The organism is Bacillus cereus group sp. MG1 (assembly GCF_040460035.1).
In the GTDB taxonomy this organism is placed as follows: domain Bacteria; phylum Bacillota; class Bacilli; order Bacillales; family Bacillaceae_G; genus Bacillus_A; species Bacillus_A cereus.
This window is the reverse complement of record NZ_JARVGY010000001.1, coordinates 807401-864505: the sequence shown is the minus strand read 5'-3', so window position 1 is coordinate 864505 and position 57105 is coordinate 807401. Positions and strand designations below refer to the sequence as shown.

Genomic DNA, 57105 nt, shown 5'->3' with positions numbered 1-57105 from the left:
TCTTGCGCTTCGCCGTGTATTAGAAGAAATTACAGATAACGGTGAAATTGCGAAAGCACTTAAAATTGCAAAAGAAGAAATTAAAGAGAAATTATTTACATGTATGTCTTCAAACCGTAAAGAGATGATTCTAGAAGAATTAGATGGCTTAGGACCGCTTAAGATGACGGATGCTGAAAAAGCGCAGCAAACGATCACTGGTACAGTGAAAAAGCTAGAGAAAGAAGGAAGAATTATCGTTCAAAGAGGTGAAGAGGATGTCCTTATTTAAAAACAGAATTCCGAAGAATTCTGTTTCTTTTTCTGAAGAAACGTATGAATTACAATTTCCAAAACCAGCTTCAGTTCAAATAGAAGAGGAAGAATTACAAGCTGATCATGCAGAACTTCGCGCCCAGCAAGAATCGTTACATATGGAAATGAATCAGCTAAGGCAAGAGCAGCAAATGCTAGAACGAGAGCGGCAGCAGTTATTACAAGATAAAGAACAATTTCAAATGCATATTCATGAGCAAATGGAACAGATGGAAGCAGCGCGTGTGCAATTTCAAAAAGAACAACAAGAAACAGCGTATGAATGGACAGAGTTGTTATGGGATCAATCTTTTCATCTAGCAGAAAAAATCGTGAATCAAGCGGTAGATTCACGATTGCTTGATGTGTTACCTATTTTAACTGGCATCGTGCAAACATTGCCAACTTCGTTTGAAAAATTAATCATTACAGTACATCCAGAAACGTTTGAACGTATTCAAGAAGAGAAGGAGAATACGAAAGAATATTGGTTACTACAATTAGTAGAATGGAAATATGATTTCTCCCTGCAGTTTGGTGAATTTGTTCTGGAAGAAGAGAAAGAGTTCTTTGAATTTAAATTTGCACCTATATTTGCGAAGCTTCGTCAGAAATGGGAAGAAGAGAAGTTATTTGAGGAGCAAAATGTATGAGCCGCCTGTTAATGAATGAGAACGCAAAATGGAATAAGTTCATTGAAACACCGCTGTATACGAAAGTAGGCAAAGTTCATAGTGTACAAGAACAGTTTTTCGTAGCGAAAGGGCCGAAAGCGAAGATTGGAGATGTTTGCTTCGTTGGAGAACATAACGTCTTATGTGAAGTGATTGCCATTGAAAAAGAAAATAATATGTTACTTCCATTTGAACAGACAGAAAAAGTATGTTATGGAGATTGCGTCACATTAATTTCAGAAGATGTTGTTGTGCCACGTGGTAATCATTTACTCGGAAAAGTGTTAAGTGCAAATGGTGAAGTGTTAAATGAGGAAGCTGAAAACATTCCATTACAGAAAATCAAACTAGATGCACCACCTATACATGCATTTGAACGTGAAGAGATTACCGATGTATTTGAAACAGGAATAAAATCAATTGATTCTATGCTAACAATTGGTATCGGTCAAAAGATTGGTATTTTTGCTGGGTCAGGTGTTGGTAAATCAACTTTACTTGGAATGATAGCAAAAAATGCAAAAGCTGATATAAATGTTATTAGTTTAGTAGGGGAACGTGGCCGGGAAGTAAAAGACTTTATTCGAAAAGAGTTAGGCGAGGAAGGGATGCGAAAAAGCGTCGTTGTTGTAGCGACGTCAGATGAAAGTCACCTTATGCAACTTCGTGCAGCGAAACTTGCAACGTCTATTGCTGAATACTTCCGTGATCAAGGCAATAACGTATTACTTATGATGGACTCTGTTACTCGTTTTGCCGATGCACGAAGAAGTGTTGATATTGCTGTTAAAGAGTTACCGATTGGTGGTAAAACACTGTTAATGGAAAGTTATATGAAGAAGTTGTTAGAGCGTTCCGGAAAAACACAAAAAGGATCTATAACAGGTATTTATACGGTGCTTGTTGATGGGGACGATTTAAATGGTCCTGTACCAGATTTAGCACGTGGTATTTTAGATGGACATATCGTATTAAAGCGTGAGCTTGTAACGCTTAGTCATTATCCTGCAATTTCAGTATTAGATTCAGTAAGTAGGATTATGGAAGAAATTGTTTCGCCACATCATTGGCAACTTGCAAATGAAATGAGAAAGATTTTATCAATTTATAAAGAAAATGAATTGTATTTTAAGCTAGGAACGATTCAACAAAATGAAGAAAATGCTTATATTTTTGAATGTAAAAATAAAGTAGAAGGCATAAATACATTTTTAAAGCAAGGTCGATCGGATAGTTTCCAATTTGATGATATCGTTGAAGCGATACAGCATATAGTATAAGGCCTCTGCATAAGAGGTCTTATTTTTTTGTTTTTTAATATTTCACAGATTTTTTTGGGAAAAAACTATATAATAGAAAAAGAGAACGTTATAATAGAAAGGGGTTATGAAAACAGGTGGATAAACAGCAGTACGACACAATAAAATTGCAAATAAATCAAGAAAAAGAACATATTTTAAAAGAAGTGTATGAATTAACAGCTGAAAAAAGAAAAATAGAACAAAAAAAAGAATATGATTTATATGTTGTGAAATCGCGTAGTAAAGTCGTACAAACTGGGCAACGTATTATGGCTGGTATGCTTTCTTCACATACGTTTTCACCTGAAAGAATAGAAGAATGGAATCGGAAAATTAAAAAAACGGAAGGTTTTATTCAAAAAAATGAAAGTCTTTTAGAGCAAGTAAAAGAAAAAGAACGTGTCATTGATGAGATGTATCAAGAAAATTGCAAAAAGCTTGCGAAAGCACAAGAAAAGCTGGAAGAAAAAATGCTTCTGGATTTGAAAATGTGTATGAATGGATGAGGTGAATGTAGTGATACAGTCTGTATTACCGGTGCAACAAAGTTTACCTCCGCAAAAAGAAAAAGGGCTAGAAGTACAATCGAAAAATGAAGATTCTTCATTCGATCGTACGATGAGAAACGAAAACAAAAAGCAGCCGAAAATGGAGAAAACGAAACGAGAAGAAGCACCAAAAGAAGAGAAAAAAGAATATAACCTTTCTAAACCATCGGTAACGAAAGAAGAACCAATTGTAAAGAAAGAAGAAAAGAAAGAGACAGAACAGTTGTTATTAGCTGTATCTGAGCAAATGGTTGCGATTGAGCAATTACATGTGCAGCCGGAATTGTTATATCAATACATACAAAAAATACAAGAGCTATATAAAGAATATGGCAATATTAAACTTAATGAATTACCTGCAGCTGAATTACAACAATTACAAGAACTTCTTTCAAATATGAATATCAAAAATGCTATATGTTTAGAAGATACAATGCAAATGGTATTAGACAAAATGAAGATGCCAGAGCAAACGATGCAAGCATTGAAGGCTGTAGAAACAGAAACTTGTAATATTGCAAAGAAACAAGAAGAGTTTAAAGACGTAGATCTTCCGAAAGCTGAGAGCGATGATGCAAAGGTAGAGTTGCCAGAAATTGATGCATTAAACGATTCGAGCTCTGCAGGTGCAGAATTATTAAATAAAGCGACGAGTATCGAACAGATAGGGAAATCAAATAGTGGTGCTGAGAAAGTTTCATTACCTGACTTAGGAAAGAAAATGGAAGCGCAAGTAGAAGCGCTGCAAAAATTTGTAGTGAAACAAGAACGTGTTTTATTTCAGTTAAATCCAGAAAAACTTGGTACATTAACAGTGTTTATGAAAAAACATGGAGATCAAATTGACGTTCACGTAGAAATGGAAAAACACGGTGCGAAAAAACGTGTTGAAATCATTTTTGATGAATTGAAATTAAAGTTAAAAGAAAAAGAAATCAATATTCAAATTAGCTATTCAGATAAAGATGAAAATCGTAAAGAACAGCGAGAACAAGAGCAAAGGCAAAAACAGAAATTAGCAAATACAAATCATGAAAAACAACAATCAACAGAATTTGCGGGATTATTGGAGGAATAACGCGTGCCAACAGTTGGATTAAATACAACGAGTACAAATCATATTCCGTTACAAGCAGGGGCGCAAACAAAAAACGCATCTGTAAATGGTGTGCAATCGCCAGTTCAACAAACAAACGGAGTATCAGCAAGTAATCAAAAAACACCCGGTATTATGGATAAAGATGATTTTCTGAAACTATTTTTAGCAAGCTTTCAACATCAAGACCCGTTTAATGCGATGGATATGAACCAAATGATGAATCAAACGGCTCAACTATCGCTTATGGAGCAAGTACAAAATATGACGAAAGCAGTAGATAAACTACAATCAACGATGTATACGACAGCTCTTGATGGTGGGATGAAATTTTTAGGAAAGTATGTTAGAGGTATAAACAATAAGGGGGAGCAAGTGACTGGTCAAGTGGAAACAGTTCGACTTGCCGAAAATAACGATGTACAACTTATTGTTGATAATCAAGTTGTCTCACTTCGTTTTGTAGAAAGGGTTTCAGATAAACCGATAGCAGAAACAAATCCAGAAGATGAGAAGAAAGATGATATAGAGAAAAATGAAGAGGTTAAGCAAAATTAATCAAAGGAGTGTATATAGGTTATGATTAAAGCGTTATATACGAGTATTACAGGGATGAATGCGGCACAAAATGCATTAAGTGTTACTTCAAATAATATTGCAAATGTACAAACAGTTGGATATAAAAAGCAAAAAGCTATTTTTGATGATCTGCTATATAATAATACGGTTGGTTCACGTGGGGATGGTGCTTATGCTGGTACGAATCCAAAGAGTATCGGTAACGGTGTAAAGTTTAGTGGGACATCTACAGATTTTAGTGATGGTTCTATTACTTTAACTAGTGATAAGATGGAGACAGCCATAGAGGGAAATGGTTTATTTTTAGTTGGTGATCGTAATAGTGGAAATGTAGAGTATACGAGAAAAGGGTCTTTCGGTGTATCGAAAGATAACTATGTTACAAATACAAGTGGACAGTATGTGCTAGGTTATGGTGTGAAAACAGGAACACAAGAAATAGATTTTTCTTCACGACCAAGTCCAATTCATATTCCAATGGGATCAGCTGTTGGTGGAATTCAAACAGATAAAGCAACAATAGGTGGAAACCTTCCTAGAAATCAAAATGCATTATCTCACGAATTCACAGTTTTTGATGAGGAAGGGAACTCGTTAACGTTACGTGTAAATATTAAACAAAAGACTACAAAAGAGACTGTAGATGGTAAAGAAGTTGAAAAGCCTGTGCCAGGTGAATATACATATACAGTTTCTGTAAGAAATGATTCTAAAAACGAAAAAGAGTTTAAGCCTGTTGAAGGCATGACGGGCGAAAAAAATCTTAAATTTGATACATTAGGAAATCTAAAGGAGACAGATGAAGCTGTACAAAAAAATCCAGTAACTGGTGAAATTACTAAAGGTGGAACGGTTAAAATTCCTTTTGGTAAGGGACTGACACTGGACTTAAGTGGTTTAACAAATTATCCGACAGGGAAAACTATTTCTACAACAGAAGTAACGGGGCGTCCAGCTGCAATTGCAAATGACTATTCAATTTCTGACGGTGGTTTCGTTATGATGAGATATTCGGATGGTAGTATGAAGGTTGTAGGACAACTAGCTGTAGCTACATTCCCTAATTCAGGTGGATTAATGAAAACTGGGAATGGCAATTACATTGCCACACCATCAGCGGGGATTCCAGGGATAGGTGTTGCAGGTGAGAATGGTGCAGGTAATGTAAGAGGTTCAGCAAAAGAAAGTTCAAACGTAGATTTATCTGTAGAATTCGTTGACTTAATGTTATATCAACGTGGATTCCAAGGAAATGCGAAAGTAATTAAAGTGTCAGATGAAGTATTAAATGAAGTTGTAAACTTAATTCGATAATGTATTATAAAGAAAGATCGTAATGTAGTAGAAAGGGTTTTTATTCGTATGACAAGACAAGAACGAATTTTACAATTGCCATTTTTCGAAAATAAACGTGAACTTGCTGAGCAAGTGCTAAAAATGGAACGAGAAGAGCATGTATATTTACCAGATCAATTTGAAATTAAGCAAGTGCCCCCGTATTCATTTGCTGAAAAGGAAGTGATTATTGGTCGTATTCATGAGTTTTATTTCGTCAGTGTTGGCAGTGATGGCGCATGGAAGTATCAACTGTTTAAGGACGAGATGAAGTGCCGTGAGTTTTTTGTTACATTATCAGGCATTACGGATCAGCAAATTGCGTTTTGGTTCAACAATATCGAGTTGCTTAAAGGCGCTTAAAAGTGTTTTTAGTCTTAGGTGGCTCGGAGCTGTAAGAAGAGAACTATAGAAATGTACTGGAATGGTTGAACAATAATCTCTTTATAGCAAGCCAGTACTTTTTTATAGTCTGTGAGTTGTGACAATAGGGCAATGAAATGAGAGTATGCTAGTTTCATTTCATATGTTTGTGATGATAGATTTTTATAAAAGGAGAGGTGAGGGGAATGGCGCAAAATAAGTATCGCGTTACATTCATTTCGCCGAGTGAGGTTGAACAGCGGACTGTAATGGCGGCGAATAGTTTGCCAGATTTAATTCGTAAAGTAGAGAGTATTATCGCAGATCCAAACGGTTATTTTGTGAATGATAAAAAAAATAATTGTTATTTTAAAGTGATTAAAGAAAATGTTACGTTTATCCAATATGAGTTACTATTTTCGGATAAGGAAATTCATATTGAAAAATTAAAACATATAGCACCGGTGGTATTAAAGCGATTATTTGAAAAAATAAATGACCCGGAACTATATGCACTCGCGCTACTTGATGTTGATATAGCAACGAAAGAATATGTGCTAGCAGAAATGAATTCTGAGCTGAGAATAAGAGTAGAGACAGAGCTTTCGAAAAAATGGGAAGCAATGCCGACGGAAATTGTAGGAGCACAAGAAGTTTTATTAGAGGCACTTGCTTCTTTTATACAAGATTAATTGTTTTTTTATAAAATGAATCGTTCGACTATCTATATTTTTTATATAGGTAGTTGACTTTTTCTCTTTTATAAAGCTTAATAATTAGATATACGGAATTAATGGAAGGGGAGCGACACCTTTATGTCACAAGCACAAAGTATTTTATTAGAAAGCGGAACAAATGAATTAGAGATTGTTACGTACACTGTTGGTGAAAACCTATTTAGTATTAATGTTATGAAAGTACGTGAAATCATTAATCCATTTCCTGTTACAACTGTGCCAGAATCTCATCATGCAGTTGAAGGTGTTGTTCAAGTACGTGGTGAAATTTTACCTGTTATTAACTTGGCAATGGCTCTTAATTTAAAGTCAACAAAGCCACTTGATCAAACGAAATTTATCATCTCAGAATTAAACCAAATGAAAGTTATTTTCCGCGTTGATGAAGTGCATCGTATTCAACGTATTTCGTGGGAACAAATTGATGAACCAGCTTCATTATCTATGGGACTAGAAGAAACGACATCTGGTATTGTAAAACTAGATGGAAAAATCATCTTATTATTAGATTATGAAAAGATTGTATGTGAAATTAGCGGCACTGGTTATGACAATAAATCAATTGCAGGGTTAGAACAAAAAACAGATCGAGCTGAAAAAGTAATTTACATTGCAGAAGATTCAGCGATGCTTCGCCAAATATTAGAAGAAACATTATCATCAGCTGGATATACGAAAATGAACTTCTTCAGCAATGGTGCAGAAGCGTTAGCACAAATTGAAAAATTAGCGAAAGAGCAAGGAGAGAAAATGTTTGAACATATTCACTTGCTAATTACCGATATTGAAATGCCAAAAATGGATGGACATCATTTAACGAAAGTGGTTAAGGATAGTGAAGTAATGAATCGTTTACCAGTCATTATTTTCTCTTCATTAATTACAAATGAATTATTCCATAAAGGTGAAGCTGTAGGAGCAAATGCCCAAGTAAGTAAGCCAGATATTCAAGAGCTAATTGGTTTAGTTGATAAGTTAGTGCTTTAAAAGTTTCTATTTAGCCGGAATAGAAGCTCTAGCTAAGTGTTGAGCGGTCAGTGCTTAATAGAGCCCTATGCGATGTTGAGACTAGAGACATGGAGTGGTTATTGGTAAGTAGAAGAGCTGGCGTATAACATTTTTCTATTTAGTAGGAATAGAGGAACTACTTATGTAAGGAAGTTTTCAGTGATTAATAGAGTCTCATGTGATGTGAGTTCAGAGGTATGAAGTAGTTTTAGGTATGAAGAAGTGAGACTTCGATTGAGGATTTGAAGACTGGGTTTATAACTCTATTCTGTTAGAGAGAGGAAGGAATTAGCCAATGCTACATATGGCTAATTCCTTTTTAGTATTCTATACTTTAAGTTGGTAGAAAAATGAAAGGTTTCTTGGGTGTTTGTCGCTGTATGTGTGAATAATCTTTATTTAGAGATTTTTGATTTAAAAATATAAGCAAACGTATTTTCGATTGTTATTTTAGTAATATTTCGTGGTAACGCAAATTTTTTCGGTGAAAAAACATTCAAAATACCATATAATATAATTAAATGTAATTAATATGCAATTTTGCATATTAATAAAAAAACATTTTCCAAATTTTTATACTTTCTATACATTTTTGTATGTTTATTATTTGACAGATAATTTCGAACTGTTATAATATGGATATGTAAAAATTGCTATTTTCTTAAAAGACATGGGAGTCAGATGAGAATTGTGAAAGGATGAGGGGGAGTGGCACAGATTATGTATCACCACACAGCAATTAATGTATTAGGTCTTTTGCAAAACATGTCAAATAATAAAATGAACGATATGCAACTAGAGGTGGAATTTAAAAAAATAGAAAAAGAATTCCAAGTAAAGTATGAAGAATTAGTTGATTTACATAATAGAATGGTATTATTTCAAATAGATATAGAAAAAAATGGCGGGATGCGAGCATATGAAAAATCAGCAATTACATGGCTGAAGTCTGAACTAGAGCTACTTTATGAAGTGTATCAATTTTGTCAACGTCACGGTTTAAACATTTTAAATATTTCAAAATACGTAAGTAAAAATGAACTAAATCTTTTTCCAAAAACAGAAAGTCAATTGCAAAATACGTATTATAAATTGAAAAAACGTGAAATACCGTTTGAAAATATTGAAAAACAAAAACCAGGACGAAAGCGAAAATATATACCAGTAAAAGAGACAATCGTTGCAAGAAAACAAGAAAATGAGTACGAATTAAAAGAAGAAATCCAGCATAAAGAGGATGAAAAAAATCTTGTAACAGTTATATCTGGTATCGTTGATAACTTTGAAACAATTAATCAATGTAGTGAAAGGAAAGAAGACGAACTACATCAGTTTATGGAAGGTATTTATAAGCTTTCTAGCATGGCAGCAGGGCGTTCTAGAGAAGCAAAGAATACACGTAGCTTAGAAGGTGAATTGCAGTCGTTACAACTAGAAAATGAAAGGCTAAAACGAGAGAAAGAAGAGCTTGTACAAGATATTAAAGGTATGACGCAGCTTTTAATTCATTTCATTACAAGTTCTGATATCGATCAAATTCGTAAATTACCAACTTTCGTACAAGATTGTAAAATGGAATTACATAAACTCGGGCTATATAATGCACAAGACGGAAAAATGAAAATAATGGTTGACCGTAGCGGACAAGTTATGACGGTAACACAGTAATAAAATTTGGGTACAAAATAAAAGGGAGGTACATAGTTTATATGTATTTCCCTTTTATTTTGTATGGAATCGTTCCAAAGATGGAAAATGAACTTTACGATTGTAGTAGTTTAGAAACCATTTGCGGAATTTGATTTGCTTGTGAAACCATACTAATTGCAACTTCAGTTAATAATTTAAACTTTAAAAAATCACTCATTTCTTGCGCCATATCTGCGTCTTCAATTCGAGATGCAGTATCTGTTAACGTCATACTTTGGCTATTTAAATTTTCAATATTAAACTGTAAACGATTTATCATTGCACCAAGGTCGGCACGATGAAGTGACTGACACGCTTTGCAAAGGCTCTTCAATTTTACGGATTGCCGCTCTTGCTTCTTGTTCTGTTGAAATCTTGATGTCATGTTGTGTAGGGGAAGGGGGAATATGTTTCGTCATATTTACTGTATGACCGATATCGTCTAATGTAATAGGGCGGTTTTGACCGTCAAATACGGATAAATCATTAAACTCAGTCGTCGCGTCAATATAGCCAATTAGTTCTGTTAAAGACAGAAACTCTTTATTCAGCGAATGACGGTTTTTATTTGAATTTGTACCGTTTGAGGATTGAACAGCTAAATCACGCATACGCTGCAAAATATTCGTCACAGTTTGAAGGGCAGCTTCTGCCGTGCGAAGCATTGATATTGCATCCTCATTATTACGAATCGCCACGCGCATACCACTTGCTCTCGCATGCATACGAGTCACAATTGCAACATTAGCGGGATTATCAGAAGCATGGTTTAACTTCTTACCAGTCGCCAAATGCTCCATTGCAACATTCATACGCTTCTCATTCTCATACAACGACTGCCTAGCATTCATACTCAAAACATTCGTACCAATACGCATAATAGACACTCCTTATAGATTGATATAGTCAGTGTTCTAAAGCTAATAAACGGTTATGAAGAGAAAAAGAGACTTATGCTCACTTTATCTTTTTGTCTTCATACACGGAACGAGAATAAAATAGGCCCTGACCGCTACTAAATATGGCTAGAGCTTCTCTTTAAGCTAAAAAAATCTTTCAATCTATCTATATAGAAAAAATAAACCTCTCTGCAAGCAGAGAGGTTTATTCAGGAAACTAACTCAAATGGCTTATTGTAATAATTTAGAAACCATTTGTGGAGTTTGGTTTGCTTGAGAAAGCATGCTGATACCAGCTTCGTTCAAGATTTTGAACTTAGTCATTTCAGACATTTCTTTCGCCATGTCAGCGTCTTCGATTTGAGAAGCTGAAGATGCCATAGTAGATTCTTGGCTCTTTAAGTTATTAACATTGAAATCAAAACGGTTTAATGTTGCACCAAGAGTGGCACGATTTTCAGCAACTGTTCTTAATGCGTCATCAATAGCTTTAATTGCACCAGTCGCATTCGTAGCATCGGCTGCATTTGCAGCATCAGCAGCATCAGTAATTTTATCTTCCCCAATTTTTACAGTTGCTTTTTCAAGTTTTAATCCAGTTAATGTAGAATCTTTTAATTGAATTTTTAGTTGTATAGTAGCATCAGATGAGTCGATTGTTTGAATAGCAACCTCTTTGTCACCACTTAATAAAGATTGATCGTTAAATTGTGTATTTTTTGCAATGTACCCAATTTGATCTTGTAATTCAGCAAATTCTTTTTGTAAAGATGCTTGGTTTCCTTTGTTGTTAGAACCAGTTGCAGATTGATTCGCAAGATCACGCATACGAAGTAAGATGTTAGATACAGAGTCTAAAGCTGAATCTGCTGTACGGATTAATGACATACCATCTTGTGTATTACGAGCAGCAACATTTAAGCCACTTTCTTTTGCACGCATACGAGTTGCGATAGCCAAACCAGCTGCATCATCGGCTGCACTGTTGATACGTTTACCGCTTGATAAACGATTCATTGCATTATTCATTTTGTCTTGGTTTTGGCGCATGTACTCTTGAGTACGCATGCTGTTAATGTTTGTATTAATTCTCATGTTAAGAACCCCCATTTTTTTATATTGACTTTTCTGCAAATTGAAAAACGGTAATATGCGAAAAAATCAATTTCGAGATTTATTGTAATCCCTGCCATAGCGGGTGTCAACTAAAAATTCGAATTAATAAATATAAAAAAATAACAGTTTAACAATATATTCATTTTTTTATTACATAATTATTAAAAGGATTATTGCAAACTTTAAAAAAAAACTCTAATATTAGATTATCTTTGTTTACCGAAAAGGTGATATTATGATAGTTGGAAATATAGTAAAAGAAGTGCTTGCATATAAGAAAGGGCAAATTCAGCAAAAGCTAAGTAGTCCACAAGCATTCGTTAGTAGTCGTTTTCAAGAGAAGTTGCAGAGTGAACCTGCGAAGGAGACGAAGGCTACTACGCAGCCGGCAAACATAGAAGATATGAGTCAGCCGGTACAATCTACGAAAATAGAAGCGGTTGTTAATAAACCCGTAGAAACTATTAATAAAGTAGAGGAAGCGAGTAAGCCTGAAGAAAAGGCTGAAACGAAGAAAGCAGATGAAGTGCAAGTTGCGCAAAAAGAGTTTGAACGACGTTTCCCAGAAACGAAAAATGAGGCTGCTGATACGTGGGAATTAACGAAGAAGTATAATATTCAAAAAATACGTTCTTCCAATGAAGGGAAGTATGAGGATATTATTGATCGTGTAAGTCGTACATATGGAATTCCGAAAACGTTAATTCAAAAAATGATTGAAGTAGAGTCTAATTTTAATCCGAAAACGGTGTCACATGCCGGTGCGATGGGACTTATGCAGCTTATGCCAGCGAATGTGAAGGAGATGGGTGTGAAGAATCCCTTTTCACCAGCTGAAAGTATTGAAGGTGGCGTGAAAGAGTTAAGCGGTTATTTAAAGAAAAATAACGGCGACTTAGTATTGGCACTTGCTTCTTATAATGCTGGTCCTGGGAATGTGAGAAAGTACGGAGGCGTACCGCCATTTAAAGAAACGCAAGGATATATTAAAAAAATATTAAATATCGACGTTTCAAAATAAGAAGTTTCATATATAGAGAGAACATGAAATTTTCGTGAACATGATATGGGAGTTGGCTAGATTTGAAATTACAAGATGATATTCCGTTAACAATTTATTTTGAAATCGGAAATACGAAAAAGAAAATTGAAGATCTGCTTCATATTACGAAAGGTACATTGTATCGTCTTGAAAATTCAACGAAAAATACGGTGCGTCTTATGCTTGAGAATGAAGAGATTGGAACCGGAAAGATTTTGACGAAGAATGGAAAGATGTACGTTGAAATCGTTGAATTGAAAAGGTAGGGAAGGGGATTGTCATGAGTGGCGAAAAATTAAGCCAAGAGCAAATTGATGCCCTGCTGAAGGCGGTAAATGAAGGCGAGGAAATGCCAGCTTTCGCACAAGAAGCAGGAAAGCAAGAGAAATTTCAAGAGTATGATTTTAATAGACCAGAGAAGTTCGGTGTTGAGCATTTACGTAGTTTGCAAGCGATTGCTTCTACGTTTGGGAAACAGACGTCACAGACGTTATCAGCGCGTATGCGTATTCCAATTGAACTAGAGCCTTCAACGGTTGAGCAAGTTCCATTTACGAGTGAGTATGTGGAGAAAATGCCGAAAGATTATTATTTATATTGCGTAATTGATCTCGGTTTACCAGAGCTTGGAGAAATTGTTATTGAGATTGATTTAGCATTTGTTATTTATATTCATGAATGTTGGCTTGGCGGAGATAGTAAGCGTAACTTTACGATGCGCAGACCGTTAACAGCATTTGAGTTTTTAACGCTTGATAATATATTCTTGCTTCTTTGTAAAAATTTAGAGCAATCATTTGAAAGTGTTGTTGCGATTGAACCGAAATTTGTAACGACGGAAACAGATCCGAATGCATTAAAGATTACGACAGCGAGCGATATCATTTCATTACTTAACGTAAATATGAAAACAGATTTTTGGAATACGACGGTGCGTATCGGAATTCCATTCTTATCTGTTGAAGAAATTATGGATAAGTTAACGTCTGAAAATATTGTCGAACATTCTTCAGACAAGCGTAAAAAGTATACGTCTGAAGTGGAAATGAAAGTAAATCAAGTGTACAAACCTGTTCACGTTGCAATTGGTGAGCAGAAAATGACAATGAGTGAGATTGAACAAATTGAAGAAGGCGATATTATTCCGCTTCATACGAAAGTTTCGGATGAATTACTTGGTTATGTAGATGGAAAGCATAAATTTAATTGTTTTATTGGAAAAGATGGAACGCGTAAGGCGCTCCTATTTAAAAGTTTTGTAGAGTAGGAGGATCCATATGAAGCATGAAGTATCTCCCGTGTCATTAATGGGATTAGAAGATTTTGCAGGAAAGCGAAATGAAGCAGGTAAAGCACATATTGATACTGTTTCAGATATTTCGATTGAACTTGGTGTAAAGCTTGGAAAGTCATCTATTACACTTGGTGATGTAAAGCAGTTAAAAGTTGGCGATGTTCTTGAAGTAGAGAAAAACTTAGGACATAAAGTAGATGTGTATTTAAGTAATATGAAAGTCGGCATCGGTGAAGCAATCGTAATGGACGAGAAATTCGGTATTATCATTTCTGAAATTGAAGCTGATAAGAAACAAGCGGCGCTTATGAAAGCGCAAAGTCAAATGCAAGATAAAGAGTAGAGGAGGAGTCATATGTCGTATATGACGACCTTATTTCAAGTCGTTTTACTGTTTGGTGCGCTCGGTTACGGTGCATATTATATGACGAAAAAGACGCGCAAACAGCAGTTTTTTAAGCAGGGTGAAAATGGCCATATTCAAGTAAAAGACGGCGTTTATTTAAATCATCAAACGAGTGCCTTTTTATTTGAAGTGGACGGAAAGCAAGTGTTCACTGTTATTAGTAATAACGGTGTGCAGTCTGTGCAATTAACCGGAACAGGAAATCAGTTTCAACAAGCACTAGAAGACGCGGTGAAGAGTGAAACGAAAAAAGTAGAGGATCCATCATGAGAATAAAGAAACAGTTATCATTATTAGCCGTTATTTTCGTATTTTCTATCGTTTTTTCAATTATTTTTGTAAATCCAGCGTATGCAGCCCCGAACGGTTTTATTAATTTCGAAAATGGAAAAGAGTTTACGAGTAATTCAAGCGTACAACTATTTGCGCTCGTTACCCTTTTATCATTATCTTCTTCTATCGTTCTATTATTTACACATTTTACTTATTTTATGATCGTTCTAGGGATTACACGTCAAGGACTTGGGGTAATGAATTTACCACCAAACCAAGTGCTTGTTGGACTTGCATTATTTTTATCACTCTTTACGATGCAGCCTGTACTCGGGCAACTGAAGAGTGATGTGTGGGATCCGATGACGAAAGAGAAAATAACAGTAAGTCAAGCTGCGGAAACGACAGCTCCTATTATGAAAGAATATATGTCAAAGCATACGTATAAGCATGATTTAAAAATGATGCTGAAAGTACGCGGAGAAGAGTTGCCGAAAGATTTAAAGGATCTTTCCTTATTTACACTCGTACCATCCTTTACGTTAACGCAAATTCAAAAAGGGTTACTTACAGGGATGTTCATTTATTTAGCGTTTGTATTTATAGATTTGATTATTAGTACACTTTTAATGTACCTCGGGATGATGATGGTACCGCCGATGATTTTAAGTTTACCGTTTAAAATACTCGTTTTCGTATATTTAGGTGGATATACAAAAATCGTCGATATTATGTTTAAGACGGTCGCCTGAAGCGCTGGATGCTATGTGATAGGAGTCATATAAATGAATACGTCACCAATTATAGATATTTTCCAAACCTTTTTTTATAAAGGGGTTATGATTTTAATGCCGATTGCCGTTGTAAGTCTGATTGTCGTTATTATTATCGCGGTTATTATGGCAATGATGCAAATTCAAGAGCAAACGCTGACGTTTTTACCGAAAATGGCGAGTATTGTCCTCGTTATTATCATTTTAGGTCCGTGGATGTTCCAAGAGTTAACGACGCTTATTTTAGATTTATTTGATAAAATCCCATCGCTATTGCGTTCGTACTAAGATAGGTGAACTGAAATGAATATGGAATTATGGGCGGCAACGTTTTTTGCGTTTTGCCGCATTACTTCATTTTTATATTTTTTACCGTTTTTCTCAGGACGATCTATTCCAGCAATGGCGAAGGTTACAGTTGGACTTGCTCTTTCAATTACAGTGGCTGATCAAGTGGATGTCTCTCACATCAAGACAGTTTGGGACGTTGCAGCTTATGCAGGAACGCAAATTGTAATTGGATTATCACTTTCAAAAATTGTAGAAATGCTGTGGAACATTCCAAAAATGGCCGGGCATATTTTAGACTTTGATATCGGTTTATCACAAGCAAGTTTGTTTGATGTAAATGCGGGCTCACAGTCTACTTTACTATCAACCATTTTTGATATATTTTTTCTCATTATTTTTATTTCACTTGGCGGCATTAATTATTTCGTTGCCACGATTTTAAAGTCGTTTCAATATACAGAGGCGATTTCAAAATTGCTGACGACTAGTTTTTTAGATAGTCTACTCGCAACGCTATTATTTGCGATCACATCAGCGGTTGAAATTGCTCTTCCGCTCATGGGAAGTTTATTCATTATTAACTTTGTTCTTATTTTAATTGCAAAAAACGCTCCGCAATTAAACGTTTTTATGAATGCATACGTAATTAAAATTACGTGCGGTATTTTGTTTATTGCGATGAGTGTACCGATGCTCGGTTATGTGTTTAAAAATATGACGGATGTATTACTTGAAGAGTATACGAAACTATTTAACTTTTTCTTAACGAAGTAGGGGGACGCGCATGGCAAAGGATAATAAAACAGAAAAGGCCACCCCGCAGAAGCGTAAAAAATCGCGTGAAGAAGGGAATATTGCCCGGAGTAAAGATTTAAATAATTTATTTTCCATTCTCGTATTAGCAGTTGTCGTTTATTTCTTCGGAGATTGGCTAGGGTTTGAGATTGCGAATTCCGTATCGGTGCTGTTTAATCAAATTGGAAAAAATACAGATTCAACCGAGTATTTTTATTTAATGGGGATTTTATTACTAAAAGTATCGGCTCCAATATTAATACTCGTATACGCTTTTCATTTATTCAATTATATGATTCAAGTCGGCTTCCTATTTTCTTCTAAAGTTATTAAGCCGAAAGCGTCACGAATTAATCCAAAAAACTATTTTACGAGACTGTTTAGTCGTAAAAGCTTAGTAGATATTTTGAAATCACTGTTTTATATGGGATTAATCGGTTACGTCGCTTACGTTCTTTTTAAAAAGAATTTAGAGAAAATCGTGAGCATGATTGGATTTAACTGGACTGCGTCACTTACTGAAATTATTAGGCAAATTAAATTTATTTTCTTAGCAATTTTAATTATTTTAATCGTTCTTTCTATTATTGATTTCATTTATCAAAAATGGGAGTACGAGCAAGATATTAAGATGAAAAAAGAAGAAGTGAAACAAGAGCATAAAGATAATGAAGGGGACCCGCAAGTAAAAGGGAAACGAAAAAACTTTATGCATGCAATCTTGCAAGGAACAATTGCGAAGAAGATGGATGGCGCAACGTTTATTGTAAACAACCCGACTCATATTTCGGTCGTACTTCGTTACAATAAACACGTTGATGCAGCACCAATTGTCGTTGCAAAAGGGGAAGATGAGCTCGCATTATATATACGAACGCTTGCCCGTGAACAAGAAATACCAATGGTGGAAAACCGTCCGCTTGCTCGTTCTTTATATTATCAAGTCGAGGAAGATGAGACGATTCCAGAAGATTTATACGTAGCTGTAATTGAAGTTATGCGCTATTTAATTCAGACGAACGAACTTGAAGTATAATAGCGCGTTTGGAGGAGATCTCTTTGTTTAAGATAGAGTCTGCAAGAACCTATTTTTCTATCTTTTTAGCAGCGTCATTCGTAGTGGCGCTCTTAATTCCACTTCCACCATTTATACTTGATATCATTATCGTTTTTCTACTAAGTATGTCAGTGCTTATTTATATGCGAGCGACAAGTATTAACGAGTGGGATGAATTAAAGTCATTTCCAACGATGTTGTTATTAATCGGGATTTTCCGCGTATCGATTAACGTTTCGACGACGCGAGCGATTTTGACAGATGGAAATGCAGGTCATGTTATTGAAGAGTTCGGCCAGTTCGTAATTGGCGGAAACTTATTAATTGGTATCGTTATTTTTACAGTATTAATCATATTCCAGTTTATCGTTGCAAACGGTGCGTCTCGTACAGCTGAAGTAGCAGCTCGTTTTACACTTGATTCTTTACCAGGGAAACAAATGTCTATCGATGCTGATTTAAACCAGCGTATTATTTCAGAAAAAGATGCACAAGCAAAACGAAAAAAATTAAATATGGAAACAGAGTTTTATGGGGCGATGGATGGTGCCGGAAAGTTCATTAAAGGGGACGTTATTTTCGGGATTGTCATTTTATTCGTAAACATTATTTTCGGTTTAATTGTCGGCATGATGCAGCAAGGGATGAGCTTTGCAGATGCGGCTCTTCATTATACACAGTTAACTGTCGGTGACGGAATCGTAAACCAAATTGGATCGCTTATGCTTGCGATTTCAACTGGTATTATCGTAACTCGTGTATTTGACGGTTCACCGGATACAGTAACAGAAGGTATCTTTAAAGAGTTATTAGCGCATGAAGTCGTTGTATATGCGCTCGGTGGTTTATTTATCGCAATGGGTATTTTTACTCCGCTACCGTTTCTACCATTCGCACTCGTTGGCGGAACAATTATCTTCTTAGGAATTCGTAATAAAAATCGAATAAAGAAAGAAAAAGAAGACGAGCTTCAAAAAGAAATAGAAATGATCCAAGGCGAAGATGAGCAACTGCAACAAGTAGAAGATTCATTTGGAGTATTTACGGATAAATATCCAATTATAGTAGAACTCGGTTTAGATTTAGCAGCACTTGTAAAGCAAAAAATTAACGGGGAAACAGCGCGTGATAAAGTTGTTCTTATGAGGAAGTCAATTATTACTGACCTTGGTATTAACGTTCCTGGAATTAACTTTAAAGATAATACGAGCTTTAGGCCACGCGGACGTTACATTATTCGAATTAAAGGTGCGAAGGCGGCTGAAGGTGTTTTAAAATCAGGTTATTTATTAGCACTGAAAACACCAAACGTAATGGCTGATTTAGATGCAGAGCCAGCGAAAGATCCAATTTTCGGTGAAGATGGATATTGGATTTTAGAGCATATGGTGCAAGATGCACAAATGAAAGGCTATCAAGTGTTAGAGCCACTTAGCATATTAATTACACATTTAGATGTTGTCGTTAGACGTAATCTTCACGAATTAATTCAGCGCCAACATGTAAAAGACTTAATTAACTCGCTTGAAAATGATAATGGCGTTCTATTAGAAGAGATTAAGAAGAAAGAAATTGATTTATCACTCGTTCAAAATGTTATTAAACAACTTCTAAAAGAAGGTATTTCTATTCGTGATTTACCAACAATTATTGAAGGTATTATTGACGGCAAAGAAATTTATCAAAACCACGTTGATGGTGTGACATCATTTGTTCGTGAATGTATTTCAAAAGTTATTTGTGAAAATGCGAAAAATCCAGACGGAAAAATATATGCAGCGCTCTTCTCTGATTCAATTGAGTTAGATGCGGATGTTGTGAATAATTCATATCAAGGTTACCTATTAAACTGGGATTTAGATTTAGAAACACGTGTCGTTGAGCAAGTGCAGCGCGTCTTTAAGCAAGCACGTTTAATGGGAAGAGAACCAGTGTTATTAACACGTAGAAAAGATTTTAGATTTGCGATTGTAAGACTGCTAGAACGTTATCAAGTGGAAGCACAAGTACTTTGTATTAGCGAATTAGCACCAGAAATTGTTGTGGATCAAATTGCCTATATTGAATAGTAGGGGGTGAAGTAATGGAAAGTACAGAAAAAAAAGAAGCGTTAATGCGAATAAAAGCAGCTTCGAAAAATGAATTGTATCGAAAGTTATTTGACCAATATGGTACAGATTATTATTACGTTGTCGATGAAAGTGTAAAACGAAATATACCGTTTTTTTGGAAAAAGGATTATGAAATGTTAGTTGCTTTTCCAGAAGAAAAACAGGAAGAAGTGAATGAAGGTACAGCTCAATTTCATGAACAGTTAATGGATGTTGTGAATGATCCTTCAGAACAAATTGTGAAGGCGAATGGAATTCAATCAGTACTGCACAATTTAGAAAACGTAACGACTTCTATGTCATACGCGGCGATGCAAACAGGAAATAGTGAAGAATGGGCAAGAAAAAAAGAGAAACTATTAAAGCTGTTTGAAAAAGGAATCGTCGTTGTGAAACCGATGAAAGAAACGGAAGTAACGAAAGTAACGAAAAAGAAAAAAGTTGTGAAACAAGTCGTTCCAGTAAAGAAAGAAGAAGTAGCTCCAAATAAAGAAAATCAAGAATCTGTACCGTTTATTATTCAAAAAGTAATTCGGATGCTAGAACAAAACGATGTGGAACAATATTTCATTCATGCATATGCTGAAAAGTTAAAAATAAAGTTTGAAAATGCAACGATGATTACGGAAGAAGAAGTTATCAGGTACATATTGGAAGATATGAAATCTCATTTCAATACGGAAAACGTCTTTGAAAAAGAAGTACAAACAATTGCATTAATCGGTCCAACTGGCGTTGGTAAAACGACGACACTCGCGAAAATGGCATGGCAATTTCACGGTAAGAAAAAAACAGTTGGTTTTATAACGACAGATCATTCGCGCATAGGAACAGTACAGCAATTGCAAGATAACGTAAAGACAATTGGATCTGAAGTAATTGCTGTGCGTGATGAAGCTGCAATGACAAGAGCGCTTACGTATTTTAAAGAAGAAGCACGCGTCGATTATATTTTAATTGATACAGCCGGAAAAAATTATCGTACGTCAGAAACAGTGGAAGAAATGATTGAAACGATGGGACAAGTAGAACCAGATTATATTTGTTTAACGTTATCAGCTTCTATGAAAAGTAAAGATATGATTGAAATCATTACAAACTTTAAAGATATTCATATAGATGGTATTGTGTTTACGAAATTTGATGAAACAGCAAGTAGTGGCGAATTGTTGAAAATTCCAGCAGTATCATCAGCTCCTATTGTATTAATGACAGATGGCCAAGACATAAAGAAAAATATACATATCGCTACAGCTGAACATTTAGCAAAACAAATGTTACAAACATCGTAGAAAAGAGGTGAAGAATAAGGCGCTTGCCTTATTCAAACGAATATGAACGGTCTTTATATAGGTTCTATGGGCATGATGAATTACATGCAGCGCATTAATGTTCATTCGAATAACGTTGCAAATGCTCAAACGACAGGATTTAAAGCAGAAAATATGACGTCTAAAGTATTTGATGTACAAGACACATATCGCCGCGGAGATGGGGCGGTAACAAATATCGGTTCGGTCGATTACGCTGTAGTACCAGCTGCAACGCATGTGAATTTAGTACAAGGAAATATACAAATGACAAATAGCGCTACAGATTTCTTTTTAGATGACGGCGCGGCCGGCACAACATCATTTTTCGTTACTTCTAAAAATGATGAAACGTTTTTAACGAGAGATGGTAGTTTCACATTAAATAGTGATCGTTATTTACAAACGTCATCTGGTGCTTTCGTAATGGGAGAGAATAATGAGCGTATTCGTATTCCAGAAGGAGCAAAGGTTGCTGTACAAGCAGATGGTACATTATATGATGAGGTAACACAAAATAATATTGCTCGTTTGCAAACAAAAACAGTAGATGCCGAAACGAATGCTCGTCTTGTGCAAAGAGAGAACAAAAGCTTTACACTAGCAGAAGGAAACATTGCTAATTTACCGAACGGAACAGGAATAGTAAAAAATCATATGCTAGAAAATTCAAATGTAGATATGACGAAAGAGATGGTAGATCTTATGACAGATCAAAAGATGATTCAAGCATCACAGCGCGTTATGACGTCATTTGATAAAATTTATGAAAAAGAAGCGAATGAAATATTGAGATAGTGGACTCCTAATAAAGGAGTCTTTTATTAATTTTAAATTTCAGAATTATCAATTGACTTCACGGAGTTTCTTTTTTATATTAGTAGGTATAACTATAACTACTAAAGAGGTGAGAGTATGACAACGGCATTATATTTAGAAGATGCATACAAAACGAGTTGCGAAACAGAAGTGATAAGAGTAGAAGGGAATAAAGTATTTGTAAAAGAAACAGTTTTTTATCCAACTGGTGGAGGACAGGAATGTGATACGGGTGTCATTGTACAAGATGGGTCTGTATTTGAAGTTGAAAAAGTAAAGAAGGAGCAAGGAGAAATAGTTCACTATATAAAAGATGAAGCTCAAGTAAAGTTAGGTCCAGTTAAATTAGAGATAAATTGGGAAAGACGTCATAATTTAATGCGTCATCACTCTTTACTGCATCTTATCGGAGCTGTTGTTTATGAAAAGTATGGAGCTCTATGCACCGGAAATCAAATTTATCCTGATAAAGCACGTATCGACTTTAATGAGTTACAAGAGTTATCGAGCGTGGAAGTAGAAGAAATTGTTGAGGAAGTGAATAAACTTATTAAGCAAAATAAAGAAATTTCCACTCGTTATATGAGCCGCGAAGAAGCAGAAAATGCTGTAGGAATGATTAAAACAGCAATAAATCTCCTGCCAACTACTATCCAAGAAATCCGCATTGTTACAATTGAAGATTTAGACGAACAAGCTTGTGGAGGCACACATGTGAAAAATACGAATGAAATAGGAACACTTGTTATTGATAAAGTAAAAAGTAAAGGGAAGCAAAATCGTCGTTTTGAAGTAAGAGCGATTTAGATTGTGAGGGGTTACCGATGGATGAAATTATAAAGGAATTACAAAAGTTAGGATTTTCCCAATATGAATGTAAAGCGTATATTGGATTGTTAAAACATTCCCCAGTAACAGGCTATGAAGTAAGTAAACAAACAGGAGTACCTCGTTCTATGATTTACGAGGTACTCGGTAAGTTAATGGATAAAGGAGCGGTGCATATTGTACCTTCTGAACCAGTTAAATATGTACCAGTACCAGCTACGGAATTAATGAATCGAATGCGAAAAGACTTTGAGAAGTCCTTTGAGTTTTTAGACCAGAAATTAAATGGTTTAGAACAAGAAAGACAGATTGATGTAATTTCGCATATTCGCTCAAATGATCGTGTTTTAAAAGAAATATGCAATATAATTGGTAGAGCAAAGGAAGAGTTATGGATTTCTGTATGGGAAGATCAAGTGCATGAAATTGAGCCATACATACATCAAAAGGAAGAGGAAGGTGTGAATATATTCTCAATCTTATTTGGAGCTCCAGAAACAAAGATAGGAGCGACATTTCACCATAATTATATGACGCCCCACGTTGTTGAAAAGAGAATGGGTGGTCATTTAACTGTTATTGCTCGTGATGGAGAGGAAGTATTAATTGCGAACTTTTCAAATGATAGCACTTCATGGGCCGTTACAACGTATGACCCAGCGCTAGTTCTCGTTGCTACAGAGTATGTGCGGCACGATATTATGGTTGAAGAAATCACGAAGGAATTTGGGGCGGATAAGTTAGATACGTTATGGCGTGAAAATATAGATTTAGTTCATGTCGTAACAGGAAAACGAACTTTAGAAGGAATGGAGGATGATAGAGATGAGTAAAGCTCAGGCACATGTAGCTTTGCAGAGTGATGATACATTTCAGCAAGGAGTAAAAGATTGTTTACCAACTGTATTTGGTTACTTGAGCATCGGTATAGCAGCTGGTGTAATTGCAAAAACAGCTGGTTTCTCCATCATTGAAATTGCGTTTATGTCCACTTTAATTTATGCAGGTTCTGCCCAATTTATATTAGCTGGTATGTATGCAGCCGGTGCTCCTGCTTCCGCAATTATTTTTACTGTATTTTTTGTTAACTTGCGCCACCTTCTTATGAGTGCTGCGCTTGCGCCATACTTTATGAAACTGCCTCTATTTAAAAACTTACTAATCGGTTCTCAAATTACAGATGAAACGTTCGGTGTTGCAGTGCAGCATGCAGCGCAAAAAGGATATTTAGGCGAAAGATGGATGATTGGGCTAAATGTAACGGCTTATTTAAACTGGATTCTTGCTACTATTATCGGCGGGCTATTTGGTGAGTGGATACCAGATCCACATACATACGGGATGGATTATGCATTACCAGCAATGTTTATCGGATTATTTGTACTTCAGCTCATAAGTAGTAAACCAAAGCTAGCAATTCATTTAAGTGTTGCAATTGTAGCGATTATTATCGCATACGTTTCACACTTATTTATGCCAGATAGTATAGCGGTTATTATCGCAACATTATTAGCTGCGACGATTGGAGTGGTGATTGAAAAATGGAAATGAGATTAGACGTATTATTACTTTTATTAGCAGCAGGAGCTGTTACACTCGTGCCACGTATTTTACCTCTACTCGTATTTAGTAAACTACAAATTCCAGACTGGGGTTTAAAATGGTTAAATTACATACCAATTGCAATATTAGCAGCACTTCTAGCACAAGTTTTATTTATGCACGAGACGATGCAGTGGGATTATCTTATTGCAGCAATTCCAACATTTCTTGTAGCGATATATACTCGTAGTTTATTAGGTACAGTATTAACAGGAGTGATTGTGATTATTTTGTTACGTTTCTTTTTCTAAAAAGGATTACGCTCATATCATAGCGAAAAGTGTAATAACATAAAAAATATAGGGGTGGTGTTATGATACTTTTAACGATAGGAGCAATTTTGTTAACGTTGTTTATTTTCTTTATTATCGGTTTCGTTACGTTTATGATGTTTGTTGATAAGGCGACACCTCAAATATATTATACACCTTGTGAATCAGTGACAGTGAAAACTAAAGGTAAACATAGAAGGAAGAAAAGTTGAATGTTAGCTTTTCTTCCTTCTTCTATTACATCCCCGAAATAACTAACAACAATAATCCAAATAAAAAACTAGTCAAGGAAAGAAAACCGATACATATGGAGAATACACGATTATTTCCCCATTCACGCCAGAAAATTATAAAACCTAAAATACAAAGGAAAAACCAAATGGGTAAGAATATGAACTCACTAACTTTCTCGGGGAGTAGCGAATAAAAAGTTGTTACATATAAGATCCAATTAGTAAAAAATAAAAGGCAAACGATAATAGATTGTAAGTAGGGGCGGTTGAAAAATCCTCCTTTTTTTACGGTTATAAAAATGATAGTTAGCGCTGAGATAAAGGCAATGAGTATGAAAACAGGTAAGAGTAATGTCAGCGTCATTTGAGTCTCCTTCATAAGCTTGTTTTTATCCTGCATTAACGGGCAGTAAGACCCCCTCCTCAAAATTCAGCGTAAGAAAAGAGGTTATGTGGGGGATGAACAACCCCCACTGATTAAAGTTTCACTTTACAAGAAATGAATCTATTAAATTGTATGCTTGTTTTGTAGAGTGCTCGTTATATTTTTCAGTGTAAGGATTTAGAAATCCATGTTCACCGTGTAGTTGTTTTATTTCTAATAAAGGGTTATTCTGTTGCTGCAATGTTTGAATGAAAGAGGATACTGAAAAACTAGCTTCTTTTTCAGGGAATATAAGTAGTGTAGCGCATGTAGGCTTTATGTGAACATAGTCGCGTATACGAGAACCGTAACATCCGATAATAAAATTTATTTTCGGATTGTTACTACATAGCCATGAGATGGTAGCTCCAACACTAAAGCCGATAAGTCCAATATGTGTATAACTACTAGAAAGATGAGAAATGAATTCTTCAATTTGCTTTTTTCCATCATCAAATCCAATATGATTTACAAAATGTTCATATGCCTTTTCTTCATCACGATAATGAAATACATGTTGTAAGTGTAGAAGATTAGGACAGAATACGTCTATATGAGATGAAGTAAAGTGCTGGGTAACGTGATGCATATGGTCGTTCACACCATATATTTCATGAACAATAACGAGAGCTAATTTTTCCTTCATAGTTATAAAGTACCTCTATGAAACTTAAATTCTTTCTCAACAAGACAAATACGCAGGTGGAAGTTTTCATACCATTGCTCACGACCTCTTTTTTTCGCTTCTTTATGTAAGGTGTTCTTCTTCCAATTTTCAATCGCATCAAGTGATTCCCAATAAGAAATTGTTATTCCGAGTCCAGAATTACCTCGTGCACTTTCTACACCTAAAAATCCAGATTGTTGCTTTGCAAGTTTCTCCATTTCTTCGGCAACGGTATTATAGTCAGTTGTATCATTTGATAAATTAGAAGTGAATATAACTGCATAATAAGGCTTGTTTTTTTCTAAATTAGATGCCATTATTTTTCCCCCTTAATGTATAGTACGAATAATTAATCCATAGTTTGTATTTTAGCAGGTCACAAAAAGAAAAGAAGTAGAAAATTCTTATTTTTTCAGCTCATGTAAAATAAAGGATTGAAGAACTTTATAATAAGTAATCTGAAAGAAGAAAAATGCCACTTCAAAAGAGAAGTGGCATTTCTTATATTTCCTCTAAGCTATTAACTGGAACAGTTAATTCGCGTCCTGGGTTTTTTACTTCATATATGCGGGCGGTTTCATTGCTTTCATCGACGTGTTGAATCATAACAGGCATGCCTTGAAAATTGACATTGGCTTGTTCTGCTGACATAGAAAGCTCTATTGCACGTTGTATATTCATTTATATTCCTCCCATCATTATTATCTTTGCTAAAAAAGAGGAATAATATACCATTTAGAGACATTCTTAAAGTTTTTGTATTATTTGTAATGTTTCTTTAATAAATGAAGTGAAGATGGAATCAGGATAGCTATCTATTGCTTGAACGGCTTCTTTTGCCTCTTTTAAGGCAGATTTTTTATCTTGAAGTTCTATATAGCAAAGGGCACGATAAGACCCAGCTGTTAATACCCACGATTGATCAAGTGGATGACTCATATAATCTGGTATGGTAGCGTGTTTTAATATTGCCAAAGCTTCCTTATAACGTTTTAAGCCATACAAAGATTTTCCTTTTTCAAGATAATATAATCCATCGTCTTGAAAGATTGGTTCATCTTTTAGTTTTTCTCGAAATCGTTCTAGATGTTTTAATGCGATTGTATATTCATTAGTAATTGTGTTGTAATAGTATGCTTTTAAAATATCAATAATTGCGATGGATAGAATATCTTCTGTAAAAATGGCAAATTGCTCAGATTTTTTTATGTAATATAAATATTGTTCTTTATCAGCTGTAATGACTTTTTGGTAAGATAAAATCCGGTAAAATTCATCTGTTTTATAATACACTTGATGCTTTTTTGAAAATGCAAGTGCATCTAAAATGACTTTTTCACATTTTTCATAATTGCCGTATGCGAGTAAAATAATGGCTTCTTTTAAGTATAGTTGTATATGTGTAATCAGATCCATTTCTAAATTCTTTGCTTTATATTCATCACGAATTGTAGCAATCATCTGTAAACATTCTTTATATTTTTTACGTTTGAAGAGCATATAGTAAAACAGTAGTTTCGTTTCAGTGCTTTCTCGATATAAAGTATATTTTTCAAATATAGAAACAGCAGTTTCAACGTAATATTCAATATGATAATCGTTCATAATAACTGCTCCTGTTAGGAACTGTTTATATAAGCGAGCTGTATTTAAAGTAGAAGGTAGCTCTGTTTGAACGATAGGTAGTAAAGTCTTGTATACTTCATCGCATTTATTTGCTTTTATTAATGGCTCCATTTTTTGAATGAGTTCTACAATTTCTCCTTCATCTTCTTCTAATAAAAAGCTCATTTCACATTCAAGTTTTTCAGCAATATATTGTAATGTTTTCATAGAAGGTGTAGCTTTTCCATTTTCAATTTGACTAAGCATACTTTTTGTCAGTTCCGAACCTACCAGCTCTGTTTGTGTAAGCTTTTTTTCTTTTCTTAATGTTTTAATTTTTTCGCCGAGAGTTGCCATATTATTGCTCCTTTATATTTAAAAAGTTAAATGTCATTAAACTTTTTGTTGTAAAAATTGGAAAGTTAATTATATAATAAGTTTAACACAATTTAACTTTTAAGGGGAGAGTGTCAAAAATGGGGGATATAAGTATAGGACAAAATGATTCAAGAATGAAGATTGCAACGAGAAATATTATTTTAATGATGATTGGGAAAATGACGTCTTTGCTAGGAGCCGGTATTTATACGTTTGCAATGGGATTATACGTATTAAAGACAACGGGTTCAGGAATGGGGTTTGCAACTACGCTTATTTGTGGATCGATTCCAAGGCTAATCTGTGGACCAATTGCTGGTGCTGTAGCTGACCGCGTCAATCGAAAATGGCTTGTCATCGGTACCGATTTGTTAAGTAGTTTAACAATGTTTATTATGTTTATCCTTGCAACTACTTTTGGGCCATCACTTCTGTTTATTTATGTTTCAGCAGCATTATTATCAATTTGTGCGAGTTTTTACTCTGTTTCATTAACTTCATCTATTCCAAGTTTAGTAGATGAAGGACGTATTCAAAAAGCGAGTGCCTTGAACCAGACGGCAGCATCTTTATCAAATATTTTAGCACCGATTATTGGCGGAGTTGTATTTGGTTTCTTTTCAATTAAATCGTTTTTCCTATTGAATAGCATTACATTCTTTTTAGCGGTTGTTGTGCAATTGTTTATCGTATTTGATTTATACAAAAAAGAAAAGGCTGAAAGTAAAGAGCATTTCTTGACGAGTATAAAAGAAGGGTTTTCATATGTGAAAAGACAGCATGAAATATATGGTTTAATGAAAATTGCAGTAGGGGTAAACTTTTTTGCGAGTGCACTTTTCGTTTCACTTCCATATATTATTGTTCAAAATTTGCATCTATCTTCGAAACAACTCGGTGTTGTAGAGGGAATGTTAGCAGTTGGGATGTTAATTGGTGCAATTGCGTTATCAGTACGTAAAGAAGTGAATGATCCGTTTCGCTCTGTTTATATTGGGTTGTTTTTATTTGCGAGTTTGAGTTTATGTACAGTGTTTCCATTAGTAGTCACCATCCCGAAAGTAGCAAGTTTTATTTACTATATCGCTTTTATGATGTTAACTGGTATATCAATGATGGTTGTAAATATCCCGATGCAAGTACATTTGCAAAAGACGACAGATCCAAGTTATTTAGGACGCGTTTTCGGCTTACTTGAAACAATTTCTACTGCAATCGCACCGCTCGGTATGATTGTGTATGGATTATTATTAGATATGTTGCCAACTAGCATTGTTATGATGACATTAGGCGTAGGTTTATTGTTAGTTGTATTAGTAGGAGTAAAGAAGCATGTAATGAAAAAGCAAGTGGATGTGTCTGTCTAAAAGGAAATGTGACTTAATAAAATAAAAATGACTAAATTAGTATTTTAGTTTTTGAAACTCTTTTTCATGTATGTTAAAGTAAAGTGAGCTTGCAAAGAAAAGGAGACAACAGCATGAAAAAATTAAGTTTTGTTATGCTTTTTCTATTAGTCGTAATGGCTGGATGTAGCAATTATGACACATATATTGAAACAGGTATGCAATCATTGAAAGATGAAAAGTATAGTGATGCAACAATGTGGTTCGAAAAAGCAGAAAAAGAGAAATCAGGAAATGAAGCGAAATCATATAAAGAAGTTGCTGAGAAAATGGATCAGGGAGCAACAGCATTAAAAGACGGTAAGTATTTAGAAGCGAAAGACATTGCAAATGAAGTGTTACAAAAGAAAAAAGATGATGAACTTGAAAAAGCTGTAATATCAAATGCAGAGAATATGCTTCAAAAAGCAAAAGATGTGGAAGAGAAAGTAAATGAAAGAGTGGCAAAGCGTAGAAAGGTAGAAGAAGAGGGAATCGATAAAATTATTAAAGCTGTCGATAGTATAGATGAAGTGAAAGAAAAAGAGAAGAAAGTATCAGAAGCATTAGATAAGGCTGAAGAGGCGCAAGCAAAAATTGAGGCAAAGAAAAATAAATAGATTTATAGTTTAAAAGGCTGTCGTGCATAACGACAGCCTTTTAATTTTTTGTTGCAAATGTAGTGATGCTCTGTAGTAAAAAAGAAATGATTTTAGAATTCCATCTGTCTTCATGATGAATCGTATAAATATTACGCTGAAATTCAAATTCAGGGATTGGTATATAGCATAGCTCATTTCGTTGTATTTCTTGTTCGATAGCCAGTTTAGAAATCAAGGCAATTCCATTACCATATTTTAAAATTTGTTTCATCGTTTCTAATGAGTCTAATTCAATTTCTGATTGGAATGTAATGTTGTGCGCTAACGTCCATTGTGTAAGTAAGTCTCTCGTTGTAGATGGATTACGATGCAATAGTATGCATTCCTTTTCTATATTTTGTAACGATACATTGTCTTTCTTTGAAAAATGATGTTCTTTGGAAAAAGCAAGAACAAGTGTATCGGGCATTATATTCGTTTGTTTTAAAAGTGGTTCATCAAATGGAGCAGCGGAAATTATCCCAAGATCGATTTCGTGATTTTGTAGCATCATTCGAATTTCAGGGGCTGTTTTCACTAGTAGCGTTATTTTTATATTGGGAAATTCACATTGAAATTGATGAACGACTGCTGGCAAAAGATAAGTCGCTGGTACATAACTAGCGCCGATTGTTATAGCACCTTTCTGAAAATCTTTAAACTCTTGCGTGACACGTCTAGCTTCTTTCATAAGTGCATCTATTTTACAAGCATAATGGTGCAAAGCCTCACCAGCCTCTGTTAAGAAATACCTTCCAGAACGTAATTCGAATAAAGACACACCGAGTTCTTCTTCTAAGCTTTTCATATGAAAAGTAATAGTTGGTTGTTTAACGCCAAGTTTTTCTGCAACGATTGTAAGCTTTTTGTATTTCTTAATAAGTACTACAATTTCTAATTTTAAGAGATTCATTATGAATTGCCGCCTTTTTTATTTTAACTATAGAAAAAATCTATAGAAATAAATAGTTTATTAGAAGTTTTTTAATTTAATCTTTACAGTACATTAACATTAAGTATAAATCTTCCATATAGAATGAAAGCAGATTAAGAATGAGGGGAGAGAGGTGAGACGATGGATATTAAAATTAATGGATTAGAAAAAACATTTGGAAAAACACAAGCGTTAAAGCCGTTGCAGATTGTAATGAAACAAGGGGAATTCACTACACTTTTAGGACCTTCGGGATGTGGGAAAACGACTTTACTTAGAATGATAGCAGGACTTGAAGAACCGGATAAGGGAGAAATATATTTTGGAGACCAGTGCATGTATTCTGCTACAAAAAAGATAAAGACATCTCCTAATGAACGGAATATCGGTATGGTATTTCAAGATTTTGCTTTATGGCCGCACATGACTGTTTTTGAAAATGTTGCATTTGGTTTAAGAGCTACAAAGCAAATGAATCATTTACGAGAAAAAGTAGAAGATGCGATAAAGCGTGTTCGCCTGCAAGGTATGGAGAAAAGGTATCCGCACGAACTTTCTGGTGGACAGCAACAACGTGTCGCATTCGCTAGAGCAATTGTAACAAAACCTCATTTTATTTTGTTTGACGAACCGCTAAGTGCGCTCGATGCAATTTTGCGAGAAGAAATGAGAATAGAGCTTATGGATATCGTTCATTCCATTGGTTTAACTGCACTGTATGTCACTCACGACCAAACAGAAGCAATGTCAATGTCAGACCAAATTATTGTCATGAAACAAGGAGCAGTATTACAAAAAGGAACACCCGAAGATATTTATGTGAAACCGTCTCATGAATTTGTTGCCAAATTTGTTGGTAAGGCGAATTGGCTTGTAGAGGGTAAAAAAATGGTTCGTCCAGAGCATGTGAGCTGGACGAAAAATGAAGTGTGCGAAATGTATACAGGTGAAATTAAGCACGTTACATATGTAGGAGAACGGTATGAAATAAAAGTAAACATGGGGGCACTCGGAATATGGACAGCTTATCACAATAGTAAATTAAGCATCGGGAAACCAGTATCGTTATATGTACCAAAAAAATGTATTCATCATATAGGGGGAGAATCGTATGAAGAAATTCAGTTCGCTTAAGTCTTTATTTGTATGTACTTTACTATTTTCTACTGTAGTAACAGGTTGTAGTTCAAAGACAGGTAATGCAGATGCAAAAAGTAAAAATATGAATGAAAAGAAAATTGTTGTATATAGTGCAGGGCCAAAAGGGTTAGCAGAAAAAATTCAAAAAGACTTTGAAAAGAAAACTGGTATAAAGGTGGAAATGTTTCAAGGGACAACTGGTAAAATTTTAGCGAGAATGGAAGCTGAAAAGAAAAATCCAGTCGTTGACGTTGTCGTACTCGCTTCCTTACCAGCGATGGAAGGATTAAAGAAAGAGGGTCAAACGTTAGCTTATAAAGAGGCGAAACAAGCTGATAAGCTGCGTTCTGAATGGTCAGATGATAAAGGCCATTATTTCGGGTATAGTGCTTCAGCATTAGGGATTGTGTACAATACAAAAAATGTGAAGACGGCGCCTGAAGATTGGAGCGATATAACGGAAGGAGAATGGAAAGGGAAAGTGAATCTTCCAGATCCAGCACTTTCAGGTTCAGCTTTAGACTTTGTAACAGGATACGTGAAAAAGAATGGACAAGATGGATGGAATTTATTTGAGCAGCTTAAGAAAAATGAAGTTACAGTAGCAGGAGCAAACCAGGAAGCGTTAGACCCAGTTGTAACAGGTGCGAAAGATATGGTCATTGCGGGTGTTGATTATATGACGTATAGCGCAAAAGCAAAGGGTGAACCTGTTGATATCGTATATCCAAAAAGCGGAACAGTTATTAGCCCACGTGCAGCGGGGATTATGAAGGATAGTAAAAATATTGAAGGTGCAAAAGAGTTTATTGATTATTTATTATCCGATGCTGTACAAAAACAAGTTTCTAAAGCGTATTTATTGCCTGGTAGAACAGATATAAAAGCTGAAAATAGACCAAATGTAGAAGAGATTCCAGTATTAAATATTGATTGGAAAACAGTTGAGAAAGAGCAAGATGAAATAGGGAAACAATTTAAGAAAGTATTTCAATAAGATGGTGATTCCATGGTAAATCGATTCGTATCAGTAAGACAAGTTGGAATGACGGTAGCGTTATTACTTGTCGCGATGTTAATCGTCATTCCACTTTTTCTTATTTTATTTTCTAGTGTATATGAAAATAGCAGTTGGAAATTTTTAAAGCCTTTTGAAGTGATGCAGAGTGGTGGATTAGCGGGGATTTTTCTAAATTCGATGCTTCTAGGTGTACTCGTTGTAATAGGTGCTACAATATTTGCATTTCCATTGGCATTTATTATGAGCAAAACAGATGTAGGAAAGTATAGTAAGTTAGATATTGTTTTTATGATTCCATTTATGACACCGCCGTATATTGGATCGATGGGCTGGATTTTGTTCATGCAACCTAACGGCTATTTTGAACAATTTTTCCCGATGCTAAAGACAGTTTCATCATCGTTTTTTAGTTTAGGAGGTATGGTCTTAATTATGAGTCTGCATTTATTCCCATTTCTTTATTTCATGCTGAAAAACACGTTACTTCAGATTGGGAGTAGTAAAGAAGAAGCTGCAGCAGTTCATGGCGGAAGTTTTTTCTATCGCTTAAGAAAAATAATATTGCCGTTATTAGTATCAAGTTATGTAATGGGTGCTTTACTCATTTTCGTAAAGACGATTGCTGAATTTGGAACACCGGCTACATTCGGACGTAGAATAGGATTCCACGTGTTAACATCAGAAATTCATAAATTTATTTCGAGTTGGCCAATTGATTTTAGTAGTGCAACAGCATTATCTTCTTTATTACTTAGTGCTTGTATGCTCATTTGGTATATGCAAAATGTATTGAATCGAAAGTATTCATATGCAATGGTTAGTGGAAAAGGTGTGAAATCAAAAAGATATACTTTGTCTATATTTACGCGCGTTGTAGCATGGATGTATGTAATTGGTTTATTAATCGTATCAATTGGAATTCCATACTTTTCTATACTTATTGCTTCTTTGTCAAAATTAAGAGGCGGCGGTTTACATGTAAATAACTTTACAACAAGCCATTATGAGGCATTGTTTACAATGGGATCTCCGGGATTAGAGGCTTTATGGAATAGTTTTCTTTTTTCACTCGTAACAGCGATTATTGCGGTAATGATTGGAGTCTTTTTGGCACTTATGATTCGAAAGGGGAAAAAAAACTCTGAAAAATGGCTTGATATGTGCGGTATGTTACCGAATATGGTACCAGGAATCGTTATGGTTGTAGGTCTTATTCTATTTTGGAATTCACCATATATGCCTATATCAATTTATAATACACCAATTATGGTTATCATAACGTATGTTGTTCTGTTTTTACCTTACACGGTGCAATATGTAAAATCATCACTCGGACAAATTGATGATTCTCTCGTACAGGCAGGAAGTATTTTTTCGGGAAATTATATTTATATTTTTAGAAAAATAATATTGCCTCTTATTATCCCAGGCATTCTTGCCGGATGGGCGATGACATTTACAATTTCAATAAGAGAGTTAGTAGCATCACTTCTCGTATTACCTCCATCAGTAGAAACGTCAGCAACGTTTATTTTTGCTCAATTTGAACAGGGTGAAGTATCTATAGGAATGGCGATGGCCGTTGTTTCTGTTGGACTTACAACAATGTGCTTATTACTGCTGCAACATATGGAGCAAAAGCGAAAAGGGGTAGCATGATGAGAGTGGAAGTATGGGGAGGAGCAGGAGAATACGGTCGCTCTTGCTATTTTGTAAAAAATAAAGAGACGAAAATAGTATTTGATTGTGGTATTAATCGATCTTATGAGGATGGTTATCCAAAAATAGAGAGAGAAGCTGTTCCATTTTTAAATGCGGTATTTTTATCACATATTCATGAAGATCATACGATGGGTTTACCTTTATTAGCGAAGTATGGCTATAAGAAAAAAATTTGGACGACTCGTTATACGAAGGAGCAACTGCCGTTATATTATGAAAAATGGAGAAACTATAATGTGATGCAAGGATGGAATTTACCTTATAGCGACCAACATATAAAAGATTTAAATTATGTATGTATTGATGAGATTAGCAATCCAAATGAATGGTTACAAATTACTCCTACATTGCGGTTTCAGTGGGGGTATAGTGGGCATGTATTAGGAGCTGTTTGGTTTTTAGTTGATATGTGTAATACATACGTATTTTATTCAGGCGACTATTCAGCAGAGTCTAATATACTACGAGCTAATTTACCTGAGAAATTGGGCCACAATATAAAAGTTGCAATTGTAGATGCCGCTTATCACACAGATGATGTTTCGCAAAATGAAAGATTAGACGATCTATGTGCAGAAATTGAACGAGTTATGCAAAATGAAGGAATAGCATTATTACCGCTGCCACAACTTGGTAGGGCGCAAGATATAGTATTGTATTTATATGAACGATATAAAGAATTTCCGCTTATAGTAGATAAAGAAATTTTGGCTGGATTTGAAGAGATGTTCATATATAAAGGTTGGATAAAAAATAATGAAGAACTTAAATGGATTATGGAGAGTTTAAAAAGAAACATAATAGTTATGGATAATGACATTAGTATGCAAAATAGTTACGGAATAGTTGTAATGAGTGATGCGAATATGCAAACGAAACGAGCACAGTTATACTATGAACAACTTCGGAATGAAAAACGGAATGCCGTTATTTTTACTGGGCATATTGCGAAAGGGAGTTTTGCAGAAAAAGTTATGAAAGAACATGTAAGGAGTACATGTAGGGTGAAGAGAATTCCGTATAAAGTTCACCAAAGTATAAGAGACGTTAAAGAGATGCTAAATACATTATTACCAGAACATACGGTGTTAGTGCACGCTTTGAAAGAGGATACGGATCGATTACAACAAAAGCTAAGTACAGCAGGGTATGAAAATGTATATTCACTTGCAATGGAACGTATAGAAGTCATTTGAAATGTAAAGGGGATAGGTATATGAAAAAAGTATTTGTATTCGTAAGCATTTTCTTTTGTTGTTTCCTTTATAACGTTAAGGAAGGGTTTGCAGCTAGTCCAATGAAACCTAGTTTTGAAGTAAAGTTATTATTGAAGCCAGAACAAGTATTAGGTGATAACAAAGAGATGAAGCAAGAGGTGCTAGAACATTTCCAGGCTGGTACAAAATATGAAAGAATACAAGTGCAATTTTTAGATACTGCGAATAAAAGTTTAAGCGAGGAAGGTTGGTTTGCTAGAATTCGAAAGAAAGAATTTAGTAAAGATTTTGAATTAACATATAAAAAAAGATATCCTATTCCAAATGGTGTAATTCAAGATGCACTAGAAGTAGCTAAAAAAGAAGGATTCGATAGTAATACGGATAGTTATGAGGCGGAAATAGATTGGGGATTTGAGAAGAAAACATTAAGCATTTCAAATAAGAAAAGTTACAGCGCTAAAGGATATGGGATACTTGATTTACCAAATGAACAAGCTACTCAAAACATGTTAATAGAAAAATTACCAGGGAAAATGAACAAATGGTTGTATACAAATTGGGGAGAGGAAATGTTAAAGAGTTCCCGTATTTACGGTCCTGTATTAATGAAACGATATACAGGAGAGTTTGAAAACATAAAAGCAAATATTGAAATTTGGCCATTAAGTAATACCGGAAAATTAGAAGATGACTTCGTAATAGAAGTGTCATTTAAAACAAATGAAGAAAGTATTGCGACAAAGCAAAGGGAATTATTAATGGCGAGTTTAGAGAAAAAAGGCTGGTTGTTACCGAAAGATAGTTTGAAGACAGAGCTTATTTTTCAGTAAATGAGAAAAAAGGAATCCATATTTCGTGGATTCCTTTTTCCAATATATGAGTATTAAGCTAAGTCAGCTGACACGAACATATCACTATTTTGAAGGTTTTTAGAGCGTAAACTATAAGCAACTACCTTCTTTTTATATTGTTTTACAACATCAACATGCTCCTCGTGACTATAAATATAAAATGTAAAATTCTTTTTGCCACGTTTTGCATTGATAATTAAAGGCGTACCCTCATTGTGTGGTGGTGCATAATAGCGATCTAAAAATAAACCTTCGTTAAAATCATGAATAATTTTTGATTTCTGTTCGCCTTCTACGTTATTTCCATGAATTGTAATAGTCACATTCTCCTCTTCAAGTTTTGGATGTGTTTCGTACTTGCTAATAATGGATTCAATAACAGTGTTAGGAAGGCTAGAAACGATAATTTTAAATGCTCCAAATACAACTAACATTACAATAAACCAAGTCGTCATAGTATATCATCCCCTTTATTCTATTTAATAATATAACTCATATGGTAATAGTACATATGGTGAAGTTTTGTATAATTTGTGAAAAATATGCCATTTTCACGAACGAAATGTTAGAAAAATCAATTTTGTTACAAAAAGTTGAAATCGAAGTATTTTAAAAGAAAAAGGTTTATAATAAAAATATAACTAATAACCACATTACTAATTATAAGGAAGTGTAACTATGAGTACTGTAGCAATCGTATATGGTATTATTCTTTCCACAATTATTGTTTTGTTTTTCGTTGGGGTTTCACGTTATATTCATAAATGGAAAGAAGGCGTTGCGAAATTAAATCACATTGAAGAAGAACTTAGTGATTTAATGTTACATCATGGTAAGTAAACATTTATTTTTTAATTAAACAATGTGAAGAATATCACAAAACGTGCTTTCCTAATGAAGGCATGTTTTTTTGTTATGTGAAAGTTAGACATATTCATGAGATTTTCCATACAATACAGTGTGAAATAAAAAAATGATTCTTTGTTTGCAGGAATATTTATTCTTTTTTGTATAATTTTGTAATTCAGTTCGGTATAATTATGATATAGAAGGAAATTTGTTAGAGGGGGTATATTGTGAACATATTAAAGATTATAGGAATAATTGCAGGAGTCATTATAGTAGCTGTTATAGCTTTCTTTGTTATTATGAATTACTATTTGTCAAAAGAAGATCCTGATTACGTATTAAAGTACATAAAAGAACATAAAGAAGATGAAACATGTTCATTACTTATTAAAAGAAATGGAGAAGTATTAACTTCTATAAATGAAAATAAAAAATTGCCATTAGCAAGTATGGCAAAAATCATAATAGCAGTTGAATTTGCTAAGCAAGTGTCAGAAGGAAAAATCAATCGTGATGAACAAATTTCATTGCAGGAGCTAGAAAAATATTATGTTAAAAACACTGATGGTGGGGTACATCCTGATTGGTTAGAAGATGCAAAAGCGAGAGAATTAGTGGAAAATGGACAAATCGCTTTAGAAGAAGTTGCAAAAGGAATGATTCATTATAGCTCTAATGCAAATACGACATATTTGTTAGATAAGCTTGGAATAGAAAGAGTAAATGATAGTTTAAAAGAGTTAGAGCTTACTAGTCATGACAAGTTCTCTTCGTATACTGCTTCACTATATATGAGAGGGTATGTAGAAAAAGAGCTTCATGAGCCAAAAAATCAATCGTTAGAAATGATACGTAACATGTCAAAGGAAGAATATAATAAACATGTGTTACAAATTCATGAATGGATGAAAGATGAAGAAGAATGGAAAAAACGGGATATTCCATTAAAGGTAGATATGGAATTTCAGCGAATTTGGTCAGATCGATTAGTGGGTGCAAACGCTAAAGATTATATGAGTATAATGGAAAAGATAAATAGTAGAAATTATTTTCCAAAATCAATGCAAGAAGAGATCGAGAACATTTTCAAAGGAACAGTTAAAAATAGTAAGTTCGAATATGCTGGTCAAAAAGGTGGTTCTACCGCATTCGTATTGACAAAAAGCTTGTATACTACAGATAAGAAAGGGGATAAAGTAGAAATTGTCATTATGTTTAACGATATAGAAGATCAAGTTTCATATCAAAAACTGAGAAATAATATAGATTATTTTATTCAAGATGCTATAACAGATGAAGAGTTTGGAAATAAATTATAATGAAATAATTTTATTATGTAAACAAAGGGGCACTTATGAAAAGTGCTCTTTTGTAATACAGGATTTTCCAATCTTATTATTGAATATAGATGGAAAATAAGATTGGAGGTTAAAAAATGACAACAATATATTTCGTTCGCCATGCCCATTCTACATATACAAAAGAAGAACGGGAACGATCTTTATCTGAAAAAGGGCACTGTGATGCAGAAAATGTAACGCATTTATTAAAAGATAAACATATTGATGTTGTTATTTCTAGTCCTTACAAAAGAGCAATCCAAACTGTACAAGGAATTGCGAATACATATAAATTATCAATACAAACTGAAGAAGATTTGCGTGAAAGATTATTGAGCACAGAGCCAGTATCAAATTTTAATGATGCTATGCAGAATGTGTGGAAAGATTGGAGTTTTGCATACGAAGGCGGAGAATCGAATACTGTAGCACAAAAGCGCGCTGTAATATGTATACAAAATATATTAAAAAAATATGAAGGTAAGAATATTGTAATAGGTACGCATGGAAATATTATGGTATTACTAATGAATTATTTTAATTCGAAATATGATTTGGAGTTTTGGAAAACACTTCATATGCCCGATGTGTATAAATTAAATTTTGATAAAAATCGTTTCATTTCTGCTGAAAGAATAGAGAAAACAGGTCATCGGTTAAATATTTTGTAAAAGTTTATCAAAAAAAGAGGAAAGAGAGAAGTTATTGTAGAAGTATGACTTTGTAACATAAAAATTATATGTTAAAGGAGGCTGTTTACATGTTTGAGAAAGAGAAAGAAGGGCTTATTGAAGTTCACAACGTATATGAAATTGCACCAGCAGATGGAACAATTATTGGTATGGCAACAGAAGAAGAAATGGAAATTGCTGCTGAACTAGAGCTGCAGTACTATGCCCATTCTCGTTTGCTAGAAGCAAATATTCAGTTAGACGGTTCCTCCTATAAAGAGTTACTTCAGGAGTTCCAGGAGTACGAAAGAAAATCAATGAGCTTTTGGCGAGCAATACATAAGCGTTTAGCTGTGCCATGGGCATGGGTATTACGTATTGATGTTGCGAATGGCCCTATTTATGTAAGTAATGGGAATGCTTATTACGAAGAAATCGATGATGAAGAAGATTATGAATAGATAAGTAAGGAAGCAACTTTAGTTGCTTCCTTTTTTTATTTATAGAGATTGAACAGCCCCAATAATAATATCAGGCCGATCAATTTCGATTCCGTGACCAGCATGTTCGGCAAGTATATATTGGCTATGTATTGAGAGTTGTAATTGTTCATGGATCAGTTCTTGCCACATTGCTTCAAGTTGTGTTGCTTCCTCTTTTGGCATGCCACCATTAGTCAATTGAGTAATAGAATATTGAGGATCTCTACCGATAACGATTAATGGTATTTCTAATGTTTTACATAGCTCTTTTAGTGAGAGAGCACAGTTTTTCCACTCCGATAGTTCAGAAGCTGTCGCTTTATATAATGAAGGCGAGGTAGAGAATCCAATTTGCTGTTTTGATTGATCGGTGAGAATAGGTTTTAGTTCATTATAAAGTGTGTCTACATCCATTTTGGAGTATGTATTATATTTTTCAAGCTACATATCATCCGAGTCAGTTTGATCAGAAATTGGTAAATGAAGTTCATCTAAACGGTGTAAGTTCATCGAAGTAGAATCAACTAAAATAAGTGCTTGCAGCTTATCTTCATGTAACATCGCAAAATGTTGTGCACATAATCCTCCATAGGAATGACCGATTAGAATAAATGGCTCTTGAATAGCTAGTTTGTTTAGTAACATATGCAGCTCTTTTGTAACTTGCCTTATTGTACGTGGTTGATTTCCTAGCTCACTTTTCCCGTAACCTGGGCGATGGTATGAAACGACTGTAAAGTGCTGTGAAAGCTTTTTTATAATAGGAAGCCAATCATAAAATGAGCAACTCATTCCGGTTTGAATGACTACAGTTTGTTTACCACCTCCTTTTATATGTACTTCTATATTTTGCCCCATTATTTCTACAAATTTATGAATGTTAATTCCTCCTAAGCTTGAAATAATTTTTGACAAGCAAAAACGATACACCAAACACCTATACCGAGTAGGACAGATGTACTAAGTGTAAATGAATTTTTTAAACCAATATAGACAATAAATAATAGTAGTGCTGATGCGGGGAATCCATATAATACTCCTAAAGCAAATTGACTCAATTCTTGTTTATTCCCGCCTTCAAATGAAATCCAAAATAGACTAAGTAAACTCACGAGAGGAAGGGCAGCAATAAAGCCACCTATCGTACTGTAGTGTTTAGCGACTTCAGTGATAACGCCGATAATAAGTGCCGAAACGATTGCTTTAACGAGGAAATGCATATTTTGCCTCCTTCGCTAATAACGAAAATGCTTTTTCAATTAATTGTTGTTCTTCTTTTGATAACTGTGATTCTAATATTTTTATCTTTTCTTTATCTAGTAAAGTATGTTTTTCTAATACTTCAATTCCTTCAATTGTTAATGTAAGGTTTACCAATCTTTCATCTTTTTTATTTCTCTCTTTAACGATGAACCCCTTTTGAATAAGGCGCTTTATATGTTCAGATGCTGTGTTATGAGAAAGACTAAGCTCAGTAGCGACTTTTCCAATTGTTATATCTTTCTCACGAGAAACGATTTGTAAAATACGAATTGCTTGGTGGGAAAGGTTGTCATCGTATTCGTATCGTAAGTGATAATAAATGCTCTCCCAATGTTGATTAATGTTGTTCATAATAATAAATCCCCTTTTTTATATCGTATAGTAAGATATATTCGTTGTTTTAGAAATAAAATCCTTTTATTTGGGTAAAAAATGTTGAAAAAGTTTATTTTTATTGAAATATAAGGTAATCTATGTGTAAAGGTATACATTTAGCAAGAGAGAGGATGATAGTTGTGAATACATTCAAATGGATGAGTCATGAACAGATGTATGTAGATGAAATACATGTTGAAAAATGTGGTCCTCTTTCAGTCGGCGTATATGGGGGAAATCAAGAAAGTGATGCATATGAACGAGGAGATGCGGTACTTGCTTGGTGGGACCCTGAATTACAATTTGAATTTGTTATGATTTTTGATACACACCACAAAACAAAAAATATTGATTATATAATAGAAGCGATTTCAGAAAGAAAAGAGAAATTAAAAGAGTTATTTTCCTATCCAATACATTTAGCTTTTCATCATACACATATGTACTTATTAGCGTTATTTACAGATGAGTTATTTATTAAAAAGTGTGATCAAGATGATGAGGAACTCGCTTGCTTAATTTGTTTACGAAAAGGCGAATTTTTATATTGGTTATCAGTTGGTGATTGTTTCGCGTATTTATTCCATTCTGAGAAAACGAAAAATGGAAAAGGACGATTAAATAAACGGAAAAATTACGAATATATTGGCAGGAAAAATATTTTTGCAGCAAATACACCTTGCTTTACGTCAGGTGTAAGAGGATTAGAAAAAGGAATGAATCACATTGTAATGGCAACGGACGGTATTTTAGAGTGTGACAAACGAAGGTTTGATGATGATCAATCTTTAGTAGAAATATTACACGACGGAAATAGCTTGCAGATTGAGCCCGTATTAACAAATGTACTACAGTGGAAAGGTAGAGACTGTGCCACGATTATTGGATGGTCTATTGATACTGATAATAAACAATGTGCTAATTAATATAAAAGGAGTTCAAGGTTTTTATCCTTGAACTCCTTTTTGTTAAGCAATATGGATGTGATATGTTTTCAACCATTCATTTACTTGTAGCATATACTCCATGGCACTTCTTGCTTCAAAATTGTTAATCACTTTATTACTTTGATCAGCAATTGAAAGTAAGATGGAATGGTTAATAAGTGAGAAAATAGGATTGTTTTTATTGTTACACATATCAAGTGTTAAATTACGGATTGTTTGTAAGTAGTGTGGATCTTGTGAAGTTGGATAAGCGCTTTTTCTTCTATTGCGTACATCGTCAGGTAAAGCTGGTTGTAGTGCTCTACGTAAAATGCCTTTTTCGATATTATCAATACTTTTTATGTTGAAAGGAACATTCCATAAATATTCAACTAATCTATAATCGCAAAACGGTACACGAACTTCAAATCCAACAGCCATACTCATACGATCTTTACGGTCAAGTAAGAAAGGAAGGAATCTTGTTAAAAATAAATAAAACATTTGACGTTGTTTCGCGGATTTTTTACTTTCGCCTTCAAGAGTAGGTACTTCAAGTATCGCTTCTTGGAATCTTGTATCAATATAGTCTTCTAGATTACATTGGTTACTTACTTCATTTAGTAGAAGAGGAGATGTATTTTTCCAATTTGTTAGCCAAGGAAACTTATCTACATATAGTAGTTCTTCTTGATGAAACCAAGGATATCCACCGAATACTTCATCAGCCGATTCGCCGGATAAAGCTACGGTCGCATCTTTTTTCATTTCGCAAAATAGTAAATATAGTGAAGTTTCCATTTCACCAGCACTCGGTAAATCTTTTGCATGAAGGGGAACGAATAAGTGATTTGCTAATTCTTCAGCATTCACAATAATATCATGATGCGCTGTCCCGACATGTTCAGAAACGCGTTTTACCCAAGGAGCGTCTAAACCAGTGCGAGCAAATGTCAGTTCGAAATCTTTTGCGCTATTTACAAAGTCAACAGAATACGTATGAAGTGTTTTATTTTCAGCAGCAAATTCTTTACCCGCAAGTGCAGTAATACCGCTAGAGTCTAATCCGCCTGATAACATACAAACGAGAGGAACATCGGCAATTAATTGTCTTTTTACTGTATCTTGTAAAATAGATAAAATATGCGAAGATGTATCTTCTATAGAGTCTGTATGGAACTTACTTTCTAAATTCCAATACTTAGTAACTACTTTTTTATGACGTGTAAATGTTATAGAATGTCCAGCACGTACTTCTTGAATATGTTTAAAGACGCCACATCCTGGAGTGCGAAATAAGCCTAATCCAAATATTTCATTTATTCCATTCGCATCAATTTCAGCAGGGACAGATGGATGCGCTAATAATGCTTTAATTTCAGAACCGAAAATAATACTGCCATTTCTTTCTGTAAAAAAGAGTGGTTTTACACCTAAATGATCTCGTGCTAAAAACAATTGTTGCTTCTGATCATCCCATAAGGCAAAAGCGAAAATTCCGTTTAAATGTCGTACGCAGTCTTCTTTCCATTCTAAATAAGCATGTAGTAATACTTCTGTATCTGAATGGGTTTCAAATGCATGCCCACATTTTTGAAGCTGCTCTCTCAGTTCACGGAAATTATAAATTTCTCCATTATAAGTAAGAGCATACGTATAATCACCAGCACGAAATGTCTTAGGCTGTGTCCCGCCTTCTGGATCAATTACAATTAAACGCCGGTGTGCAAAGGCCGCATGAGGTGAAAACCAAAATCCTTCAGCATCCGGACCACGATGCTGAATACTATTTGCCATCTTTTTTAAAATAACATGTTGATTTGAAAGGTCTTCTTTCCAATCTACCCAACCTGTAATTCCACACATACACATCTCATCTCCTAATTTTTAAAATAGATTAATGAAATAAAATGTACACTAAATTAAAGAGTGACTATATAAATAGTGTACTACATGAATTAAATTACAGACTTGAGAAAGTTTTCTTTGAATGCATAGTTATGTGAGAAAATGGCTAAGGGAAAGTATTCCATTACATACAAAAAATAAAAAAGATGAGAGAAAAAATTTTCTCAGACGTTATATAGGGTGTAAAAGCTTTTACAAAACAATAAGGGGAATCGCTACATGAAATCAAATGAGAAAAATTTTATAAAAAGATTACAGCGGCAAAAAGAAGACGCGTTAGAATTCGTTGTCGATACATACTTACCACTCATAAAGGGGATCACGCATAAAGTTCTACTTCCCATTCAAAATGATGGACTCATAGAGGAATGTATAAACGATATATTTCTTTCCATTTGGAATAACGCAAATAAATTCCATGGAGAGCCGAGTGATTTTAAAAAGTGGATTGCAGCGATTGCGAAGTTTAAAGCAATTGATTATTACCGGAAATCGACTAAAACAGTAGAAATCATTTCAGATGAGTTTCATATCAGTACAGAAAAATCAGCAGAAGACGAATTAATCGTTATGGAAGATAGGGAAGAATTATTGAAGCTCATTAATCAATTAGAACCGCTAGATCAAAAGGTGTTCATTATGAAATATTTACTTGGTATGAAGACAGAGGAAATAGGTGACAAGTTAGGATTAACTCGGGCAGCAATTGATAATCGAGTGTACCGGGGGAAAAAGAAACTACAACAAAATGCTACGAATATTAGTTTTGGAGGTAGTGCAATATGAAAGACATTTATGAACTATTAAATGATATTGATATAGATGAAAAAGAACTAGAAGAAATTGAGGCTTCTGAAATTGAAAAGGAAAAAGTAAAACGAAATGTAAAACAATCGATACGTACGAAGAAAAAGATGAAAAGTTGGAAAAAAGATGTCGCTGCTGCATCAATTTTAGTAGGGTTATCGGTTGCAACTCTTGGTATCGGTTTTCCTACATATGCCGGGGGATTGCCAATTGTAGGTGACATATTCCGATTTTTAGATAATGGTAGAACGGGGTTATATGAAAATTATAAGGAATTTTCGACTGAGTTGAATATGACAAAAGAGAGTAATGGGGTTAAGGTTACAATTAATGATGTAATTTCTGATGGCAGAACATTATCTATAACGTATTCACTGGAAAGTGAGCAGGACTTAGGGGAGGATCCTATCATATTAGGTGGATTGGATATAATGGACGCTCATGGTAGTTCAGGCAGTGGTAAAATGACTAAAGTTACTGAAAAAAAGTATGTAGGTATGGTAACAACGACGCATCATGATAGCAATAAAAAGGACAAAGTAAACTTTAGATGGAATATAGAGAGAATAGAGATGCCAGATAGGAAAAAATCAATACAAGGTAATTGGAATTTCGCGTTAACTGTAAAATCAGTGGATAGTAAAGAGAGAACAATTGGTGGGAGTTCAGAAAAAGAAGGTATAAAAGCAAATATGGAAAAGGTCGCAATATCGCCAGTTTCATTTATTCTTTATTACAATCAAGAGGTTTCTAAGGGCGCGAGGAAAGAATGGGATAGTGTAGATGTTGAATTGACGGTTAAGGATGATTTAGGGAATATTTATTCGGGTGAAGGAAATGGGGGAAGTGGCAACGATCCTTACAATATCCATTGGAGTGCCACCTTCCAAAAACTAAACGAAAATGCAACAAAGCTTATCGTTACACCTCGCGTGCACTTGCGAGTACATACACCTGAAAATCATGGTGGAGTAGAGTATGTGAATGGGAAAGAGAAGAAAATAGAAGTGCCGAAAAAAGAAGCGAAGAGCAAAGATATTGTGTTAGATGATATTGTCATTGATTTAAAGAAATAAAAGAGAGACTGCCTAAAATCATTTAGGCAGTCTTTTTTCGTTAAGAACTAGTGACGAATAGTGCATGCGGATGCTGCGTTTTATACTCATCTTTCCACGGAATGTTTAGTTGTTCCCACGATTCGCCGCTATCATTGGATTGAAAGACGCCATTGTTATTTAACGTGTAAAACGTATGTGGTTCGGCTTCGTTTGTAGCAAACATCGAAATGACTGTACCGATTGCAGATGGTAGTCCTTGTTGTACTTGCTGGAAAGGAGTATCTTTCGTTTTTCGATAAATATAAGACTCATAAGGGATACGATGATGAGCGAGATCAGCACTTGGCGCGGCAGAAACGAGAATCGTATCACAATCAGCTGGATCAATAGCCATGCTGTATAAATAATGATGTTCAAGTCCTGCACTACATGAGATCCAGCTGTTTCCATTGTTATAACTCTCAAGATAAGCACGATCAGGTCCGCCCATAAATCCGTCACCACATGATGCATAAAGGCGATTTGATGCTTCAGGGTGCATAAGTAATTGATGAGCATCGATAGGAGCACCGAATTTTTTATCAATCCATGTATGCCCTTTATCATTACTTTGAATAACAGCACCAGCTTCGATTGAAACGTGTATTGTATTAGGGTTGTTTGGATCAACTGTAATCCAGCGTACGTGATGGGTAAAAGGTCTAGGCGGGAAAGCCCATGTATAAGAAGATAATAATGATTTCATATTTTTAAGTTCAGTCCACGTTTCACCACCATTTTCAGAGCGAAATAAAGCGCTCGGTTCTGTGCCGACATAAACGACCCCATATCCGTTAACTTGTTCATTTGAGCTTATTGTTATGGAAGTGATAGAGGAGTGCAAAATACCATCTTCTTTAGGGAAATCAAAGTAACGATAAGAATCTCCAATTGGTCGCCATGAATCCCCACTATCGTCACTTAACCATAGACCTCGTCCAAATGTTCCGCAATATACACGATTCTTTTGAAATGGATCAACAGCGATACAGGTAGGTTGCATATTTTGTAAGTGATAAGTCGTTTCATAGTTATCATTGTGTTCTTTCACTACAACAAGTTCACGTTCCATACAGAGAAATAAACGTTTCATTTAAGTAACCTCCTTAAAAATTCTTTCATTAGTAAACAATATGAAAATAAAAAAGAAGTAGTCTTGTTTTATTTGAGAAAAGGGATTGTTTAAAAAATAGCGAAGTGTGTATACAGAGGAAGCGGGCGTTTACAATCAGTCAATTCGGGATAAAGATGGGGAGTTTGTTTCATACTAACATACAGATATTGTACTTAAAGGAGTATAAGTATGGGACATTCGCATGATCATGGTCATTCAAAAAATAAAAAGGCGTTACTAATTGCCTTCCTACTAACAACAAGTTTTATGATTGCAGAAGTTGTTGGTGGATTTGTAACAAATAGCTTAGCACTACTATCTGACGCGGGGCATATGCTAAGTGATGCAGTATCTTTAGCTTTAAGTTTACTTGCGTTTAAACTCGGAGAAAAAACAGCAACAACTGCGAAAACATACGGGTATAAGCGAGTCGAAATGTTAGCAGCATTATGTAACGGTGTCGTTCTTATTGTCATTTCAGTATACATTTTTATTGAAGCAATCCGTCGTTTTAAAGAACCAGTTGAGATTGCTAGTAATGGGATGCTCATTATTGCAGTCCTTGGTCTGCTTATTAATATTTTATCAGCTTGGATATTAATGAGAGGCGGAGATGTGAAAGGTAATTTGAATTTAAGAAGTGCTTTCCTGCACGTACTAGGCGATCTATTGGGTTCCGTCGGAGCGATTATTGCTGCGTTACTTATTAAATTTTTCGGATGGACTGCTGCAGATGCGATTGCTAGTATTCTTGTGTCTATTTTAGTCATTATTAGTGGATGGCGTGTAACACGTGATACGGTTCATATATTAATGGAAGGTGCACCACAGCACATAAATGTTGAAGAGGTAAAAAGTACGTTATTAAATATTCCGATTGTCAAAGAAGTTCATGATTTGCACATATGGTCTGTCACATCAGATTTTCAAGTATTAACATGTCATCTTATTATTAAAGGGAATGAAACGCAAAGTGTATTAAAAGAGGCTACGTATGTATTAAAGGAGAAATTTCATGTAGAACATGTCACCATTCAAGTAGAAATAGATGGTGAATTTAATCATGATGAGACAACTTGCAAAGTATGAAAGAAAAAGGATAAGAAAAAGTGTCATAACATTTTTCGCACGGCATACATATATATAATGTGGCCACAAGTACTTTGCAAGGTAAATATTTCATGAAATTACTTTACTTATAAAGAGTCATCTTTTATAATCAAAAGTGGTAATTGATATAGATTATCATTTTCAATGATCGTAGAAAGGAGTTTTTTAAAAGATGAGTAGTCAACTCCGTTTTGCTGTTGAAAATCGTAAGAGGCATTTAATTGATGAGTTAATTGGAGCAGGTGTGTTTAAGATTCGCGACCGACAATTATACGAGCTGTCTTTAGAGGAATTGGAAAAAGAGTACGAAGATATGGAAGATTATGCGAATATTCAGGCGTAGCTATATAGATTAGTAAAAGGAGAGCTGGTTACGATTTTGTGTAACCAGCTCTCTTTTTATTTCGTAGAAATTATTTTTTGTATTTCTTTCATGGGACGGAGCCAGTTTTGGGTCATTATTTGTTCCATTTGTTTTTCGTCCTGCTTCTGTAATGCTTGAATGATAGAGTGATGTTCTTCAATAGATTGACTTGCTGGAACAAAGTTTTGGAAAAACAAATATTCAAGACGTAAAACGTGAAGTTGCATATTTTCTAGAAAGGGTTCAATATATTGGTTTTTAGCAATAGAAGAAATTGTATTGTGGAATTGTATATCTAATTCTAAAGCTTGTTTTGCGTTTTTTTTCTCTATAGATTGCTGAAAATGCTCATTTATTTCAGAAAGTAGTTGAATATCAGCGTTTGTAATGTTTTGAAGAGCTTGCTTTCCTATAATAGAGTGAAGACCAGCCATCGTTTCATAAATGATAGATACGTCGTCTAACTTAATAGGAGCAATTTTCGTTTTTTGCCCTGGTACCATTTCCACTAATCCAGAAAGCTCTAATATTTGAAGTGCTTCTCTTACAGGTGTTCTGCTTACTCCTAGTGCCTCAGCCAATTCCCCATCATTAATTTTTTCATTGGGCTTCAGTACACCTTCAATAATCCAATTTTGTAGTTGATTTAAAACGAGTGATTTTGCTGAAACTCTTCCTGGTTTTTTATAATTTTGAGGGACAGGCATAGTGAATTCAATCCTTTCATTGTATATTTTCCTTTTTTGCATGAACAAGCTTTAATTTTTGTTTCCCTTCATCCGGCTTTTGGCTTAAGATGAGCACCATTACAATGACACAAAAAGCGCCTAATAACTGAAAAGATTGAAATGGCACTTGCAATATAAGTACAGAAGAAATAATAGCTGCGAGTGGTTCTGTGCAACCAAATAATGTTGTTTCTTTCGGAGTCAGGTATCGTATGCTGTCTAAGTATAAATAAAAGGCAATAAGTGTCCCGAAAATGACGACAAATGTGATGAGCGGTAGGGTACTTAGTTTTACATATTTCATAGTTGATAATAAAATGAATTCGTTTGTAGAAATAAAGTGTACAATCGTTACACCAATACCCCCAATAATCATGCCCCATCCAACGATAACGGAGGAAGACCATTTTTCTAACAATTCCTTTGAATATAAACTATAAAAAGCGAGAGATAATCCAGATAAAATCCCCCAAATAATAGCTGGTGTAGAAACAGCCAAGTTATGGACAGACCCGTTTGTTAGTAAGAGAAAAGTGCCTACTAATGAAAGGGTAATTGAAATGAAATCAATTTTTGATGGACGAACGTTCCATTTGAAAAGTAAGTATACAGTGATGAATATAGGAGCTAAATATTGTAATAATGTTGCCACGGCAGCATTTCCTTCTTTAATTGAAGCGAAATACGTATACTGTACAGCAAGCATACCGAATAGACCAAACAAAATCATTTTAATAGCATCAGATTTTTGTTTCCAAATGCTAAATATCTCTTTTTTTCTCGTTCCGAATGAGGAAATAATGAGCAAAATAATTCCAGATATAAGTAAACGGATCGTAACTAACCATTCGGTTGAAACATTGTCATATTGAAAAAGTTGTTGTGCAGCTGTACCAGACAAGCCCCATAAACAAGCACCGATTATGACCATTATAATTCCTTTTAATCGATTTGAATCCATATGATCTAACATTCTCCTTTCTAAAAATACAAATTGAATACAATATGCAATATATCACAGAATGACGTGTTAATAAACTGAAATTTCTAATTTTATTTTTTATGTATAGTAAAATATTGTAGAGGAGGGGGAGTATATGTTAGCTGGATTTTTAGTTTGTTTATTTGTAGGGTTACTTATCATTTTTTTAGGGTATCAAATACATGTGAAAAAGAGGTTGTTTTTGTTAGCAGGATATCAAGAAGAAACGTTTGTTGGAGATAAAAATAAATTAGCGAAGCTTTCAGGAGCATTTTCTTATATAGTTGGAGTTGCTACTATAATATTACCGCTTGGCTTAGAAAAAATAGGTAATGTAGTTGGTATCGTATATGCTATATTAATTGTTTTAGGTACAATTGTATTCATAATTAAAGCAAACTTATTAAATAAGAGTACTATAAAGTAAAAAAGGCTTCATTCTACTGAAGCCTTTTATTAATTGTTATGAAGTATAAGTAAAAGCTGGAATAGGATCAACAAATATATCCCAATCTTGTTTCATTTCTTTCTCTGTTAATAGACAACTATCTAATGATTGTTCAATTAAAGAACGGTTCATATCAATTCCGATAAATACGAGTTCGGTTATTCGATCTCCATATTGTTTATCCCAGTTTTTCAATACTTCTGGTTCTTCTGTAATCATTTGATTTCTTTCAGTTTCAGATAATGCCGCTATCCACTCACCGGCTCCTTGAATTGTAATAGAGGAACCTGCTTGAGATAGAAGCCCTATCATATTATTACGAGATGCCAGCCAGAAGAATCCTTTCGCTCTTACAACATCTAAAGGCCATCTTTCTAGCCAATTCATAAGGCGCTCGGGATGGAAAGGATATTTGCGGCGGTAAACAAAGGAATTGATACCGTATTCTTCCGTTTCCGGTGTATGATGGTCACTATTTAATTCTTGTATCCAGCCGGCCGATTGACTGGCTTCTTCATAATTAAATAGATTTGTGTTTAAAATTTCTTGTAATGGTACTTTGCTAAACGAAGATTCAAGAACTTTTGCATTAGGATTTAATTTTTTTAGTAAATGATGAAGCTCTATCACATCTTCTTTTTCTAGCAAATCTATCTTATTAAGAATAATTACGTTTGCAAATTCAATTTGATCTATTAATAAATCAATAACTTCTCGGGTATCATTCTCATCGATTGCTTGTTTTCGGTCTAATAAACTTTCTCCATCTGCAAAATCATCCCAAAATCTATTTGCATCTACAACTGTAACCATCGTATCGAGGCGACAATTTTTCGTTAAATCAATGTTAAGGACTTCGTCTGTATAAGTAAACGTTTGAGCAACTGGAATAGGCTCACTTATACCAGAAGATTCAATAATAATATAGTCAATATCACCATTTTCCACAAGACGATTCACTTCTATCATTAAATCTTCTCGTAGTGTACAACAAATACAGCCATTGTGAATCTCTACTAGTTTTTCCTCCGTACGTGAAAAACCACCCTTTTTTATAAGAGATGCATCAATGTTTACTTCGCTCATATCATTAACGATAACAGCTACTTTTAAGTTATTCTTATTAGTCAAAATGTGATGTAGTAAGGTAGTTTTTCCAGATCCTAAAAAACCACTTAATACAGTGATAGGTACTTTTTTCATGAAATGATCTCTCCTTTAAATCGTAATGATTACGTTTTATATTAAACGATAAGAAAAGAAAAATCAATAATAAATCATAATGATTACGATTTAAGAATAGAAATAGACTATAAAATTTGTGCTGTAGTATGAAGCATTTGGACAAGCACATGTTTACATGTAAATAAAATGGAGACGAGAAGCTTGGTCTTTAATAGAGTTTCAAAAGAATTAGTAGGCATAGCTCTTATCGCTATGTTTCTCTTTTTATTATTTTTTGTAGATTTTACAAGTCTAGTAAATTTGCACACAAATATACCGCAGGAATGGCTGAATGTGAATACGGTATTTTTAAGTATCATTTTTGAAGCAATACCTTTTATTTTATTAGGGGTAATTGTTTCTTCATGTATTCAAGTGTTTGTGACGGAAGATATGATTCAAAAAGTAATGCCGAAATCTCCAATTGTTGCAATGATTCCAGCAGTATTTGTGGGAGTTCTTTTTCCAATGTGTGAATGTGTCATTATACCAATTGTAAGAAGGCTCATTCAAAAGGGGCTACCACTTCATGTAGGCATTGTTATTTTATTGAGTGCACCCATTATGAATCCAGTTGTTCTTTTATCTACTGTATATGCGTTTCCAAAAAATGATTACGTTGTATATGCACGCTTTGGGATAACAATTCTAGTTGCTCTATTCATAGGTCTAATTGTGTATTATTGCTATCGCGAAAGAAATGTTTTAAAAGACGTAGAGGTTTCAGTTCAAATAAGCAAAAAAAAGAGTTGGAAAGATGTTATGAATCACACTGTAGATGAGTTTTTTGATACTGGTAAGTATTTATTGATTGGTGCTTTTTTAGCAAGTGTATTTCAAACGTTTTTTGATCGGAATGTACTGGATGCAGTAGCACATAACGAAGTAATTGCTCCCATTATTATGATGGGGTTTGGTTATGTTTTATCAATTTGCTCTGCAGCCGATGCTTTTATAGCTGCGTCTTTTGGACATGTTTTCTCGATAAAGGCACTTCTCGCATTTCTTGTGTTTGGGCCTATGCTTGATATGAAAAATACGTTAATGCTATTTGCGTATTTTCAAAAGAGATTTGTATTCTTTTTGATGGGAATTGTCATTGTATCTGTGTATACCATCGTGCAAATCATAATGTTATAGGAGGTGAGAAAGAATGGAGAAAGAGGAGCAGAAGGCATATCATCGCTATATTCGTGGCATTATTTTAATTGGTTTAGCAATGCTCTTATTTAAACTACTTGTAACAGGGAATATTTATAATTTTATCGCTCCAAAAATGATCAAATTTACGTATATAGCTTTTGTAGTAATTTTAATTTTTGGTATTGTACAAGTTTGGGGAGATAGAAGAGAAAAACAGCATGATTGCAATTGTTGTAAACATCATACAACATCAAAATCAGGGATAAAAAGTTTCTTTGTATATGTTTTATTTGTTGTTCCGATAGTTAGTGCTTTTCTCTTTGGAAGTGTAACAATTGATGGAAGTTTAGGAGGAAAAAGGGGTATGAATCAAAGTGTACAGGCGAGAAGTCTGGAAAGAAACGAAAAAGAGGGGAAACAGGTTAAGTTTGATGAGCGAGAAGTATCAGTTGATTCAGAAGAAACATCAAATTTAGCAACGACTTATAAAACGGAAGAGCAAGTAGTAAAAAGTATGTTAGGACAGCGTAAACTACAAGTAAAGGATAAGGATTATGTTCAAACAATGAATGTAATTGGTCAAAATGTTAATTGGTTTAAAGGGAAAGAAATTACATTCTTAGGGTTTATATATAAGGATAAAGATGTGACGGGGAATAAAGCAGTAGTGGCTCGATATGGCATAACTTGTTGTATTGCGGATGCATCAGTCTGGGGGATGATTGTTACCGGGAAAAATATTGAAAAAATTCCAGAAGAAACATGGGTAAAAATAACAGGATTATTAGATGAAACGACATATAAAGGAACAGTCTTTCCACTTGTAAAAGTAAACAAAATCGAAAAAATTAATAAGCCAACTGACCCATATGTATATGATGCTTTACCTCAATAGAAAAGAATAAATTCTTCATATTTTCATGAAATAGAATCATAATCAAGGCGATAAAAAAATAAAGATAAGAGTAATTTGGTTTGTTAAAAATATGTGCAGAAGGAGTTATGCGATGAACTGGGTTACTCATAAACCATCATTTGAATTTGAAACATTTAGTCCTATTATTCGGTCACAATCTGCGTGGAGTGGACATTTAGATTTTGCATATGACTTAGTACGATTTGAAAAACCAGAAACTTTAGTTGAGTTAGGTACACATTTAGGAGCTTCCTTTTTTAGTTTTTGTCAGGGAGTAAAAGATGGAGGGTTATCGACTAAATGCTTTGCAGTAGATACTTGGGCTGGAGATGGGCATACAGGTCCATATGGAGAAGGGGTTTTTCAAATAGTAGAAAAAGTAGTGAGCGATAACTACCTTAATATAGGAAATTTAATTCGATCTACTTTTGATGATGCTGTAGACCGGTTTCAAGATGAAACGATAAATCTTTTGCATATTGATGGCTATCATACGTATGAAGCTGTTTCTCACGATTATAATACATGGCTACCGAAAGTCGCGAAAAACGGTATTGTATTATTTCATGATATTGAAGTTAGAAGTAGTGATTTCGGCGTATATAAGTTTTGGGATGAGGTAAAAGCGAAGTACCCTCATTTTCAATTTGCGCATTCATATGGACTGGGAGTGTTATTTCCGAAGGGTTGTAGTGATAAGTTTGAGGAAATACTTAAAAATAAAGAAGAAATACAAAATATGTATAAATAAAGATAGGGCATACATCATTTTTATGATGTGTGCCCTATTTTTTATGTAGAAAATAATGGTGTGAATTAAAAAGCGAAGATAGTTGTAAAAAGTTTTATTGCAGCAAATATTAAAAAAGTTAGTATGGGATTTTTCTTTGTAAATAAAGTGAAGCTTTAATACGTTCATATCAATTTGGAATTTTACAGTATTTAATTTCTTACCTAAGTGCTTTGCACTTACTGAATTTTGAGACGGGGGTCTTATTGGCCGAAAATATCGGGATAAATAAAAATACAACATTTTTTATATTTTTCATTGCGAAAAACGTAATCTACTTTTACAATAGAAAGGGTTGTGAATATATTATACTGGAAAAATAAATCGAAATAATATGAAAATTTTGTTTTGTCTTCGCTAATTGTATATTACATACATGTAAGACGACATACGTCATGTTATCGACTTGTAAGGAGAGAAAAAAATGAAAAGTGTAAGATTACCATCGATGCTAGAAATCATAGTTCTTTTATTACTATTTCTTGCTGTTGTCTTTTCCTTCCAAACGATTTTTGATCTCCCAATTCAATTAGCGCTATTTATTTCATGGTTTTTAGTAATTGCGCTTGGATTAAGATTAGGATTTCGTTATCAAGAATTGCAAGATGCAATTACGAAAGGGATTTCTAACGGATTAGAAGCGATACTGATTTTAGTTGCAGTAGGTGCTTTAATTGGAACATGGATTGCTGGTGGGGTAGTACCAACATTAATCTATTATGGATTAGAATTTATTCACCCTAGCATATTCCTATTAGCAACATTAATTATTTGTTCTATAACTTCTATCGCAACAGGAACGTCTTGGGGAACAGTGGGAACAGCAGGTATTGCTATGATGGCGATTGGTGAAGGACTTGGTTTACCACTTCCGCTTGTTGCTGGTGCAGTTCTTTCAGGAGCTTATTTCGGCGACAAATTATCACCACTTTCTGATAGCACAGTTCTTGCAGCTTCTATGGCGAAAGTAGATGTTATTGCTCACGTTCGAGCTATGCTCGTATTAGATGTTCCAGCTTATATTATTACTAGTATTATGTTTACTGTAGCTGGTTGGATGTATGGCGGCGATAATGTAGATTTGAATCGAGTAGAATTTTTAAAAGAAGCTTTATTAAAGCAATTTGATATTAAAATATGGATGCTTGTTCCGGCGGTCATTGTTATCGTTCTATTAGCGATGAAGAAACCGTCTATGCCAACAATTGCAATGGGAGCTTTAATTGGTGCAATTTGGGCAACCCTTTTCCAAGGGATGAACTTTGGAGAGGCGATTGGAACAGCTTATAACGGATTCTCAATTCAATCTGGTGTTGAGTTTGTTGACAAGTTATTAAACCGTGGTGGAATTAACGGCATGCTTGGCTCAGTAGCCGTTATTATTTTCGGTTTAGGATTTGGTGGATTACTTGAAAAACTAGGTGTTTTAAAAGTAATCGTATCAAAATTTGAGAAGAAATTAAATTCTGCAGGTAATGTAACATTGTCTACATTAATCGTGGCATTCTTAGCTAATATATTTGGTTGTGCGATGTATGTATCACTAATTTTAACACCAAAAATTATGGAAGATAGCTATGATAAATTAAAAATAGACCGTCGTGTATTAGCGCGTAACTCAGAAGTAGGTGGAACGTTAACTTCAGGTATGGTTCCATGGTCTGATAATGGTATTTTTATGGCTGGTATTTTAGGTGTAGCAACGTTCTCATACGTTCCGTTTATGTGGTTAAGCTTCGTATCGTTAATTTTAGCAGTTATTTACGGATATACAGGCAAATTCATCTGGTATGTAGATGATGCAGATAAAGGAAAGCAAGCATCATAAAATAAAA

Annotated in this window: 64 protein-coding genes and 3 pseudogenes (1 of these 67 running past the window's edge); 50 read left to right on the top strand and 17 right to left on the bottom strand. The window is 34.5% G+C overall.

Annotated features, from left to right (window positions below; translation table 11 throughout):
- From fliG to QCI79_RS04195, 11 genes are all read left to right on the top strand, one after another.
- Positions 1-271, top strand: partial view of a flagellar motor switch protein FliG gene (gene fliG / locus QCI79_RS04245; protein ID WP_021728674.1) — the 3' portion only. Its footprint begins 734 nt before the window's first position; only the last 271 of its 1005 coding nucleotides appear in the window; its start codon lies off the left edge, out of view; its stop codon occupies positions 269-271.
- Positions 258-947: a FliH/SctL family protein gene (locus QCI79_RS04240; RefSeq protein ID WP_000051697.1), complete on the top strand. Its 690-nt coding sequence runs from the start codon at positions 258-260 to the stop codon at positions 945-947. Before fliG ends, QCI79_RS04240 begins: the two co-directional genes overlap by 14 nt.
- Entirely contained in the window at positions 944-2248 is a 1305-nt protein-coding gene (locus tag QCI79_RS04235) for a flagellar protein export ATPase FliI (protein WP_021728675.1), read from the top strand. The genes QCI79_RS04240 and QCI79_RS04235 overlap by 4 nt, the downstream gene beginning before the upstream one ends.
- Before the next feature lie 116 nt (positions 2249-2364).
- Entirely contained in the window at positions 2365-2775 is a 411-nt protein-coding gene (locus QCI79_RS04230) for a hypothetical protein (protein WP_000360860.1), read from the top strand.
- Between the two features lie 10 nt (positions 2776-2785).
- Entirely contained in the window at positions 2786-3895 is a 1110-nt protein-coding gene (locus tag QCI79_RS04225) for a flagellar hook-length control protein FliK (protein WP_023901495.1), read from the top strand.
- A gap of 3 nt (positions 3896-3898) precedes the next feature.
- Positions 3899-4471, top strand: coding sequence for a flagellar hook assembly protein FlgD (locus QCI79_RS04220; protein ID WP_001143477.1), 573 nt, complete (start codon positions 3899-3901; stop codon positions 4469-4471).
- A 21-nt stretch (positions 4472-4492) separates the two neighbouring features.
- Positions 4493-5806, top strand: coding sequence for a flagellar hook protein FlgE (gene flgE, locus QCI79_RS04215; protein ID WP_021728677.1), 1314 nt, complete (start codon positions 4493-4495; stop codon positions 5804-5806).
- 48 nt (positions 5807-5854) lie between these two features.
- The gene (locus QCI79_RS04210) at positions 5855-6190 is read left to right on the top strand and encodes a DUF3964 family protein (protein ID WP_021728678.1); all 336 of its coding nucleotides are present in this window, start codon (positions 5855-5857) and stop codon (positions 6188-6190) included.
- 206 nt (positions 6191-6396) lie between these two features.
- Positions 6397-6882, top strand: coding sequence for a hypothetical protein (locus QCI79_RS04205; RefSeq protein ID WP_000068301.1), 486 nt, complete (start codon positions 6397-6399; stop codon positions 6880-6882).
- 123 nt (positions 6883-7005) lie between these two features.
- Positions 7006-7914, top strand: a complete 909-nt coding sequence (locus tag QCI79_RS04200; RefSeq protein ID WP_000075943.1) for a chemotaxis protein — start codon at positions 7006-7008, stop codon at positions 7912-7914.
- A 741-nt stretch (positions 7915-8655) separates the two neighbouring features.
- Positions 8656-9603, top strand: coding sequence for a DNA-binding domain-containing protein (locus QCI79_RS04195; RefSeq protein WP_000274682.1), 948 nt, complete (start codon positions 8656-8658; stop codon positions 9601-9603).
- A 94-nt stretch (positions 9604-9697) separates the two neighbouring features.
- Here QCI79_RS04195 and QCI79_RS04190 read toward each other — a convergent pair.
- Both QCI79_RS04190 and QCI79_RS04185 read right to left on the bottom strand, forming a co-directional pair.
- Positions 9698-10502: pseudogene (locus QCI79_RS04190) on the bottom strand (flagellin N-terminal helical domain-containing protein).
- 252 nt (positions 10503-10754) lie between these two features.
- Entirely contained in the window at positions 10755-11618 is an 864-nt protein-coding gene (locus QCI79_RS04185; protein ID WP_021728679.1) for a flagellin N-terminal helical domain-containing protein, read from the bottom strand.
- A 256-nt stretch (positions 11619-11874) separates the two neighbouring features.
- Here QCI79_RS04185 and QCI79_RS04180 point away from each other — a divergent pair.
- The 17 genes and pseudogenes from QCI79_RS04180 to QCI79_RS04100 all read left to right on the top strand — a co-directional run.
- A pseudogene (locus QCI79_RS04180) lies at positions 11875-12639 on the top strand (lytic transglycosylase domain-containing protein); the annotation flags it as partial.
- An 83-nt stretch (positions 12640-12722) separates the two neighbouring features.
- On the top strand, positions 12723-12947 hold the full coding sequence (locus tag QCI79_RS04175) for a flagellar motor switch protein FliN (RefSeq protein ID WP_000775712.1): 225 nt from the start codon (positions 12723-12725) through the stop codon (positions 12945-12947).
- A gap of 14 nt (positions 12948-12961) precedes the next feature.
- A complete protein-coding gene (gene fliM, locus QCI79_RS04170; RefSeq protein WP_000012356.1) occupies positions 12962-13948 on the top strand; it encodes a flagellar motor switch protein FliM in 987 nt (328 codons plus the stop codon).
- Between the two features lie 10 nt (positions 13949-13958).
- Positions 13959-14318 carry a flagellar motor switch protein FliN gene (gene fliN, locus QCI79_RS04165; RefSeq protein ID WP_000680010.1) on the top strand — a complete coding sequence of 120 codons (360 nt, stop codon included), beginning with the start codon at positions 13959-13961 and terminating at the stop codon, positions 14316-14318.
- A 12-nt stretch (positions 14319-14330) separates the two neighbouring features.
- Positions 14331-14651 carry a hypothetical protein gene (locus tag QCI79_RS04160; RefSeq protein WP_000121176.1) on the top strand — a complete coding sequence of 107 codons (321 nt, stop codon included), beginning with the start codon at positions 14331-14333 and terminating at the stop codon, positions 14649-14651.
- Positions 14648-15406: a flagellar type III secretion system pore protein FliP gene (locus QCI79_RS04155; RefSeq protein ID WP_001220582.1), complete on the top strand. Its 759-nt coding sequence runs from the start codon at positions 14648-14650 to the stop codon at positions 15404-15406. Before QCI79_RS04160 ends, QCI79_RS04155 begins: the two co-directional genes overlap by 4 nt.
- 33 nt (positions 15407-15439) lie before the next feature.
- On the top strand, positions 15440-15715 hold the full coding sequence (locus QCI79_RS04150) for a flagellar biosynthetic protein FliQ (RefSeq protein ID WP_001098081.1): 276 nt from the start codon (positions 15440-15442) through the stop codon (positions 15713-15715).
- Between the two features lie 15 nt (positions 15716-15730).
- Positions 15731-16492 (top strand): flagellar biosynthetic protein FliR, encoded by a 762-nt coding sequence (locus tag QCI79_RS04145; protein ID WP_001055718.1) that lies wholly within the window; start codon positions 15731-15733, stop codon positions 16490-16492.
- 10 nt (positions 16493-16502) lie between these two features.
- Positions 16503-17549, top strand: a complete 1047-nt coding sequence (flhB, locus tag QCI79_RS04140; protein WP_001030108.1) for a flagellar type III secretion system protein FlhB — start codon at positions 16503-16505, stop codon at positions 17547-17549.
- Positions 17550-17572: 23 nt separating this feature from the next.
- On the top strand, positions 17573-19639 hold the full coding sequence (flhA, locus tag QCI79_RS04135; protein WP_000472585.1) for a flagellar biosynthesis protein FlhA: 2067 nt from the start codon (positions 17573-17575) through the stop codon (positions 19637-19639).
- 14 nt (positions 19640-19653) lie between these two features.
- A complete protein-coding gene (gene flhF / locus QCI79_RS04130; protein WP_000446172.1) occupies positions 19654-20973 on the top strand; it encodes a flagellar biosynthesis GTPase FlhF in 1320 nt (439 codons plus the stop codon).
- A 42-nt stretch (positions 20974-21015) separates the two neighbouring features.
- Positions 21016-21789, top strand: coding sequence for a flagellar basal-body rod protein FlgG (locus tag QCI79_RS04125; RefSeq protein WP_021728680.1), 774 nt, complete (start codon positions 21016-21018; stop codon positions 21787-21789).
- Positions 21790-21906: 117 nt separating this feature from the next.
- Positions 21907-22617, top strand: a complete 711-nt coding sequence (locus QCI79_RS04120; RefSeq protein WP_003312869.1) for an alanyl-tRNA editing protein — start codon at positions 21907-21909, stop codon at positions 22615-22617.
- 17 nt (positions 22618-22634) lie between these two features.
- Positions 22635-23471 (top strand): TrmB family transcriptional regulator, encoded by an 837-nt coding sequence (locus QCI79_RS04115; protein ID WP_000343381.1) that lies wholly within the window; start codon positions 22635-22637, stop codon positions 23469-23471.
- Positions 23464-24189 (top strand): AzlC family ABC transporter permease, encoded by a 726-nt coding sequence (locus QCI79_RS04110; RefSeq protein ID WP_000030475.1) that lies wholly within the window; start codon positions 23464-23466, stop codon positions 24187-24189. Before QCI79_RS04115 ends, QCI79_RS04110 begins: the two co-directional genes overlap by 8 nt.
- On the top strand, positions 24180-24491 hold the full coding sequence (locus QCI79_RS04105; protein ID WP_000425942.1) for an AzlD domain-containing protein: 312 nt from the start codon (positions 24180-24182) through the stop codon (positions 24489-24491). Before QCI79_RS04110 ends, QCI79_RS04105 begins: the two co-directional genes overlap by 10 nt.
- Before the next feature lie 62 nt (positions 24492-24553).
- A complete protein-coding gene (locus QCI79_RS04100; protein ID WP_000602244.1) occupies positions 24554-24724 on the top strand; it encodes a DUF3951 domain-containing protein in 171 nt (56 codons plus the stop codon).
- Between the two features lie 25 nt (positions 24725-24749).
- On the opposite strand, the gene QCI79_RS04095 is transcribed toward QCI79_RS04100, so the two are convergent.
- The 5 genes from QCI79_RS04095 to QCI79_RS04075 form a co-directional block, all read right to left on the bottom strand.
- Positions 24750-25109 carry a hypothetical protein gene (locus QCI79_RS04095; RefSeq protein WP_023901494.1) on the bottom strand — a complete coding sequence of 120 codons (360 nt, stop codon included), beginning with the start codon at positions 25107-25109 and terminating at the stop codon, positions 24750-24752.
- Positions 25110-25230: 121 nt separating this feature from the next.
- Positions 25231-25815, bottom strand: a complete 585-nt coding sequence (locus QCI79_RS04090; RefSeq protein WP_021728682.1) for a dienelactone hydrolase family protein — start codon at positions 25813-25815, stop codon at positions 25231-25233.
- Between the two features lie 2 nt (positions 25816-25817).
- Positions 25818-26153, bottom strand: a complete 336-nt coding sequence (locus tag QCI79_RS04085; protein ID WP_003312864.1) for an antibiotic biosynthesis monooxygenase family protein — start codon at positions 26151-26153, stop codon at positions 25818-25820.
- Between the two features lie 184 nt (positions 26154-26337).
- Positions 26338-26517 carry an H-type small acid-soluble spore protein gene (locus QCI79_RS04080; RefSeq protein WP_001025731.1) on the bottom strand — a complete coding sequence of 60 codons (180 nt, stop codon included), beginning with the start codon at positions 26515-26517 and terminating at the stop codon, positions 26338-26340.
- 66 nt (positions 26518-26583) lie between these two features.
- Positions 26584-27798 (bottom strand): helix-turn-helix domain-containing protein, encoded by a 1215-nt coding sequence (locus tag QCI79_RS04075; RefSeq protein ID WP_021728683.1) that lies wholly within the window; start codon positions 27796-27798, stop codon positions 26584-26586.
- Positions 27799-27917: 119 nt separating this feature from the next.
- On the opposite strand from QCI79_RS04075, the gene QCI79_RS04070 reads away from it, so the two are divergent.
- Complete coding sequence (locus QCI79_RS04070) at positions 27918-29186, top strand: MFS transporter (protein ID WP_000502489.1); 1269 nt, start codon at positions 27918-27920, stop codon at positions 29184-29186.
- Between the two features lie 113 nt (positions 29187-29299).
- A complete protein-coding gene (locus QCI79_RS04065) occupies positions 29300-29824 on the top strand; it encodes a COG3014 family protein (RefSeq protein WP_000736440.1) in 525 nt (174 codons plus the stop codon).
- A gap of 40 nt (positions 29825-29864) precedes the next feature.
- Here QCI79_RS04065 and QCI79_RS04060 read toward each other — a convergent pair whose 3' ends face one another.
- Entirely contained in the window at positions 29865-30758 is an 894-nt protein-coding gene (locus QCI79_RS04060; protein ID WP_021728684.1) for a LysR family transcriptional regulator, read from the bottom strand.
- 162 nt (positions 30759-30920) lie between these two features.
- Between QCI79_RS04060 and QCI79_RS04055 the strand changes: the two genes are divergently transcribed.
- From QCI79_RS04055 to QCI79_RS04035, 5 genes are read left to right on the top strand one after another with little or no spacing between them, the layout of a single operon-like run.
- On the top strand, positions 30921-31913 hold the full coding sequence (locus QCI79_RS04055) for an ABC transporter ATP-binding protein (protein WP_021728685.1): 993 nt from the start codon (positions 30921-30923) through the stop codon (positions 31911-31913).
- Entirely contained in the window at positions 31891-32916 is a 1026-nt protein-coding gene (locus QCI79_RS04050) for an ABC transporter substrate-binding protein (RefSeq protein WP_021728686.1), read from the top strand. Before QCI79_RS04055 ends, QCI79_RS04050 begins: the two co-directional genes overlap by 23 nt.
- A 12-nt stretch (positions 32917-32928) precedes the next feature.
- Positions 32929-34599, top strand: a complete 1671-nt coding sequence (locus QCI79_RS04045) for an ABC transporter permease (protein WP_021728687.1) — start codon at positions 32929-32931, stop codon at positions 34597-34599.
- Positions 34596-35858: an MBL fold metallo-hydrolase gene (locus tag QCI79_RS04040; protein ID WP_023901493.1), complete on the top strand. Its 1263-nt coding sequence runs from the start codon at positions 34596-34598 to the stop codon at positions 35856-35858. The genes QCI79_RS04045 and QCI79_RS04040 overlap by 4 nt, the downstream gene beginning before the upstream one ends.
- Before the next feature lie 20 nt (positions 35859-35878).
- Positions 35879-36712 carry a hypothetical protein gene (locus QCI79_RS04035; protein ID WP_000755311.1) on the top strand — a complete coding sequence of 278 codons (834 nt, stop codon included), beginning with the start codon at positions 35879-35881 and terminating at the stop codon, positions 36710-36712.
- A 53-nt stretch (positions 36713-36765) separates the two neighbouring features.
- Here QCI79_RS04035 and QCI79_RS04030 read toward each other — a convergent pair whose 3' ends face one another.
- Positions 36766-37188 carry a YfmQ family protein gene (locus tag QCI79_RS04030; protein WP_000214592.1) on the bottom strand — a complete coding sequence of 141 codons (423 nt, stop codon included), beginning with the start codon at positions 37186-37188 and terminating at the stop codon, positions 36766-36768.
- A gap of 41 nt (positions 37189-37229) precedes the next feature.
- On the opposite strand from QCI79_RS04030, the gene QCI79_RS04025 reads away from it, so the two are divergent.
- The 5 genes from QCI79_RS04025 to QCI79_RS04005 all read left to right on the top strand — a co-directional run bounded on the left by QCI79_RS04025 (position 37230) and on the right by QCI79_RS04005 (position 40054).
- Positions 37230-37346, top strand: a complete 117-nt coding sequence (locus tag QCI79_RS04025; protein WP_001987133.1) for a hypothetical protein — start codon at positions 37230-37232, stop codon at positions 37344-37346.
- A gap of 65 nt (positions 37347-37411) precedes the next feature.
- Positions 37412-37573, top strand: a complete 162-nt coding sequence (locus QCI79_RS04020) for a hypothetical protein (RefSeq protein WP_000108701.1) — start codon at positions 37412-37414, stop codon at positions 37571-37573.
- Between the two features lie 236 nt (positions 37574-37809).
- Positions 37810-38901, top strand: a complete 1092-nt coding sequence (locus QCI79_RS04015; RefSeq protein WP_021728688.1) for a serine hydrolase — start codon at positions 37810-37812, stop codon at positions 38899-38901.
- 116 nt (positions 38902-39017) lie between these two features.
- A complete protein-coding gene (locus QCI79_RS04010) occupies positions 39018-39593 on the top strand; it encodes a histidine phosphatase family protein (protein WP_000208300.1) in 576 nt (191 codons plus the stop codon).
- Positions 39594-39682: 89 nt separating this feature from the next.
- On the top strand, positions 39683-40054 hold the full coding sequence (locus QCI79_RS04005) for a hypothetical protein (RefSeq protein WP_000461766.1): 372 nt from the start codon (positions 39683-39685) through the stop codon (positions 40052-40054).
- A 39-nt stretch (positions 40055-40093) separates the two neighbouring features.
- Here the strand turns inward: QCI79_RS04005 and QCI79_RS04000 are convergent.
- The 3 genes and pseudogenes from QCI79_RS04000 to QCI79_RS03990 form a co-directional block, all read right to left on the bottom strand.
- A pseudogene (locus QCI79_RS04000) lies at positions 40094-41005 on the bottom strand (alpha/beta fold hydrolase).
- Entirely contained in the window at positions 40966-41295 is a 330-nt protein-coding gene (locus QCI79_RS03995; RefSeq protein WP_000545607.1) for a DUF3147 family protein, read from the bottom strand. Before QCI79_RS03995 ends, QCI79_RS04000 begins: the two are co-directional and overlap by 40 nt.
- Complete coding sequence (locus QCI79_RS03990; RefSeq protein ID WP_001059780.1) at positions 41279-41689, bottom strand: MarR family winged helix-turn-helix transcriptional regulator; 411 nt, start codon at positions 41687-41689, stop codon at positions 41279-41281. The genes QCI79_RS03995 and QCI79_RS03990 overlap by 17 nt, the downstream gene beginning before the upstream one ends.
- 122 nt (positions 41690-41811) lie before the next feature.
- Here QCI79_RS03990 and QCI79_RS03985 point away from each other — a divergent pair, with 122 nt between their 5' ends.
- Positions 41812-42639, top strand: coding sequence for a PP2C family serine/threonine-protein phosphatase (locus tag QCI79_RS03985; RefSeq protein WP_001999549.1), 828 nt, complete (start codon positions 41812-41814; stop codon positions 42637-42639).
- A 42-nt stretch (positions 42640-42681) separates the two neighbouring features.
- Here QCI79_RS03985 and asnB read toward each other — a convergent pair whose 3' ends face one another.
- Complete coding sequence (gene asnB, locus QCI79_RS03980) at positions 42682-44505, bottom strand: asparagine synthase (glutamine-hydrolyzing) (protein ID WP_000333942.1); 1824 nt, start codon at positions 44503-44505, stop codon at positions 42682-42684.
- 261 nt (positions 44506-44766) lie between these two features.
- Between asnB and QCI79_RS03975 the strand changes: the two genes are divergently transcribed.
- Positions 44767-45333, top strand: a complete 567-nt coding sequence (locus QCI79_RS03975; protein ID WP_000840007.1) for a sigma-70 family RNA polymerase sigma factor — start codon at positions 44767-44769, stop codon at positions 45331-45333.
- Positions 45330-46430: a DUF4179 domain-containing protein gene (locus QCI79_RS03970; RefSeq protein WP_000653115.1), complete on the top strand. Its 1101-nt coding sequence runs from the start codon at positions 45330-45332 to the stop codon at positions 46428-46430. Before QCI79_RS03975 ends, QCI79_RS03970 begins: the two co-directional genes overlap by 4 nt.
- Positions 46431-46470: 40 nt before the next feature.
- Here QCI79_RS03970 and QCI79_RS03965 read toward each other — a convergent pair whose 3' ends face one another.
- Positions 46471-47544 carry a WD40/YVTN/BNR-like repeat-containing protein gene (locus QCI79_RS03965; protein WP_000825302.1) on the bottom strand — a complete coding sequence of 358 codons (1074 nt, stop codon included), beginning with the start codon at positions 47542-47544 and terminating at the stop codon, positions 46471-46473.
- 210 nt (positions 47545-47754) lie between these two features.
- Here QCI79_RS03965 and QCI79_RS03960 point away from each other — a divergent pair, with 210 nt between their 5' ends.
- Both QCI79_RS03960 and fbpA read left to right on the top strand, forming a co-directional pair.
- Positions 47755-48654 carry a cation diffusion facilitator family transporter gene (locus tag QCI79_RS03960; protein ID WP_000510035.1) on the top strand — a complete coding sequence of 300 codons (900 nt, stop codon included), beginning with the start codon at positions 47755-47757 and terminating at the stop codon, positions 48652-48654.
- A 193-nt stretch (positions 48655-48847) separates the two neighbouring features.
- On the top strand, positions 48848-49018 hold the full coding sequence (fbpA, locus tag QCI79_RS03955; protein WP_000098302.1) for a Fur-regulated basic protein FbpA: 171 nt from the start codon (positions 48848-48850) through the stop codon (positions 49016-49018).
- Between the two features lie 56 nt (positions 49019-49074).
- On the opposite strand, the gene QCI79_RS03950 is transcribed toward fbpA, so the two are convergent.
- On the bottom strand, positions 49075-49746 hold the full coding sequence (locus QCI79_RS03950) for a GntR family transcriptional regulator (RefSeq protein WP_001987091.1): 672 nt from the start codon (positions 49744-49746) through the stop codon (positions 49075-49077).
- A gap of 16 nt (positions 49747-49762) precedes the next feature.
- The gene (locus QCI79_RS03945) at positions 49763-50728 is read right to left on the bottom strand and encodes a DMT family transporter (RefSeq protein ID WP_000378087.1); all 966 of its coding nucleotides are present in this window, start codon (positions 50726-50728) and stop codon (positions 49763-49765) included.
- A 136-nt stretch (positions 50729-50864) separates the two neighbouring features.
- On the opposite strand from QCI79_RS03945, the gene QCI79_RS03940 reads away from it, so the two are divergent.
- Complete coding sequence (locus QCI79_RS03940) at positions 50865-51176, top strand: DUF3784 domain-containing protein (RefSeq protein ID WP_000879376.1); 312 nt, start codon at positions 50865-50867, stop codon at positions 51174-51176.
- Between the two features lie 36 nt (positions 51177-51212).
- Here QCI79_RS03940 and QCI79_RS03935 read toward each other — a convergent pair whose 3' ends face one another.
- Complete coding sequence (locus QCI79_RS03935) at positions 51213-52400, bottom strand: GTP-binding protein (protein WP_000757660.1); 1188 nt, start codon at positions 52398-52400, stop codon at positions 51213-51215.
- Positions 52401-52568: 168 nt separating this feature from the next.
- On the opposite strand from QCI79_RS03935, the gene QCI79_RS03930 reads away from it, so the two are divergent.
- The 4 genes from QCI79_RS03930 (at position 52569) to nhaC (ending at position 57098) form a co-directional block, all read left to right on the top strand.
- Entirely contained in the window at positions 52569-53561 is a 993-nt protein-coding gene (locus tag QCI79_RS03930) for a permease (protein WP_170857906.1), read from the top strand.
- Between the two features lie 13 nt (positions 53562-53574).
- Positions 53575-54459 carry a TIGR03943 family putative permease subunit gene (locus QCI79_RS03925; RefSeq protein WP_021728689.1) on the top strand — a complete coding sequence of 295 codons (885 nt, stop codon included), beginning with the start codon at positions 53575-53577 and terminating at the stop codon, positions 54457-54459.
- A 112-nt stretch (positions 54460-54571) separates the two neighbouring features.
- Positions 54572-55231 carry a class I SAM-dependent methyltransferase gene (locus tag QCI79_RS03920; protein WP_001104673.1) on the top strand — a complete coding sequence of 220 codons (660 nt, stop codon included), beginning with the start codon at positions 54572-54574 and terminating at the stop codon, positions 55229-55231.
- Positions 55232-55694: 463 nt separating this feature from the next.
- Positions 55695-57098, top strand: coding sequence for a Na+/H+ antiporter NhaC (gene nhaC, locus QCI79_RS03915; RefSeq protein WP_000843992.1), 1404 nt, complete (start codon positions 55695-55697; stop codon positions 57096-57098).
- Positions 57099-57105 lie beyond the last annotated feature (7 nt).

Excerpts from the sequence above, each read along its gene's own strand:
- QCI79_RS04240 (WP_000051697.1), top strand. The coding sequence starts at position 258 with ATGTCCTTATTTAAAAACAGAATTCCGAAGAATTCTGTTTCTTTTTCT.
- QCI79_RS04235 (WP_021728675.1), top strand. The coding sequence starts at position 944 with ATGAGCCGCCTGTTAATGAATGAGAACGCAAAATGGAATAAGTTCATT.
- flgE (WP_021728677.1), top strand. The coding sequence starts at position 4,493 with ATGATTAAAGCGTTATATACGAGTATTACAGGGATGAATGCGGCACAA.
- QCI79_RS04210 (WP_021728678.1), top strand. The coding sequence starts at position 5,855 with ATGACAAGACAAGAACGAATTTTACAATTGCCATTTTTCGAAAATAAA.
- QCI79_RS04205 (WP_000068301.1), top strand. The coding sequence starts at position 6,397 with ATGGCGCAAAATAAGTATCGCGTTACATTCATTTCGCCGAGTGAGGTT.
- QCI79_RS04200 (WP_000075943.1), top strand. The coding sequence starts at position 7,006 with ATGTCACAAGCACAAAGTATTTTATTAGAAAGCGGAACAAATGAATTA.
- QCI79_RS04195 (WP_000274682.1), top strand. The coding sequence starts at position 8,656 with ATGTATCACCACACAGCAATTAATGTATTAGGTCTTTTGCAAAACATG.
- QCI79_RS04185 (WP_021728679.1), bottom strand. The coding sequence starts at position 11,618 with ATGAGAATTAATACAAACATTAACAGCATGCGTACTCAAGAGTACATG.
- fliM (WP_000012356.1), top strand. The coding sequence starts at position 12,962 with ATGAGTGGCGAAAAATTAAGCCAAGAGCAAATTGATGCCCTGCTGAAG.
- fliN (WP_000680010.1), top strand. The coding sequence starts at position 13,959 with ATGAAGCATGAAGTATCTCCCGTGTCATTAATGGGATTAGAAGATTTT.
- QCI79_RS04160 (WP_000121176.1), top strand. The coding sequence starts at position 14,331 with ATGTCGTATATGACGACCTTATTTCAAGTCGTTTTACTGTTTGGTGCG.
- QCI79_RS04155 (WP_001220582.1), top strand. The coding sequence starts at position 14,648 with ATGAGAATAAAGAAACAGTTATCATTATTAGCCGTTATTTTCGTATTT.
- QCI79_RS04150 (WP_001098081.1), top strand. The coding sequence starts at position 15,440 with ATGAATACGTCACCAATTATAGATATTTTCCAAACCTTTTTTTATAAA.
- QCI79_RS04145 (WP_001055718.1), top strand. The coding sequence starts at position 15,731 with ATGAATATGGAATTATGGGCGGCAACGTTTTTTGCGTTTTGCCGCATT.
- flhB (WP_001030108.1), top strand. The coding sequence starts at position 16,503 with ATGGCAAAGGATAATAAAACAGAAAAGGCCACCCCGCAGAAGCGTAAA.
- flhF (WP_000446172.1), top strand. The coding sequence starts at position 19,654 with ATGGAAAGTACAGAAAAAAAAGAAGCGTTAATGCGAATAAAAGCAGCT.
- QCI79_RS04125 (WP_021728680.1), top strand. The coding sequence starts at position 21,016 with ATGAACGGTCTTTATATAGGTTCTATGGGCATGATGAATTACATGCAG.
- QCI79_RS04120 (WP_003312869.1), top strand. The coding sequence starts at position 21,907 with ATGACAACGGCATTATATTTAGAAGATGCATACAAAACGAGTTGCGAA.
- QCI79_RS04115 (WP_000343381.1), top strand. The coding sequence starts at position 22,635 with ATGGATGAAATTATAAAGGAATTACAAAAGTTAGGATTTTCCCAATAT.
- QCI79_RS04110 (WP_000030475.1), top strand. The coding sequence starts at position 23,464 with ATGAGTAAAGCTCAGGCACATGTAGCTTTGCAGAGTGATGATACATTT.
- QCI79_RS04105 (WP_000425942.1), top strand. The coding sequence starts at position 24,180 with ATGGAAATGAGATTAGACGTATTATTACTTTTATTAGCAGCAGGAGCT.
- QCI79_RS04100 (WP_000602244.1), top strand. The coding sequence starts at position 24,554 with ATGATACTTTTAACGATAGGAGCAATTTTGTTAACGTTGTTTATTTTC.
- QCI79_RS04095 (WP_023901494.1), bottom strand. The coding sequence starts at position 25,109 with ATGACGCTGACATTACTCTTACCTGTTTTCATACTCATTGCCTTTATC.
- QCI79_RS04090 (WP_021728682.1), bottom strand. The coding sequence starts at position 25,815 with ATGAAGGAAAAATTAGCTCTCGTTATTGTTCATGAAATATATGGTGTG.
- QCI79_RS04085 (WP_003312864.1), bottom strand. The coding sequence starts at position 26,153 with ATGGCATCTAATTTAGAAAAAAACAAGCCTTATTATGCAGTTATATTC.
- QCI79_RS04080 (WP_001025731.1), bottom strand. The coding sequence starts at position 26,517 with ATGAATATACAACGTGCAATAGAGCTTTCTATGTCAGCAGAACAAGCC.
- QCI79_RS04075 (WP_021728683.1), bottom strand. The coding sequence starts at position 27,798 with ATGGCAACTCTCGGCGAAAAAATTAAAACATTAAGAAAAGAAAAAAAG.
- QCI79_RS04070 (WP_000502489.1), top strand. The coding sequence starts at position 27,918 with ATGGGGGATATAAGTATAGGACAAAATGATTCAAGAATGAAGATTGCA.
- QCI79_RS04065 (WP_000736440.1), top strand. The coding sequence starts at position 29,300 with ATGAAAAAATTAAGTTTTGTTATGCTTTTTCTATTAGTCGTAATGGCT.
- QCI79_RS04060 (WP_021728684.1), bottom strand. The coding sequence starts at position 30,758 with ATGAATCTCTTAAAATTAGAAATTGTAGTACTTATTAAGAAATACAAA.
- QCI79_RS04055 (WP_021728685.1), top strand. The coding sequence starts at position 30,921 with ATGGATATTAAAATTAATGGATTAGAAAAAACATTTGGAAAAACACAA.
- QCI79_RS04050 (WP_021728686.1), top strand. The coding sequence starts at position 31,891 with ATGAAGAAATTCAGTTCGCTTAAGTCTTTATTTGTATGTACTTTACTA.
- QCI79_RS04045 (WP_021728687.1), top strand. The coding sequence starts at position 32,929 with ATGGTAAATCGATTCGTATCAGTAAGACAAGTTGGAATGACGGTAGCG.
- QCI79_RS04040 (WP_023901493.1), top strand. The coding sequence starts at position 34,596 with ATGATGAGAGTGGAAGTATGGGGAGGAGCAGGAGAATACGGTCGCTCT.
- QCI79_RS04035 (WP_000755311.1), top strand. The coding sequence starts at position 35,879 with ATGAAAAAAGTATTTGTATTCGTAAGCATTTTCTTTTGTTGTTTCCTT.
- QCI79_RS04030 (WP_000214592.1), bottom strand. The coding sequence starts at position 37,188 with ATGACGACTTGGTTTATTGTAATGTTAGTTGTATTTGGAGCATTTAAA.
- QCI79_RS04025 (WP_001987133.1), top strand. The coding sequence starts at position 37,230 with ATGGTAATAGTACATATGGTGAAGTTTTGTATAATTTGTGAAAAATAT.
- QCI79_RS04020 (WP_000108701.1), top strand. The coding sequence starts at position 37,412 with ATGAGTACTGTAGCAATCGTATATGGTATTATTCTTTCCACAATTATT.
- QCI79_RS04010 (WP_000208300.1), top strand. The coding sequence starts at position 39,018 with ATGACAACAATATATTTCGTTCGCCATGCCCATTCTACATATACAAAA.
- QCI79_RS04005 (WP_000461766.1), top strand. The coding sequence starts at position 39,683 with ATGTTTGAGAAAGAGAAAGAAGGGCTTATTGAAGTTCACAACGTATAT.
- QCI79_RS03995 (WP_000545607.1), bottom strand. The coding sequence starts at position 41,295 with ATGCATTTCCTCGTTAAAGCAATCGTTTCGGCACTTATTATCGGCGTT.
- QCI79_RS03990 (WP_001059780.1), bottom strand. The coding sequence starts at position 41,689 with ATGAACAACATTAATCAACATTGGGAGAGCATTTATTATCACTTACGA.
- QCI79_RS03985 (WP_001999549.1), top strand. The coding sequence starts at position 41,812 with ATGTGTAAAGGTATACATTTAGCAAGAGAGAGGATGATAGTTGTGAAT.
- asnB (WP_000333942.1), bottom strand. The coding sequence starts at position 44,505 with ATGTGTGGAATTACAGGTTGGGTAGATTGGAAAGAAGACCTTTCAAAT.
- QCI79_RS03975 (WP_000840007.1), top strand. The coding sequence starts at position 44,767 with ATGAAATCAAATGAGAAAAATTTTATAAAAAGATTACAGCGGCAAAAA.
- QCI79_RS03970 (WP_000653115.1), top strand. The coding sequence starts at position 45,330 with ATGAAAGACATTTATGAACTATTAAATGATATTGATATAGATGAAAAA.
- QCI79_RS03965 (WP_000825302.1), bottom strand. The coding sequence starts at position 47,544 with ATGAAACGTTTATTTCTCTGTATGGAACGTGAACTTGTTGTAGTGAAA.
- QCI79_RS03960 (WP_000510035.1), top strand. The coding sequence starts at position 47,755 with ATGGGACATTCGCATGATCATGGTCATTCAAAAAATAAAAAGGCGTTA.
- fbpA (WP_000098302.1), top strand. The coding sequence starts at position 48,848 with ATGAGTAGTCAACTCCGTTTTGCTGTTGAAAATCGTAAGAGGCATTTA.
- QCI79_RS03950 (WP_001987091.1), bottom strand. The coding sequence starts at position 49,746 with ATGCCTGTCCCTCAAAATTATAAAAAACCAGGAAGAGTTTCAGCAAAA.
- QCI79_RS03945 (WP_000378087.1), bottom strand. The coding sequence starts at position 50,728 with ATGGATTCAAATCGATTAAAAGGAATTATAATGGTCATAATCGGTGCT.
- QCI79_RS03940 (WP_000879376.1), top strand. The coding sequence starts at position 50,865 with ATGTTAGCTGGATTTTTAGTTTGTTTATTTGTAGGGTTACTTATCATT.
- QCI79_RS03935 (WP_000757660.1), bottom strand. The coding sequence starts at position 52,400 with ATGAAAAAAGTACCTATCACTGTATTAAGTGGTTTTTTAGGATCTGGA.
- QCI79_RS03930 (WP_170857906.1), top strand. The coding sequence starts at position 52,569 with ATGGAGACGAGAAGCTTGGTCTTTAATAGAGTTTCAAAAGAATTAGTA.
- QCI79_RS03925 (WP_021728689.1), top strand. The coding sequence starts at position 53,575 with ATGGAGAAAGAGGAGCAGAAGGCATATCATCGCTATATTCGTGGCATT.
- QCI79_RS03920 (WP_001104673.1), top strand. The coding sequence starts at position 54,572 with ATGAACTGGGTTACTCATAAACCATCATTTGAATTTGAAACATTTAGT.
- nhaC (WP_000843992.1), top strand. The coding sequence starts at position 55,695 with ATGAAAAGTGTAAGATTACCATCGATGCTAGAAATCATAGTTCTTTTA.